Origin of the sequence: Streptococcus australis ATCC 700641, from assembly GCF_000186465.1 — a bacterium.
Classification (GTDB): Bacteria; Bacillota; Bacilli; order Lactobacillales; family Streptococcaceae; genus Streptococcus; species Streptococcus australis.
The window spans coordinates 159,887-217,557 of record NZ_GL636091.1 but is presented as its reverse complement, the minus strand read 5'-3'; the positions used below and the strand labels follow the sequence as shown (position 1 = coordinate 217,557).

Below are 57,671 nucleotides of genomic sequence, written 5' to 3'. Positions count from 1 at the left end.
ACGTCGGATCGATAAGAATGCAGCACTCTTCTAGAAAGGAGGATACCATGGCAAAATCAAAAATTAAAAAGAAAAAGTTGATAATGTTGGGATCCACTCCTTCAGTAAGAAAGCAGACCTCTTCTTTAGTAGCATCGTCGGCTTGGTTGCTCTATCCTGTATCTTGCCCTTCATCTTCGTTGTCATGATTTCCTTGACAGATGAACAAAGTTTGGCGATTCACGGCTTCCAATTTTGGCCTGCTAAATTCGGTGCAGATGGCTATCTTTTCCTTGTTCAATTTAAGGATAAGATTCTTCAAGCCCTCTTTATTACCTTGTTTGTGACGATTGTAGGGACAGCATGTAATGTCTTCATTACAACGACCTACGCCTACGCAATCTCTCGTAGAACCTTTAAGTACAGAAACTTCTTTACTGTCTTTGCCCTCTTGAGCATGCTCTTTAGTGCAGGGATGGTACCAGGTTACATCGTTACCACTCAGTTGCTTCATTTAGGAGATACGGTTGGAGCCCTCATCATTCCGATGTTATTGAGTCCTTTCAATATTATCTTGATGCGGACCTTCTTCAAACGGACGATCCCAGAAGCTATTCTTGAGTCTGCTCGGATAGATGGAGCCAGTGAAACACGGATCTTCTTCCAGATCTGTTTGCCACTTTCTCTCCCAGGGATTGCGACCATCAGTCTCTTTACAGCCCTCGGCTTCTGGAATGACTGGTTCAACGCCCTCCTCTATATCAAGAGCGAAAATCTCTATCCCCTTCAATACTTGCTGATGCAAATCCAAAATAATATGGATTACATTTCTAAATCAGTCGGTGCATCTAGCCAAATCGCTGGTGCGGTCCAATCCCTTCCTAAGGAAACTGGACGGATGGCCATGGTGGTGGTGGCAACAGTTCCAATCGCTATCCTCTATCCATTCTTCCAACGTTACTTTGTAAAAGGATTGACCATCGGTGGTGTGAAAGAGTAAGCAAACCTTTCTCACCCACCCTTCATAATGTTAATAAAGAAAAATAAAAAAGGAGTTTTTCTCATGAAAAATTGGAAAAAATATGCTTTAGCTTCTGCTAGCGTCCTCGCACTTGGAGCAACTCTTGCTGCTTGTGGAAACTTGACAGGTGATAACCAAAAATCATCTAAGAGTGAAGATGGCAAAACAGTTATCAAAATGTACCAAATCGGTGACAAACCGGACAACTTGGATACCTTGTTAGAAAATGCTAACAAGATCATCGAAGAAAAAGCTGGTGTTAAATTAGATATCCAATACCTTGGTTGGGGTGACTACGACAAGAAGATGAACGTTATCATTTCATCTGGTGAAAGCTACGATATTGCTTTCGCAAACAACTATGTCATCAACGCTCAAAAAGGTGCTTATGCTGACTTGACAGACTTGTACAAGAAAGAAGGGAAAGAGCTTTATGAAGCACTTGACCCAGCATACATCAAAGGGAATACTGTAAACGGCAAGATCTACTCAGTTCCAGTTGCAGCTAACGTGGCATCTTCACAAAACTTTGCCTTCAACGGACCACTTCTTGAAAAATATGGTATCGATATCTCAAACGTAAAAGACTATGCTTCTCTTGAACCAGTCTTGAAAGCGATCAAAGAAAAAGATCCAAACGTTGTTCCATTCGCAATGAACAAGAGCTATGGTGGACCTTCTGATGACTTCGATTACATCGCAGTAGATGGACTTCCATTCGTTGTCGATTTGCAAGGTGACACAACTAAGATCGTTGACCGTTACACAATCCCACGTTATGTTGAAAACTTGAAGACTCTTCATAAATACTATGAAGCAGGATACATTCCAAAAGACGTAGCTACAAGCGACACTGGATATGACCTTTCTCAAGATACTTGGTTGGTACGTGAAGAAACAGTAGGACCTGCTGACTACGGTAACAGCTTGCTTACTCGTGTAGCAAACCGTAAGATCGAGATCAAACCATTCACTCAACTTTACAAGAAGAACAACACTACTCAAGTTGCAAACTTTGTTATCTCAAACAACTCTAAGAACAAAGAAAAAGCAATGGAAGTATTGAACCTCTTGAATACAAACCCAGAACTCTTGAACGGTCTTGTTTACGGACCAGAAGGCAAGAACTGGGAAAAAGTTGAAGGTAAAGAAAACCGTGTGAAAGTCTTGGATGGCTACAACGGAAACACTCACATGTCTGGATGGAACACTGGTAACAACTGGATCCTTTACATCAACGAAAACGTAACGGATGAGCAAATTGCACAATCTAAGAAAGACTTGGAAACTGCAAAAGAATCTCCAGCACTTGGATTCATCTTCAACACTGAAAACGTGAAATCAGAAATCACTGCCCTTACAAACACTTTGAACCAATTCACAAGTGCCATCAATACAGGTACAGTAGATCCTGAAGTTGAAATTCCTAAGATGCTTGAAAAATTGAAATCAGAAGGTGCCTACCAAAAAGTCTTGGATGAAATCCAAAAACAATACGATGAGTACCTTGCTGCTAAGAAATAAGCTAGCATTACTTGCTTAAGTCTATCAAAAGACTTTGAGGTCTTCGCACTTCAAAGTCTTTTCTGTTGATGATTTCGAAATCGAAACCATCAGAGGAAATGTGCTATAATATAGGGTATAATCATCAGTTGTACTAGGGAAACTATACTAACTTGATTGAAGTTCCCCTCTACAGCAAATGAACATGGAGACAAATTATGGGAAGAATGATTGAATTTATTTTTACAAGGGTCTATTTAGCCATGCTGGCAACAGGAATCTTTTGGGCGCTATCTTTTTGTGGAGGCATCCTATTTGGATTTGGGCCTGCTAGTGCAACGATTATGAGTCTATATGCCGAACATGGATCTGATTACAAGCAATATGCTTGGTCTGAAGCTTGGTCGCTCTATAAAGAAAATTTCCGTCGGGCCAACCAGGTTTTCTATACATTTTTTTTGATCGAAGCCATTCTTATTTATGGTATGTATCTGATGGTTCAATTGCCCCACTTGTCCCTATTTCAGATTTTTATCCTATTGGTCAATTTGATTTTCTTATTGGTGGCTCCCCTGACTTTTGCAGTCTATCTCAAGCTTCAGGTCCATTTTGACTTGTCCTACCTTAATAGCTTGAAGTTGAGTTTTATTGGTGCTTTTCTGGATATTCGTGCAGTGACCAAGTTTCTCTTGGGGACCTTTCTTCTAGGAGTTGTTACTCATTTCGTTCCGGCTTTATTTTTCTTTGTTTTACTGGGCTTGTGGCATTTCTTTGTCAATGATATTTTTCAACCCGTCTATGAAACAATTCGCTCTAAAGTGGTTTCTTAATTATGAAAAAAATATGGTTAGCAACACTTTTGAAATTCTATGCCTATATCATGGTGGGGATCATCACGACTTTAGGTGTGACGGTATCTTTGGTCTATTGGCATAATCAGAAAGCAGAGACAGATCGAATCGCTCAGTTGATTTCCTCGCGCTTGACTGCTGAGGTAGAGGATCTTTATAAGAGATCTTCTCAATGGGGGAAGAGTCTGGTAGAGAATCCTGCCAAGCTCGAAGGAGTCTACAAGTATTTTTCAATGACGCCTTCTGAATACGAAAGCTGGCGTTTGGATAATTTTTTCTCCAATTATATTCAAGTTTCGCTGCACCGTAATATTGAAACTCTGTATTTGGAACACGATGTTGTTGATCAAATTGATTTGGTGTTAAATGACTATACGACTGTGTTTGTCTCCAGTAAAAATAAAAAAGGAGGGCAACAAGTTCCTGCGGATCAATACATAGCTAGTTCACAAGCAATCCCAGTCTCCTTGACGGATGCGACGACTGGCGAAGATATTGGACTAGCCTACATTAAAGTCAATCCAGCGCTATTGGATTCTGTCGTCGACAATATTCAAGACACTATTCCAGTTGCTGTCCAAATTTATAATCCCTTGGGCAAGGTTTTTTACCACAGAGGGGATATCAACCCTAAAGATCATAGCCAGTGGATTGTGCGAGATACTGCTTACGGCTATCAAATCTGGGTTGGAATTCCGACTTCTTACACGGTTCGAACGGCCTTATTTAGTTTTACCTGGATGATTTCGGTCGCCTTAATCCTGTTCTTGATCTTGTATCTCTTGCTGCAACGTATTTTCCGCAATTACCAAAAACAAGTGTTGGATTTGGTAGATACCATGGAAGCCATCAGCCAGGGGGATTCTGAGCGACGGATCAATGTGGATACCAAAGAGCAGGAGCTCCTCTTAGTTGCGGAAATGACCAATACCATGTTGGACAATATGGACAAGTCGATCCGGGATATTTATCAGCTACAACTGAGTCAAAAAGATGCCAACATGAAAGCCTTGCAAGCGCAGATTAATCCGCATTTCATGTATAATACCATGGAGTTTATTCGTATGTATGCAGTCATGCAGGATCAAGAAGAATTAGCCGATATTATTTACGAATTTAGTAGTCTCCTTCGAAACAATATTTCAGAGGAGAAAGAAACGACCATAGAAAATGAGTTGGAATTTTGTAGAAAATACAGCTATCTCTGTATGGTGCGTTATCCAAAATCGATTGCTTATGGCTTTAAAATTGAACCCAGTCTAGAAGAGACGATTATTCCGAAGTTTACTCTTCAGCCACTAGTGGAAAATTACTTTGTTCATGGAGTTGATCACAAGCGCAAGGACAATGTCATTAGTATCAAAGTCCGTCGTGTTGGAGAAGCGGTGGAAATTCGAGTCCAGGACAATGGGAGAGGAATGGAACCGAGCCAGTTGCAACGGATCCAACAAATATTGAGTCATAGGGATCCACGAGAAGAAGTAGAAGAGAGGAAGGGGCGACAATCGATTGGGATTGTCAATGTCCACGAGCGTTTCCTTCTCTACTTTGGGGATCGTTACCACATTCAAATTACATCAGAAAAAGGAAAAGGTGTTCTCTATACGATTACCATCGAGGACACTTAAGAGGAAAGAATCGTGTATAAAGTCTTATTGGTTGACGATGAATATATGATTACTGAGGGGTTGAAAAAACTGATTCCCTTTGAAAAATGGGACATGGAGGTTGTTTACACAGCAGAGGATGCAGATCAAGCCTTGGCCTATGTTGCGGATTATCCAGTGGATATCGTGATTACAGATGTCAATATGCCAGGAAAAACTGGTCTAGAAATGATTGATCAAATGCAGTCCATGCTTCCCCATGCAGCTTATATCATTATGTCAGGTTACCAAGATTTTGCTTATGTAAAAAAAGCCTTAAACCTCCGGGTAGCAGACTATCTGTTAAAGCCTGTCAATAAGGTGGAGCTGGGGAATATCCTAGAAAAATTATCCCAAACTCTGAAAAACCCAGATCAAGCGACGGCCAATCGGCTCCTTCATGAAGATTGGTCAGAAGAAGAGTTCGAACAAGCCATCCGAGGAAGAAAACAACTCTGGATTGGAGTGGATAAGGAAAGGAAGGGCTTTGCCAGTTCATCTTATCAGGTCTTAGGAAAAAATCTTCAACTCTATCTTTCCGATGAGGATGAAGGGGCTTTCCTACAGCGCCGTTTCCAAGCACCTTACAAAGAACATTTTCAACAATTTAAAGAGCTTGTTGAACGAAGTCTGTTTTATGGGGATCTCCCATTGGAGGAAGAAGATGGTGTCTTTAATTACTATGAACCCATCTACCGTGTCATCATTCAGGGGAATATCCAGCAAATTTTGGAGGAGTTAAACTGGTTAGAAGAAACCGTGAAAAGCCATACTCCAAAAGTGGCGATAGCCAAGCAACTCTTTATTCAGTTCATTATGGATGTCTTTCATTTATTTGAACACCTGCACGGTGATGACCTGACAGAAATTGTGAAAGCCGTTCATGAGACAACGACTTTCGAGGATCTTGTTACCTGCGTTCGGAACCAATTGGAGAGTTTCTTCTCTCAATATCGGATGAACAATAATGTGGCAACCGTCCTAGAAGTAATTGGACGCGACTATCGGAAGGAACTGTCGCTCAAGGATATCAGCAAAGATCTCTATATCAATCCCGTTTATTTAGGGCAATTGATTAAACGGGAGACCAATTCTACCTTTGCAGAACTCTTGAATAAACAACGGATCAAAGCTGCCCAACAGTTGCTTTTATCCACAACGGAAAGTATTGAAGATATTTGTTATGAGGTCGGATACAGCAATGTCGGTTACTTTTACAAGGTATTCCGCAAGTTGTGTGGCAAGTCTCCTAAAGCCTACCGTCAACAAATCGGCGTAGAGGAAAGTGATTAATCTGTAAACATGGAAAATGAGAGTGGGACAGAAATCGGTAATTCGTTAGACTTCGATTTCGTCGTCCCACCTCCGCACAGTTGAGTAGGGCTGTAAAAGCTAATGAAATCAGCGTAGTAGAGCCCACTCAACCACTGCGTCTTGCTCGACAATCCAAAAACAATTAAGAGGCTAGGACTTTTGTCCCAGCCTCGTTTTTAGTTGCTTCTTCCGATCAAAATCGTGGCAGAAATCGTGACTTGAGTCAGATCGGTCCAGTCAATTTGAGCTGGATCGACATGAAAGAGGAGAGGCGTCATGCTCAGAAGAGCCTCCCGCAATGCTGGAGTCAGTTCGAAGGTTTCCTGGCAATGGAGGCTTTGTTCGACCGTAAAATGATCAGAGAAATGTTGAATAATCTGCTCATTGGAATAATCTACCTGGTCTAGGTGGTCCTTAACTTTCTGACGAATCTCTTGCAGATGGGCGGCAGTTGGGATGACCTTGATGAGGCGACCGTCTGGGGCCAGGACCCGTTTAAATTCCTGATAATTTGCTGGCGAAAAGATGTCTAGGAGGAGGTCCATGCTCTGGTCTAAAAGAGGGAGATGAGCCAGGTCTCCGACAAACCACTTGACCTTCCATTCCTGGTCGCTTTTGGCAGCCAGTTGGATCGATTCCTTCGACAAATCAAAGGCGTAAAAGGAATGGTCTGGATGCCGCTCTTGTAAGATGCGCGAATAGTAGCCTTCCCCGCAACCAATATCTAAAATGTTGACTGGATGGGCCAGTGGAGACAAGCATTCTGACAGGGCATTAAGGATATGGTCGTAGAAACCATTCTCTAGAACGAGTTGCCGGTTTTGGAAATTTTCTTTGTCATAGTCCTTGGAGGCCTTCACTTGTGGCGCCAAGTTCACATAGCCAAACTTAGCAAGGTCAAAGGAGTGGCGGTTGCTACATTTGAGACTGCTCTCTACCAGAGTCAGGTTTTCTTGACAGATAGGACAGGCAAAGGCAGTCGCAGAAGCAAAACGCTGAAGTTTGGGTTTGAGGTTTGTATTCATAGTTTAAGTGTATCAAAAGAGTCAAATGAAAGCAACTTTAGGAATAAGTAGATGGGAGATTCAGTAGAAATGAAACTAATTCTCCAATTTATAGAATGAAATTGCTTTAATATCTAAATTGCTATATAATAATGATAAGGAGGAAATAAGTATGTTAAAAGAAGTATTAAGCGTCGCAAAAGTTGCGAAAAAATCATCACTCTTTTTGGGTGGTGTCGCATTTGGTACCCTTGGTTTGAAAATCTTGGCAAGTAAGGAAGCTAAAAAAGGTTATTCTAAAGCTTTGGCTAAGGCTTATAAGTTAAAAGACGGGCTAGATGCATCTGTTTCTGTTGTGAAGCAACATGGAGATGATGTCTTGCAAGATGCCAAATATTTGTACGAGCAAGAGAAAAAAGAAGAGCAATTAGATAGCCTTATAGGAGAATAATATGTCTTTTAAAGTGCTATATAGAGGATACCAACATATCCGACTATCGTCTTCTTTTTCACTCACCTTGGATATTCAAGACTATCTTCGTTCCTTGGCGAGAGATGAAAAGGGGATTGAGTCTATCCAGTTTTACATGGATCAACAGCACTTTACTCTACGTATAAAAGAAGGCTTTTCTGTATTAGATAATGCAGAAGCCTTTTTAAAAAGAATTGATAAAGGGAAAGTTTCTGAGTTGATGACTCTTCCCATTCGTAGAGAAGAGAGTGCTTATTCTATTGTTTCAGGTGCAGCGATTAAGCGTATACTTTTTCGTAGTTTTGTGCCGTATCCTATTCGCTATATATGGACTTGTTATCAGGCTTTGGGTTATATTAGAGAAGCCTATCAAACACTAGCGCGTAAGGAACTAACGATGGAGGTCTTGGACTGTTCGGCGATTTTATTGTCCTTGTTTATGAACCAATCCAAGACAGCTAGCAATATCATGTTTATGCTTGATTTGGGAAATCATTTAGATCAGTGGTCCTTGAAAAAAACTGCAACAGATTTAGAACAAAGCCTTCTTGCAAAAGAGAGCGATGTATTCCTAGTACAGGGCGATACGGTTGTTAGTATCAAGAGTTCCGATGTTCAAATAGGAGATGTCTTGGTCCTATTTCAAGGAAATGAAATTCTGTTTGATGGACAAGTAGTTTCAGGTTTAGGTATGGTCAACGAAAGTTCCTTGACGGGAGAGAGTTTTCCAGTTGAAAAAAGAGAGTCTGATTTGGTTTGTGCAAATACAGTATTAGAAACTGGAGAGTTGCGCATTCGTGTAACCGATAATCAGATGAACAGCCGTATTTTACAGCTGATTGAGTTGATGAAGAAATCTGAAGAAAATAAGAAAACGAAACAACGCTATTTCATCAAAATGGCGGATAAGGTCGTCAAATATAATTTCTTGGGTGCTGGTCTGACTTACCTATTGACAGGTTCTTTTTCTAAGGCTATTTCTTTCCTATTGGTCGATTTCTCCTGCGCTTTGAAAATTTCTACTCCTGTAGCTTATTTGACAGCTATCAAGGAGGGGTTGAATCGTGAAATGGTGATTAAGGATGGGGATGTTCTGGAGAAATATCTGGAAGTTGATACTTTCTTGTTTGATAAGACGGGAACAATCACAACTAGTTATCCTATAGTTGAAAAGGTGTTACCTTTTGGGGACTATAGTGAGGAAGATATTCTCAGAATCAGTGCCTGTCTTGAGGAACACATTTATCATCCTATTGCTAATGCCATCGTCAAGCAAGCCGAGATAGAGGGAGTTGAACATGAGGAAATGCATGGGAAACTCCAATATATCGCAAGCAAGGGGATCAAATCTCATATAGATGGCCAACCAGTTCTTATTGGGAATTATGTCTTGATGCAGGATGAGCAGATTCATATCAGTTCAGAACAAAATGCTTTAATTGAAGAGTACATGAGTCACTACAATCTCTTATTCTTGGCTTATCAGAATGAATTGATTGGAATGTTCTGCATTCATACTCCTTTGAGAAAAGAAGCAAAAGCAGCCTTGGAGAAACTTAAGGCACAAGGGAAAAAATTGATTCTGGCAACAGGGGACACCTTGGTTAGGACAGAGGAGTTAGTCAAAGATTTGCCCTTTGATCAGGTCTATACAGACTTGAAACCTGATGGAAAATTTGAGTTAGTAGAGGAACTACAGAAAGCAGGTCACACTATTTTGATGGTTGGGGATGGGTTGAATGACTCAGCTGCTCTAACCCTATCAGATATCGGTGTAGTGATGAATGAGAGTGCAGATATTTCTAAGCAGATGAGTGATATCTTATTGTTAGATAATCGCTTGGATTTCTTCCGAGAGTTGGATTGGCTATCATCATCTTTACAAACACTCATCAAGAAGAATATTCAAGATACCGTTGTCGTAAATAGTAGTTTGATTGGCTTTGGCTTGTTTAATTGGCTCAGTCCTTCAAATCTCTCTATCTTACATAATCTAACAACCTTACGCATAGTCCTGCGTAGCCTGTCTATTAAGGCTAGATAGATGTGGTTATCAACAACAAAAAGGAGTTACCTTTCTCGAGGTTAACTCCTTTTTTTATAGGTAAATGTTGAACAGTTTAGTAAGTCAATACAAAATATTTTTTCTTTCCACGACGGATAACGGTCAATTCGTTTTCCAATTTATCGCTATCGCTCAAGACATAGTCAAGGTCTTGGATGCGGTCGCCATTGATGTAGATGGCACCATTTTGGACATCTTCACGAGCTTGACGTTTGGAATTGACCACGCCAGAAGTTACAAGCAATTCTACGATGTTGAGGTTCTCGTCTGCTTGGACCTGGTAGTTTGGTACACCACGAAGTCCTTGTTTGAGTTCTTTGACAGAAAGGTTTTTGATATTTCCTGCAAAGAGTTGCTCCGTAATGTTAAGGGCTTCTTTGTAAGCTTCTTCTCCGTGAACCAGAGTGACGACTTCACGAGCGAGAATTTTTTGAGCCAAGCGTTCGTGTGGAGCAGCCTCAAACTGTTTACGAATCTCCTCAATCTCATCTAGTGACAGGAAGGTGAAAATTTTCAAGAAGCGAACAGCGTCAGCGTCCATGACGTTCATCCAGAACTGGTACATTTCATATGGAGAAGTTTTGGATGCATTGAGCCAGACCGCATTTCCTTCTGATTTACCAAATTTCTTACCGGTTGCGTCTGTGATGAGGGGGACAGTGATCACGTGACCAGTTTTGTCTGCCTTACGGCGCATCAACTCTGTACCAGCTGTCATATTTCCCCACTGGTCAGAACCACCGATTTGCAGAGTGACATTGTGCTCTTGGTTAAGGACAAAGAAGTCGTAGCCTTGCATGATTTGGTAGGCAAATTCAGTGTAAGAAATCCCTGTTTCAATCCGTTTCTTCACAGATTCCTTGCTCATCATGTAGTTGACAGTAAAGTATTTTCCGATGTCGCGAAGGAAGTCAATGAAGCTGATGCTGCCAAACCAGTCGTAGTTATTGACCATGACAGCCTTATTTTCCCCGTTTTCAAAATCTAAGAAACGAGACAATTGCCCTTGGATAGAAGCGACCCAACCGTCTACAGTCTCCTTAGTTTGTAAACTGCGCTCGGCATCTTTGAAAGAAGGGTCTCCAATGAGTCCGGTCGCACCACCGACAAGCGCATAAGGTTTGTGGCCTGCCAATTGTAAGCGGCGACTAGTCAAGATTGCAACAAGGTGCCCAAGGTGCAAACTATCAGCAGTTGGATCGTAGCCAGTATAATACGATACTTGTCCTTCTTCTAGGGCTTTACGCAAAGCATCTTCGTCAGTCGTTTGGAAAATCAAACCACGTTCTTTTAGCTCATCAAAAATGTGCATCGTTCTCTCCTTTTCTAAGCTACTGGCCGGATCGATGAAAACAGTCCAGTATCTGTATGGTTTCTCTCTATTTTACCATAATGACTTGAAATAGCAATGAATGGACGAAAAAAATCCTACTGGAAACAGTGTTCTCAACTTTAGGAATTGAAAAGAAAGTGGTCCATTTGGTATAATAGGAAGGACAAGGAGAAATAGAGTGAGTCAAATAAGAGAATTTTTTACAAAGTGCGGGAAGAAAATAAAAGGCTTCTTTACCAAGATGACTGTTAAAGTCAATGAGAAAGAAGACAAGGAGGGCTGGTCACTAGGAGATTTCGTAGCGACAGTTCTCCGAACCATGAAGCTCCTTTGGGATGTGTTATTGGTGTTTGCTTTAGGTGGCCTCTTGTTTGGAGCAGGGATTGCGATTGGGTATGCGGCCAGTCTATTTAATGCGACAGAAACACCGGATCCAACCCGATTGGTTCAACAAGTACAAAATATTTCGAGCGTTTCAAAGATTTCCTACTCAGATGGGAGCATTATTTCTGATATTGACAGTGACTTGATTCGGATCCCTGTTCAAAAGGATGCAATTTCGGACAATGTCAAAAAGGCTGTTATTGCCACAGAGGATGAAAATTTCAATAGCCACAATGGGGTTGTTCCGAAAGCCGTAATCCGGGCCACCTTGGGTTCAGTTGCTGGAGTCGGTTCCTCTAGTGGGGGTTCGACTTTGACCCAACAGTTGATTAAACAACAAGTTGTGGGAGATGCACCGACTTTCTCACGGAAGGCTGCTGAGATTATCGATGCCCTTGCTCTTGAGCGGGTAATGGATAAGGACGAAATTTTAACGACCTACCTCAATGTGTCTCCATTTGGACGAAACAACCGTGGACAAAATATTGCTGGAGTGGAAGCGGCAGCTCAAGGGATTTTTGGAGTTTCTGCCAAAGACTTGACCATTCCACAGGCGGCCTTTATTGCTGGTCTGCCACAGAGCCCAATTGTCTACTCGCCTTATGCCTCTGATGGAAGTCTCAAAACTCCAGAAAATCAAGCTTTAGGCTTGGATCGCGCCAAGGATGTCTTGTACAACATGTATCGAACAGGGGCTATCACTAAGGAAGAGTACGACCAATATAGTCAATATGATTTAAGTAAGGATTTCCTTCCGTCAAATGGCATCGAGAAGACGCCACACGACTACTTGTATTTCCAAGCCGTAAGTGAAGCGGAAGAGGCCATGTATGACTATTTAATCAAGAGGGACAATGTTTCGAGTCATGACCTAAAAAACAATTCGACCGTTAAATCTTATCAAGAGTTAGCGAAGAAAGAATTGAGAGAGGGCGGCTATACGGTCCAAACCACTATCAACAAAGCTATCTACAATGCCATGCAAGAAGCAGTTGCCAATTATGGAGGCATCTTGGACGATGGAACGGGTACGGTAGAAGTCGGAAATGTCCTCATGGACAACCGAACAGGAGCGATTCTCGGCTTTGTTGGGGGACGGAATTTTGACGGGAATCAGAATAACCACGCTTTTGACACGGAACGCTCTCCAGGTTCTACTATTAAACCTTTGCTAGCTTATGGAATCGCCATTGACCAAGGCTTGATGGGAAGCAATAGCATCGTCTCTAATTACCCAACTAACTTCTCTAGTGGAGAGCCAATTATGCACGTGGATAACCGGGGGACTGGGATGATGGACCTCCGAGAGGCCCTCAATACCTCATGGAATATCCCAGCTTATTGGACTTATCGTACTCTCCGTGAAAAGGGTGTCGATGTCCCAGGCTATATGGAAAAAATGGGCTACGATATCGCTGAGTACGGCATTGAAAGTCTGCCAATGGGAGGCGGGATCGAAGTAAGCGTCGCCCAACATACAAACGGTTATCAAACCATTGCAAATAATGGAAATTACCAAAAACGCTACATGATTGAAAAAATCATGGATCGCAATGGGGAAGTGGTCTACCAACATGAGAGCAAACCAACCCGCGTCTACTCAGCAGCAACTGCGACTATCATGCAGGACCTGTTAAGAGGTGTCATCAGCTCTGGTGCGACAACGACCTTTAAGAGCCGAATCAGTCAGGTCAATCCAACTCTTGCAACTGCTGATTGGATTGGGAAAACCGGAACCACCAATGAGAATGGAGATATGTGGCTCATGCTGTCTACTCCAAATCTTACCTTAGGTGGCTGGATTGGACATGACAACAATGCTTCCATGGCTCCGTTGACAGGCTACAATAATAACGCAAGTTACATGGCCTATTTAGCCAATGCCATCTACCAGGCGGATCCAGCTGCTTGGGGCGTGCAAGATCGCTTTACCTTAGATAGCAGTGTTATTTCATCGACTGTTCTGAAATCTACAGGACAACGACCTGGTCGTGTCAATGTCAATGGTCGTGATATCGATGTGTCGGGTGCGACGGTTACCAGCTATTGGGCTAAAAATGGCGCTCCACAAACGACCTACCGCTTCGCAATTGGTGGATCGGATAGTGATTATGCTAGTGCCTGGGCTGGAATTCTAGGCGGTTCAGCTAATACTTCCAATGGAAATCGAAATACCAACCGGACAAGCAATTCGAACACGACAACTAGTTCGAACACGACAACTAGTTCGAACACGACAACTAGTTCGAACACGACAGCTAGTTCATCATCTAGTGGACAAAACAGATAAAAATAATGAGGTGCAATACCATAAAATCGTTTTCATGTCTAGAGAAAACCTTGTGTTTTTTGTGAAAGTACGATATAATAAGAATAAGTAATTTGTCGTGTGCTTTATTTGAAATATTGTCCAAATAGAAGCTTACAGCAGTTAAATCAAACTTTATAAAAGTCGATTTAGCTGCTCTTTTTGTGCCTATTTTTAGAAACAAACAGATTTGTCACACAAACTTAATCTTTCTAAAAATTCCAAAAAGGATGAATGATACGGAGGAGATTTCTTCTCACGTGATGTAGATCACACCCCTTCATAGCATCGTTTCGACTGGATGAGAACTATTCTGATGTAGTCAGAAGCGATCTAGAAACCGGATCTTCAGAGAGGGGTTTCCCCTAGCTGGTATCCTAGTATAGAAAAGGAGTTAAAACTTTGGCAGGACATGACGTTCAATACGGGAAACATCGGACCCGTCGTAGTTTTTCAAGAATCAAAGAAGTTCTTGATTTACCAAATTTGATTGAAATCCAAACGGATTCATTTAAAGATTTTCTGGATCATGGTTTGAAAGAAGTTTTCGAAGATGTATTGCCAATTTCGAACTTCACAGACACAATGGAGTTGGAATTCGTTGGCTATGAAATCAGAGAACCAAAGTATACTTTGGAAGAAGCACGTATCCATGATGCGAGCTATTCTGCCCCAATCTTTGTAACCTTCCGTTTGGTCAACAAGGAAACTGGCGAAATCAAAACACAAGAAGTCTTCTTTGGTGATTTCCCAATCATGACCGAAATGGGAACCTTTATCATCAACGGTGGAGAGCGGATCATCGTATCTCAGCTCGTCCGTTCACCAGGTGTCTATTTCAATGATAAGGTGGACAAGAACGGTAAGGTTGGCTATGGATCAACGGTTATTCCAAACCGTGGAGCTTGGCTAGAACTTGAAACAGACTCAAAAGATATTGCTTATACTCGTATCGACCGTACGCGTAAGATTCCATTTACGACCTTGGTTCGTGCCCTTGGTTTCTCTGGTGACGACGAGATTTTTGATATCTTTGGGGATAGCGAATTGGTTCGCAACACTGTTGAAAAAGATATCCACAAAAACCCAATGGATTCTCGTACAGATGAAGCCCTCAAAGAAATTTATGAGCGTCTTCGTCCAGGTGAGCCAAAAACAGCGGAAAGCTCACGTAGCTTGTTGGTAGCCCGTTTCTTTGACCCACGTCGTTATGACTTGGCTCCTGTTGGTCGATACAAGATCAATAAGAAGCTCAATATCAAGACCCGTTTGTTGAACCAAACGATCGCAGAACCATTGGTAGATGCCGAAACAGGAGAAATCCTTGTAGAAGCTGGTACCGTGATGACGCGCGATGTCATCGACAGCATCTCAGAACACTTGGATGGCGATTTGAACAAGATTGTCTACACTCCAAATGATTCAGCAGTATTGACAGAACCAGTCGTTCTTCAAAAATTCAAGGTTGTTGCACCAACTGATCCAGACCGTGTTGTCACCATCATCGGTAATGCAAATCCAGATGATAAAGTTCGTATTGTAACACCTGCAGATATCTTGGCTGAGATGAGTTACTTCCTCAACTTAGCAGAAGGTCTTGGTCGTGTGGACGATATTGACCACCTCGGAAATCGTCGTATCCGTGCCGTTGGTGAATTGCTTGCCAACCAAGTTCGTCTTGGACTTTCACGGATGGAACGTAACGTTCGTGAACGCATGTCTGTTCAAGATAATGAAGTATTAACACCTCAACAAATCATTAACATTCGTCCAGTAACTGCAGCGATCAAAGAATTCTTTGGTTCTTCACAATTGTCTCAGTTCATGGACCAACACAACCCACTTTCTGAGTTGTCCCACAAACGTCGTTTGTCTGCCTTAGGGCCTGGTGGTTTGACACGTGACCGTGCTGGATATGAAGTTCGTGACGTGCACTACACTCACTATGGTCGGATGTGTCCAATTGAAACACCTGAAGGACCAAACATCGGTTTGATTAACAACTTGTCATCTTATGGGCACTTGAACAAATATGGTTTCATCCAAACACCATACCGTAAAGTAGACCGTGAAAAAGGTGTGGTGACCAACGAAATCGTTTGGTTGACAGCTGATGAAGAAGATGAGTACATTGTGGCTCAGGCCAACTCTAAGTTGAACGAAGCGGGTGGCTTTGCTGAGCCAATCGTTATGGGACGTCACCGTGGTAACAACCAAGAGTTCCCATCTGATCAGGTCGACTACATGGACGTTTCTCCTAAGCAGGTAGTTGCCGTTGCGACAGCATGTATTCCGTTCTTGGAAAACGATGACTCCAACCGTGCCCTTATGGGAGCCAACATGCAACGTCAGGCTGTACCATTGATTGATCCCAAAGCACCTTACGTGGGTACTGGTATGGAATACCAAGCAGCCCATGATTCAGGAGCTGCAGTTATTGCACAACATGGTGGTAAGGTTACCTATGCAGATGCTGACAAGGTAGAAGTTCGTCGTGAAGATGGCTCATTGGATGTTTACCACATTCAAAAATTCCGTCGTTCAAACTCAGGTACGGCTTACAACCAACGTACCCTTGTTAAAGTTGGCGATGTTGTTGAAAAAGGCGACTTTATCGCAGACGGTCCATCTATGGAAAAAGGGGAGATGGCCCTTGGTCAAAACCCAATCGTTGCCTACATGACATGGGAAGGTTACAACTTCGAGGATGCCGTTATCATGAGCGAACGCTTGGTGAAAGAGGATGTCTATACATCTGTTCACTTGGAAGAATTCGAATCAGAAACGCGCGACACTAAGTTAGGCCCTGAAGAAATCACTCGTGAAATTCCAAACGTTGGGGAAGATGCACTCAGAAACCTTGACGAAATGGGTATTATCCGTATTGGTGCGGAAGTAAAAGAAGGCGATATCCTTGTCGGTAAGGTAACACCGAAGGGTGAGAAAGACCTTTCTGCTGAAGAACGTCTCCTCCATGCCATCTTTGGCGATAAATCTCGTGAAGTGCGGGATACTTCTCTTCGTGTACCTCACGGTGGAGATGGAGTCGTTCGCGATGTCAAGATCTTTACGCGTGCAAACGGAGATGAATTGCAATCGGGTGTCAACATGTTGGTTCGTGTGTACATCGCACAAAAACGCAAGATCCGCGTCGGAGATAAAATGGCCGGTCGTCACGGAAACAAAGGGGTTGTATCCCGTATTGTTCCTGTAGAAGACATGCCTTACCTTCCAGATGGTACACCGGTTGATATCATGTTGAACCCACTTGGGGTGCCATCACGTATGAATATCGGTCAGGTTATGGAACTTCACCTTGGTATGGCGGCTCGTAACTTAGGTATCCATATCGCAACACCAGTCTTTGACGGAGCAAGCTCAGAAGACCTCTGGGATACTGTCCGTGAAGCGGGTATGGATAGCGATGCCAAGACCATTCTTTACGATGGACGGACTGGTGAGCCATTTGACAACCGTGTTTCTGTCGGTGTCATGTACATGATTAAGCTTCACCACATGGTTGATGATAAACTCCATGCTCGTTCTGTCGGACCATACTCAATGGTTACCCAACAACCACTCGGAGGGAAAGCTCAGTTTGGTGGACAACGTTTCGGGGAAATGGAAGTTTGGGCCCTTGAGGCTTATGGTGCGTCTAATGTCCTTCAAGAAATCTTGACCTACAAGTCAGATGATGTCAATGGACGTTTGAAAGCTTATGAAGCGATTACCAAAGGAAAACCAATTCCAAAACCAGGTGTGCCAGAGTCCTTCCGCGTTCTTGTCAAAGAATTGCAATCACTTGGATTGGATATGCGTGTCCTAGATGAAGATGACAAAGAAGTCGAACTTCGCGATCTTGACGAAGGGGAAGACGATGATGTCATCCACGTAGATGATCTAGAAAAAGCACGTGAAAAAGCAGCTAAGGAAGCTCGCGCAGCTTTCGAAGCTGAAGGGAAAGAAGATTAATAAAATATGTAGTTCAAGAGGGAAGAAGACCTGAGAAGGTTCTCTATCCCCAAGCTTTAGGGTTGAAGGTGTGAAGGAAGTTCCTTCTCTCCTTCACAAAAAAGCAGAAGAACATACAATTGAGAATGAACATAAAGAAAGGTAAGAAATAGTGGTTGATGTAAATCGTTTTAAAAGTATGCAAATCACCCTAGCTTCTCCAAGCAAGGTCCGTTCATGGTCTTATGGAGAGGTCAAGAAACCTGAAACAATCAACTACCGTACATTGAAACCAGAACGTGAAGGTCTCTTTGATGAAGTCATCTTTGGACCTACAAAAGACTGGGAATGTGCGTGTGGAAAATACAAACGGATTCGTTACAAAGGAATCGTTTGTGACCGCTGTGGTGTGGAAGTGACACGTGCCAAGGTTCGTCGTGAACGCATGGGGCACATCGAGTTGAAAGCACCTGTATCACATATCTGGTATTTCAAAGGTATCCCTTCTCGTATGGGATTGACCTTGGATATGAGCCCTCGTGCCCTTGAGGAAGTCATCTACTTCGCAGCTTATGTGGTTATCGATCCAAAAGATACACCGCTTGAGCACAAGTCTATCATGACCGAACGTGAATACCGTGAACGCTTGCGTGAATACGGACCAGGTTCCTTTGTTGCCAAGATGGGGGCAGAAGCGATCCAAGACCTCTTGAAACAAGTGGATTTGGAAGCTGAAATTGCTGTCTTGAAAGAAGAATTGAAGACTGCAACTGGTCAAAAACGTGTGAAGGCTGTTCGCCGTTTGGATGTCTTAGATGCCTTCTACAAATCTGGGAACAAACCAGAATGGATGGTCCTCAATATCCTCCCTGTTATTCCACCAGATCTTCGTCCGATGGTCCAATTGGATGGTGGGCGTTTTGCTGCCTCTGACTTGAACGACCTTTACCGTCGTGTGATCAACCGGAACAACCGTTTGGCTCGTTTGCTTGAGTTGAATGCTCCTGGGATCATCGTGCAAAACGAAAAACGGATGCTCCAAGAAGCTGTCGATGCTTTGATCGACAACGGTCGTCGTGGTCGTCCGATCACAGGACCAGGTAGCCGTCCACTGAAATCATTGAGCCACATGCTTAAAGGGAAACAAGGACGCTTCCGTCAAAACTTGCTCGGTAAACGGGTAGACTTCTCAGGGCGTTCCGTTATTGCCGTTGGACCAACTCTTAAGATGTATCAATGTGGTGTGCCACGTGAAATGGCCATCGAGCTCTTTAAACCATTCGTGATGCGCGAAATCGTTGCGCGTGACATCGTTCAAAACGTGAAAGCAGCGAAGCGCTTGGTCGAACGTGGAGATGAGCGTATCTGGGATATCCTGGAAGAAGTGATCAAAGAACACCCAGTTCTCTTGAACCGCGCACCGACCCTTCACCGTTTGGGGATCCAAGCCTTTGAACCTGTCTTGATTGACGGGAAAGCTCTTCGCTTGCACCCACTTGTCTGTGAAGCCTACAATGCCGACTTTGACGGGGACCAAATGGCCATCCACGTACCGCTTTCAGAAGAAGCCCAAGCAGAAGCTCGTATCTTGATGCTGGCTGCTGAGCACATCTTGAATCCGAAAGACGGGAAGCCAGTCGTTACCCCATCTCAGGATATGGTATTGGGGAACTACTACCTCACTATGGAAGAAGCTGGTCGTGAAGGCGAAGGCATGGTCTTCAAAGACCGTGATGAAGCGGTCATGGCTCTTCGCAATGGTTATGTTCACTTGCATACTCGTGTCGGAATTGCAACGGATAGCTTGAACAAGCCATGGACAGAAGCGCAACAGCACAAGATTCTCTTGACAACTGTTGGTAAGATTCTCTTTAACGATATCATGCCTGCAGAACTTCCATATCTTCAAGAGCCAAATAATGCTAACTTGACAGAAGGCGTTCCAGCTAAGTACTTCTTGGAGCCTGGTCAAGATGTCAAAGCGACGATTGAGAAATTGGAATTAAATGTTCCATTCAAGAAGAAAAACCTTGGAAATATTATCGCGGAAATCTTCAAACGCTTCCGTACAACAGAAACATCTGCTTTCTTGGACCGCTTGAAAGACTTAGGTTACCACCACTCAACCCTTGCTGGTTTGACAGTGGGGATTGCCGATATTCCAGTTGTTGAAGACAAGGCTGAAATCATTGAAGAATCTCACAAACGTGTAGAACAAATCACCAAACAGTTCCGTAAAGGGATGATTACAGATGATGAGCGCTACAATGCGGTTACAGCTGAATGGCGTGCGGCCCGTGAGAAATTGGAAAAACGTCTGATTGATAACCAAGATCCGAAGAACCCAATCGTTATGATGATGGATTCTGGAGCCCGTGGTAACATCTCAAACTTCTCACAGCTTGCCGGTATGCGTGGTTTGATGGCCGCTCCAAACGGACGGATCATGGAATTGCCGATCCTTTCAAACTTCCGCGAAGGTTTGTCAGTACTCGAAATGTTCTTCTCTACTCACGGTGCTCGTAAAGGGATGACCGATACGGCCCTTAAGACAGCCGACTCAGGTTACTTGACTCGTCGTTTGGTTGACGTTGCCCAAGACGTGATCATTCGTGAAGATGACTGTGGAACTGACCGTGGACTTCTGATTACCTCTATTACAGATGGTAAAGAAATGATTGAACCATTGGAAGAACGTTTGACAGGTCGTTATACCAAGAAAACTGTTAAACACCCTGAAACAGGAGAAGTTATCGTTGGTCCAGATACCTTGATTACAGAAGATATCGCTCGCGACATCGTCAATGCTGGTGTTGAAGCAGTGACCATCCGCTCTGTCTTTACATGTAACACTCGTCATGGTGTCTGCCGTCATTGTTACGGTATCAACTTGGCGACTGGTGATGCGGTTGAGGTTGGTGAAGCAGTCGGAACCATCGCTGCCCAATCTATCGGGGAACCTGGTACACAGTTGACTATGCGTACCTTCCACACGGGTGGGGTTGCCTCAAATACTGATATCACGCAAGGTCTTCCTCGTGTCCAAGAAATCTTTGAAGCCCGCAATCCGAAAGGGGAAGCGGTCATCACTGAGGTCAAAGGGGAAGTCACAGCCATTGAAGAAGATGCTTCTACACGGACCAAGAAAGTCTTTGTACGTGGTGCGACTGGAGAGGGAGAATACGTTGTCCCTTACACAGCCCGCATGAAAGTCGAAGTGGGAGATCAAGTCTCTCGTGGTGCGGCTCTTACAGAAGGGTCTATCCAACCAAAACGTCTCCTTGCCGTTCGTGATGTCTTGTCAGTTGAAACTTACCTCCTTGCGGAAGTACAAAAAGTATACCGTAGCCAAGGGGTAGAAATCGGCGACAAACACATCGAGGTAATGGTGCGTCAAATGATCCGTAAGGTTCGTGTCATGGATCCAGGAGATACAGACCTTCTCATGGGTACTCTCATGGATATCACAGACTTTACAGATGCCAACCGTGATGTGGTTATTTCTGGTGGGGTTCCTGCGACGGCTCGTCCTGTCCTTATGGGAATCACCAAAGCCTCTCTTGAAACCAATAGTTTCTTGTCAGCGGCTTCCTTCCAGGAAACAACTCGTGTCCTCACTGACGCAGCGATTCGTGGTAAGAAAGACCATCTCCTTGGACTTAAGGAAAATGTTATCATTGGTAAGATTATTCCTGCTGGTACAGGTATGGCTCGTTACCGTAACTTGGAACCACAAGCAATCAATGAAGTTGAAATTATCGAAGAAATTCCTGTTACAGAAGAAGCAACTGAAATGGTTGAAGCAACTGTAGTGGAAGAAAATTAATCCTAAAAGAAGCTTTACTGATCTTCAGTAAGGCTTCTTTTTTATGCCTAAAAATGAATAGAAAGGCACTGATAATACCAGGTTAAAAATATGTACAAAGATGAATATATATTTGATAGAATGCATATTCAATGACTTTAAAATAAGCTTTTGAAAGATTTGAATATTAAAATAAATATGGCATAAAATCCAGCTATCTCAAGGTTTTTACGGGTTTTAAACTAATTAATATTACACATAAATTACAGATTATTAAAATTCGATTAAATGTATTACGAAAGCATTGAGATAGTTTGACTTATGAAGCAATTGAAGGTAGAATGGATGGTAAATATGTTGTTGATTTTGTTAATAAAATCACAAGGTAAAAAAGGTGAGATGATGAAAAAGATTAAAGTGATGGTTGTTTTTGGAACGCGCCCAGAAGCTATTAAAATGGCTCCCCTGGTTCTAGAGCTCCAAAAGCAAAGTGAGACCATTGAAACGATTACAGTGGTGACTGCTCAGCATCGTCAAATGCTGGATCAAGTGCTAGAGACCTTCCGCATTCAACCGGATTACGATCTAGATATTATGGGGAAAAACCAATCACTTCTAGATATCACGGCTAGAATCCTTGAAAAATTTGACCCAGTCGTGAAAGAAGTGCAACCAGATATGATTTTGGTCCATGGGGACACAACGACGACTTTTGCGGCTAGTCTGGTTGCCTTCTATAACCAAGTCCGTATCGGTCACGTAGAGGCGGGTCTCAGAACCTTCGATAAGTATTCGCCTTTCCCTGAGGAAATGAACCGTCAAATGACGGATAACTTGGCAGATCTCTATTTTGCCCCAACCAGTGAAAGCAAGGCCAATCTTCTCATGGAACATCATCCAGAGTCGTCCATTTTCATTACAGGGAATACGGCGATTGATGCCCTGCGATTAACGGTACAAGAGGATTATCACCATCAGGTCCTTGATCAGTTAGATCCGCAGAAGAAGCTGGTCTTAGTGACCATGCACCGTCGGGAAAATCAAGGCCAGCCGATGCGGGCTGTGTTTGGTGCCTTGAGAGAAATGGTGGATGCCCATCCGGAATTGGAAGTCGTTTATCCAGTCCATCTCAGTCCTGCTGTTCAAGAGGCGGCTAAGGACATCTTAGGAGAACACGACCGCATTCATTTGATTGCGCCTTTGGACGTCTTTGACTTTCATAACCTCGCTTCGAGAAGTTACTTTATTATGTCTGATTCGGGAGGAGTTCAGGAGGAGGCTCCTTCTTTAGGCAAGCCTGTCTTAGTCCTTCGGGATACGACCGAACGTCCAGAAGGTGTCAAAGCTGGAACCTTAAAATTGGTCGGAACCGATCCTGAACGCGTCAAGGAAGAAATGACGGCTCTGTTGACGGACCCAGATCTGTATCAAAAAATGGCTTCAGCTCGAAATCCATATGGAGATGGGAAGGCATCTGAGCGGATTGTTCAAGCTATTCAGCACTATTATGGCCTCGTTGACTCGGTATCTGAATTTATGGAGGGAGAGATTTAGGAATGAAAAAAAGGAATCATTTAGGAGACTGGATGCTTATTTTAGTCGGCTTTGTATTGGCCGTCCTGATATACTGTCTATTCTTTGCACGGGAAATTATTATTGAGGAAGCTCTCTTTCTTGTGTTAGCCTTGTTTGCCTCTCTTGTCTTATCCAATTTGCTGCTGACCTGGACGATTTTAATTTCAGTCGGTTTAGGAATTGTCTTTCTGGTAGCAGGAGTCGTGTATATCCCTGCAAACCAGGCACTGTTATTGCTTTTCTCTTTCCCTATTCTGATTGGAATACTATCAAAAATTCGCTACTATTTATTTAAAGAAGTTGCAAAGGTTCAAAACCAAGAAGAAGACGCTGAAGTTGCCTACCGTGGCTTGCTGGAACACATGGGTGTTCAACAGGAACAGAAATTACAAGCCCTCTTGATCCATTGGTCTCATGAGGAACTCTTCTATCAAATTCATCCTCGTGAATACAATCGGACGCTGAACCAAATTCATTATCTGATTGGCCACCATCTGATACAGGATGAGAGACTTTATTATGTTTCAGACGGCAATTTCCTAGTACTTACGAATAGTCAGCAACGAAATTTGCAAGAATATTATCAGCTGTATTTAAAAAATCAATTAGAATCTCTGGTCTTTAAGGGAGAAGATGGCAATCAAGCTATTCAATTCCAAAAAGGATACCTGGTGGTGGATTCGACCAATCGGACGAAATTTCATAGCTACCAGGAAGCCATTAGTAACTTGAAACGTCAACTTGAAACGGATATTATTGTGGAATATTAGGAGGGACCGATGACTCTTACAAATCTATTTTTTGGGCTGGCCCTAGGGATTAGTCTATTCTTTGCTGTATGCTTTTGTGCATTATTTATTGCCTATTTGGTCATCTACCATCGGGTAAACAAAAACTTTAAGGCGGTGGACCATGATTAGTCAAATTTTAATGATTTTCACCTTGATTTCTATCTGGTTATCTCTAGCCTAGGGCTTGGTGATCCTGATTTCAGCGGTTCAATTCTGGTTGAAACACAGTGATTTCCGTGTGGATACGAGCCCGCTTCTCTATTATCCGAAAGTAACCATCGTGGTACCTGCTCATAACGAAGATGTTGTGATTGCACAAACTGCTAAGGCCATTTTGGATATGAATTACCCTCATGATCGTGTGGAATTACTTCTCTTTGCTGATAACTGCTCAGATCGTACCTATGAGGAGTGTCTGGCTGTCAAAGCCCTTCCTGAATACGCTGGACGGGATGTGACCATTATTGACCGTACTGGTACAGGTGGGAAAGCTGGGGTCTTGAATGATGCCTTGAAGATGGCGACAGGAGATTATATCTGTGTCTATGATGCGGATGCAATGCCTGAGAAAAATGCTCTTTATTTCTTGGTCAAGGAAGTTCTTAAAGATCCAGAACGCCATGTGGCTTCATTTGGACGCAACAAGACAAGAAATGCCAACCAGAATTTCTTGACGCGTTGTATCAACCAAGAAATCGTCGTGACCCAACGGGTTCACCACGTCGGGATGTGGAATCTCTTCAAAATCGGACGGATTCCAGGGACCAACTTTATTATCCAAACAGAATTTGTCAAAAGTATCGGTGGTTGGAAGAATGGTGCCTTGACGGAAGATACGGATATTTCCTTCAAGATTATGCAAAGCGGAAAACTGATCGCCTTGGCTTACAACTCGGAAGCCTTCCAACAAGAGCCAGAGACCCTAAAAACCTACTACATGCAACGGAAACGTTGGGCAAAAGGGAACTACGAGGTTGTACTTTCCAACTTTAAACACTTATTCGGAAAAGGGAACTGGCGGGTAAAACTAGAGGTCTTCAACTATTCATGTATTTTCTTCTGGTTTAATGCAGCGATTGTCTTGTCAGACTTGATTTTCTTTGCCAATGTCCTTGCCATGTTTATCCATCTCTTTGCTCCGGGTGTACAGATTCCTTTTGCTTTTGACTCCGAAAATATCTACATTGCCCAATTGATGCTCTTTAACTGGGTGCTAATGATTGGTTTGTATTTGTTGCAAATCAACATTGCCATGGCTTCTCAGTTTGGTCAGGCGACGGTGAAACAGATTTGGTTGGCCCTAGCAGCCTACTTTAGCTATTCCCAACTCTTTATCATTGTTTCGATTGATTCGATTTCATCCATCATCATGGATAAATTGCTTCACCGTGAAGGAACCAAGTGGGTGAAAACGAAACGGTTTGCTGGTTAGGAGGACTTATGAGAACAAAAAAAATGAAATATTTATGGTTTGTGGTCATCCTGGCAGTCTTTTGTTTGACTCTCTTCTTGGCTCGGACAAGAAGCAAGGTGGAGATGCGGAACCGCCTCTATCGTCAATGGACGGAACACTACCTCGTGACGGATGGAAAACAGTCCTATGTTCGTACGACTAACAGTGACCAAGAAACGGTTGTCTTATCAGAAGCGCAAGGTTATGGCATGCTAATCACAGTAGAGGCTGCCAAGAAAGACCTAGCCAATCAAGAGGATTTTGACCGTCTGTATCGGTATTATCAAAACAATCGCTTAGACGATACCCAATTAATGGCTTGGAAACAAATCATCAAAAAAGGGGAGCTTTCATCTGAGCATCAAAATGCGACGGATGGTGATCTATATATAGCCTATGCCTTGATGGAGGCAGCAAAACAGTGGCCTGAAAAAGGTAAAGGCTATCAACAGCAAGCCAAGGCTATCTTGGACGATATTCTCAAGTACAACTACAATGAGACAACGGGTGTCTTGACCGTTGGGAATTGGGCCAATCAAGATTCCGAATTCTATCACTTGATGAGAACCTCTGATACCCTTCCATCCTTTTTCCAATCCTTCTATGAGTTGACTGGAAATGAACAATGGTTAAGTATTAAAGAGAAGATGTTGGCCCAGCTTGACGCTATCAGTTCACAAACTAAAACAGGCCTTCTGCCAGACTTTATGTGGGTAGATGAACAAGGAGCGCGTGTAGCGGATCCAGATACCATCGAATCCAAGTACGATGGTGCTTATTCTTACAATGCTTGTCGTCTGCCATACAACTTGGCTCAAAGCCAGGACAAGACCAGTCAAAAATTGGGCAAGAAGATGCTGGATTTCTTCATGAAGCAACGGAATATCTATGCAGGCTATGATCTGAAAGGCAATGCCCTTCATCAGTACCAAGCAGCTAGCTTCATTGCTCCGGTATCTTATGCGGCTGAAAATGGAGATGGCTATCTCAAATTGGTGCAGCAGAACAAGTTTATCTTTATGCAAGATCTATCAACAGAAAATTATTACGATGCAACCATGACAACCATGATTGCCCTTCAATTGTTCTAATGGATCATCATTTGAAAAACTGAGAACTTTAGGTTCTCAGTTTTTTCTTGTCAAAAAATAGCCTTTCTCTCCTCCATAAGGGGAGATTTTGAAAGAAAAGCATGAAAATGTTCGGAAAATTTACTTTATCTTTCTTTCATAAGCAGAATTCTTTTGTTATCAAAGGATTTTATATATAATATTGGATACAAAGGACGGAGAGAAATATGTATCAAGTAATTGAAATGTATGGGGATTATGAACCCTGGTGGTTTTTAGAAGATTGGGAGAAGGACATTGTCACTAGTCAGAGTTTTGATGACTATTATGAAGCCCTCAAATACTACAAACGCCAATGGTTACTTTTAAGAGAGCAATCTCCATTATTTAAAAGTAGAAGTGATTTAATGACGATTTTTTGGGATCCTGAGGATCAGCGCTGGTGTGAAGAGTGTGCGGAATACGTGCAACAATATCATTCAGTCGCCTTGTTAGAAAACGATCAGAAGATACCGAGAAGCAAGCGCCGTCCAGGCTACGAAAAAGAGAATGCCCACACGGCTCATCGCTCTTGTAAGCTAGACTACGAGAGCAATAATCTATAGGAAGAGAAATTCAATATGCAGTTGAGTTTCTTTTTTTTGCTCTTTTTTCTAAATCCAGCGCTAGTTGGCCAATTAATTGCGAATTATATAGTGAAAGGAGGAAATATGGTTCAAGAAATTGCACAATCCATAATTCGAATGGCATCGAATGCCGAAGCTCAGGATATTTATTTTGTTCCTCGAGCATCAGACTATCAGCTCTTTCTAAGGGTTGGGGATGAGCGACGCTTTGTCGAGACCTATTCGCAAGAACAAATGGTAGCGGTCATCAGTCATTTTAAGTTTATGGCAGGGATGAATGTGGGGGAAAGGCGCCGGAGTCAATTGGGCTCCTGTGACTATTCTCTAGGGGATAAGGTCTTGTCCTTACGCTTGTCTACTGTGGGAGACTATAGGGGATACGAGAGTTTAGTTATTCGCCTGCTCCACAATGAGGACCGGGAGCTCCGTTTCTGGTTCGACCAACTTCAAGAGCTAGAAGAGAAGGTGAGTAAGCGGGGGCTCTACTTATTTGCGGGTCCAGTCGGATCGGGGAAGACAACACTGATGCATGCCCTGGCCAAGAAAAAATTTTCGGGGCAACAAGTCATGTCGATTGAAGATCCCGTAGAAATTAAGCAAGAAGAGATGCTGCAACTGCAGCTCAATGAAGCGATTGGCATGACTTATGATAGCTTGATTAAACTGTCTCTGCGTCATCGCCCGGATCTCCTCCTCATCGGAGAAATTCGTGACACGGAGACAGCTCGTGCAGTTATTCGGGCTAGTCTGACAGGTGTGACGGTCTTTTCTACCATCCATGCCAAGAGCATTCCTGGGGTTTATGAACGCCTACTGGAGTTGGGGGTGAGTGAGGAGGAGTTACGGATTGTCCTTCAAGGGATCTGTTACCAGCGTTTGATAAAGGGAGGAGGTGTCACTGACTTTGCCATCCAAGATTACCAAAACCACTCCAGTCAACAGTGGAACCAGCAAATGGATGCGCTTTATGAAGCGGGACATATTGAGCTGGATCAGGCGCAAGCCGAAAAAATTATCGATTGCTAAGCAAGAACATGTCATTGAACTCTTTCACAATCTCTACAGCAGTGGCTTTCATCTATCAGAGGTCATCGACTTTCTTCGGCGCAGTCAATTGGTAGAGGCAGATTTTGTCGAGAGGATGCAGGTCGGACTTGCCAACGGGAAGCCCCTGTCAGCCATTCTCTCTGATCTAGGTTTCTCCGATCAGGTAACGACTCAATTGGCACTGGCGGAGCAGCATGGAAATGTTACCTTAAGTTTAGAAAAGATCCGTAGCTACTTGGAAAATCTGACCCAGGTTCGAAAGAAACTAGTTGAGGTGGCGACCTATCCCGTGCTCTTGTTGGGATTTTTGATCTTGATTATGCTGGGGCTGAAAAATTATCTCTTGCCCCAGTTGGAGAATCAAAATGGGGCGACACGACTGATTAGTATCTTTCCCCAGTATGTTTTGTTAGGGAGTGTGTTGCTGACGATTGGAGTTTTGATGCTCCTTTTCCTAGGCCGTCGTGCCAAACGGCTGGCCCTGGTTTCATGTTTGGCTAGATTTCCTTTTCTTCGCCCCTTCTTACAGGATTATCTGACCGCTTTTTATGCTCGAGAATGGGGAAGTATGATTGCCCAAGGGTTGGAGCTGAATCAAATTTTTCCTGTGATGCAGGGGCAACGTTCCCGTCTCTTTCGAGAGATTGGACAGGATTTAGAAGTAGCCTTGGCTAGGGGGATTTCTTTTTCTGACCATATTCAGACTTATCCTTTCTTTAAACGAGAGCTGGCCCTCATGATTGAATATGGGGAAGCCAAATCCAAACTCGGTAGTGAGTTGGAGATCTATGCAGACAAGACTTGGGCAGGCTTTTTCCATCGTTTGAACAAGGCCATGAATGTCGTCCAACCGCTGGTCTTTATCTTTGTCGCTCTCATGATTGTTTTACTCTATGCAGCCATGTTGCTGCCGATTTATGAAAATTTGGAGGTTCCTTTATGAAATCATTGCATACACTCAAAGTAAAAGCTTTTACACTGATTGAAATGTTAGTTGTTTTGCTCATTATCAGCGTTCTTCTCTTGCTCTTTGTTCCGAACTTGACCAAGCAGAAAGATTCGGTAACAGATACAGGAAATCGAGCAGTCGTCAAAGTCGTGGAGAGCCAGGCTGAGCTCTATGAACTCAATCATCAGAATGAAAAAGCTAGTCTTTCTAAGCTAGTCGCAGAAGGACAAATCACTCAAAAACAAGCAGAAGCCTACCGTGCTCACTATGTGAAGAATGCAGGTGATCACCGTGCGGTTGGAGATTAAGGCTTTTACCCTTCTAGAGAGCTTACTAACTCTAGGTATCGTCAGTCTTCTATGTTGGCTGCTAGCTGGGTCAGTCCATCAAGCCTTTGGGCAGGTGGAAGAAACATTGTTTTTCTCGGAATTTGAACGGGTCTATCAGGAGACACAAAAGATGAGTATTGCAAAAGAGGAGAGAGCTCTTCTTTCCATCGACCACGGTGGGGTTCATAGTCCCTATCAAGAATTACCGCTTCCAAAAGGGGTGGAAGTGGTCAGAGAGAAGCAACTGACCTTTGATCCAGCAGGAGGCAATTCAAGCCTGACCAAGATTCAATTTCAGACAGAGAAAGAGGTGGTGACTTATCAGTTGGCAATTGGGAATGGAAAAATTAAAAAATCGACGGCTCCCCGCTAGTCTCTTGTTAGAAGGACTGATTGCCTTAGCGATGTTTGGTGTCCTCACGACCCTTGTGCTGGGAGAGCTAGGGGACTCGCGACAGCAGCGCTTAGAAGAGTTGAGACAAGGAGAAGTCTTGCGAGTCGCAAAAATGGCGATCCAGACCAGGCAGGATCAATTGAGCATCAATCAGGTCAGTGTCCAGGTGGAGAGGTCTGCCAAGTCCTTAAAGGTCTATCATGAAGGAAAGGTTGTGATTGCTGTTGAAAAGAACTAAACTGCCAGCCTTTACTTTACTGGAGGCCTTGGTTGCCCTGCTCGTCATCAGCGGTGGTTTATTGGTGTTTCAAGGATTGACAAGCCTTTTGCGTCAAGAACTCCAGTACCAAAGTCACATCAAGCAAGAGGAATGGTTGCTCTTTCAGGACCAGCTGGACATTGAATTGTCTCGTAGCCAATTTGAAGAGGTCAGAGATAACAAATTCTATCTTGTTCAGGATCAAAAACCCATAGCCATTGGACTGGCTAAGGGGGGAGATATCCGAAAGACAGATGCGACTGGCCGTGGCTATCAACCGATGATAGATGGAGTTGAATCCGCCAGGATTGAAAAAAGAGGAGATCTGGTGTCTATTCAACTGCGCTTTGAAGAAGGGTTAGAAAGGGAGGTGGTCTACCGTGTGGTGGAAAAGGATAAAAAAGAAGCAGATTGAGGCCGGGATCCTTCTTTATGCCCTTTTTATGTCGGCGGTTTTTAGTCTCTTGCTTCAGTTTTACCTGAACAGACAAGTGGCAGAGAGACGGATCCTCCTTGCTAGTCAGCACCGGATCCAGGCTTATGCGCAAGCTCAATTGGCGATTGATACTTGGGATCGGGAAGAAAAAACCATAACCTTCTCAACTGGTCGAGTCGATTTGGAAGAAAAATCGGGCTTTGCCAACGTAACGAGTCACTTACAAGATGGGGGAAGCTATCATTTCACCTTTGCTCTACCTCCTCGTGAAAAGAAAAAAACCGACAAGAAGGAAAAGGAGAAGCAGGCTCCAGATTCGGCCACAGACCACCCGACCACGACTGAGGAAGAGAAGCCTCAGGCCTTCGAAAAGCATAGCGAAAACTCTTAAAATTTGATATGATTAAGAGATGGAGGAAAGCATGAATTTCGAAAAAATTGAGAAAGCCTACGGCTACCTATTAGAGAATACCCAAACTATCCAAAATGATTTGCAGACCAACTTTTATGATGCTCTAGTTGAGCAGAATGCCATCTATCTGGATGGGCAAACAGAGTTGACTCTAGTGAAGGAAAACAACCAGCGCCTGAAGGACTTGAACTTAAACAAGGAAGAGTGGCGTCGTTCCTTCCAGTATCTTTTGATGAAGGCTGCCCAAACAGAGCCCCTACAGGCCAATCACCAATTTACGCCAGATGGGATTGGATTTCTTCTGGTCTTCCTAGTGGATCAGTTGGCGAGTTCCGATCAAGTAGATGTGCTAGAAATGGGGAGTGGAACAGGGAACTTGGCCCAAACCTTGATGAACAACTGTCAGCGTTCCTTAGATTATTTGGGCTTGGAAATTGATGATCTCTTGATTGACCTTGCGGCTAGTATGGCAGAAGTGATGAAGGCGGATGTGAATTTTGCCCAAGGTGATGCCATTCGTCCACAAGTTTTGAAAGAGAGCGATGTGATTATCAGCGATTTACCTGTCGGTTATTATCCAGATGATGCCATTGCGAGTCGTTACCAGGTCGCTTCCCCTCAGGGCCACACCTATGCCCATCATTTATTGATTGAACAATCGCTAAAATACTTAAAGCCGGGTGGTATCGCTATTTTTCTAGCTCCGAATGATCTTTTGACGAGCGAGCAGAGCCCTCTCCTGAAAAAATGGATGCAGGATCATGCTCAGGTCTTGGCCATGGTTACCTTGCCAGAGAACCTCTTTCGATCAGCCAATCTAGCAAAAACCATCTTTGTTTTGCGCAAGCAAGAAGAAGCGGAGGTCCAACCATTTGTCTATCCCTTAACCGATTTGCAAGATCAGGAAGACGTCATGAAATTCCGTGAAAGTTTTCAAAACTGGAATAAAGAAAGTGAAATTTAAACAAAATTTTGCTATAATAGGAGTGAAAACGCTTAAAGAGGTAAAAAAATGACGAAAACAATTGCAATTAATGCAGGTAGTTCAAGTTTGAAATGGCAATTATACCAAATGCCAGAAGAAACAGTTTTGGCAAAAGGGCTCATCGAGAGAATTGGACTCAAAGATTCCATTTCCACAGTAAAATTTGATGGTCGAGCAGAAAAACAAGTTTTAGACATTGAGAACCACACACAAGCGGTTAAAATCCTTCTAGATGATTTGATTCGTTTTAATATTATTGCTTCCTATGATGAAATCACTGGAGTAGGACACCGCGTCGTTGCAGGTGGTGAGTACTTCAAAGAGTCTGCTCTTGTAGATGAAGAAGTGCTTCAAAAGGTAGAAGAACTTTCTTTATTAGCGCCTTTGCATAACCCTGCAAACGCTGCTGGAATTCGCGCCTTTAAAGAGTTGTTGCCAGACATCACTAGCGTGGTGGTATTTGACACTTCTTTCCATACAACAATGCCTGAAAAAGCTTATCGTTATCCTCTTCCGACAAAATATTACACTGAAAACAAGGTTCGTAAATATGGAGCTCACGGGACTAGCCATGAGTATGTAGCCCATGAAGCGGCTAAACTTCTTGGGAAACCAATCGAAGAGTTGAAATTGATCACTTGTCACATTGGGAATGGAGCTTCTATTACAGCAGTAGATAAAGGGATCTCCGTGGATACTTCTATGGGATTCACTCCACTTGGTGGTGTGATGATGGGAACTCGCTCAGGTGATATCGATCCAGCAATCATCGCATATTTAATGGAACATACAGATGACTTCAAGACTCCGGAGGACATTAGTCGTATCTTGAACAGAGAATCAGGACTTCTTGGAGTATCTGAATTTTCAAGTGATATGCGTGATATTCACGAAGCCATGCGCAATGGGAATGATAAGGCACTTTTAGCAAACGATATTTTTGTTGATCGTATTAAGAAATACATCGGGCAATACTTTGCTGTCTTGAATGGAGCAGACGCCATCATCTTTACAGCTGGTATCGGAGAAAACTCTAAAACAATCCGTGGACAAGTCATTAACGGGATGACTTGGTTCGGCTGTGATGTGGATCCAGAAAAGAATGTCTTTGGTGCAGAAGGGGATATTTCAACACCAGATGCCAAAGTGAGAGTCTTGGTAATCCCAACAGATGAAGAGTTAGTCATTGCCCGTGATGTAGAACGGTTGAAAAATAAGCAATAAAATGAATGAAACATGCAGAAAGAGGTGGCTTTTCTAGCCCCTCTTTTTCATCTGCTAACCATTTAGATGAGCTCTATAGACAACAGGCTTGCCGAGCTTACATATCTATGGTATACTAGAAAAATAGTTTGAACATAGAGGTAAAATGATGGAAAATTGGATGGAGAAAAAATGGGTTTCAAATGGTCTGTGGTTACTAATTGGAATACCGTTATTGTTAGCAACCCAACTACCCATGGTCGCTTTGATCTTGGGGATTGAAAATGCTTGGTCAAATTGGACGATCAATAGTCTGATCCTTGGGGTTACCATGCTCCTCGTCTATTTGCTTTGGTGGTTTATGAAATGGAGTCCACTTGATCCACTAGATTTTTCACGGATTACAGGCAGAGATATTGGGCGAAATTTCCTTTATTTTTTGCTTCTACTTGCAAATAATATTGTGGGGGCTACAGTGCTTCGGAATATAGGAGAGACCACTACAGCCAATCAGGAAACAATTCAGGGGCTTTCTTCCTTGGCCCCTCAGCTGGCAATGGGTTTGCTCATTGTTGTAGTGGCACCTTTAGGAGAAGAAATTATCTGTCGTGCTGTGATTCCCCGCTTGATCTTTAAGGGGCACGAAAAAATTGGTTATTTGGTTGGGGCTCTTGTTTTTGCCTATTTACATACACCAAGTAATCTTGGTTCCTGGATTATCTATGGGGGCATGTCCCTCATCTTGACTTGGGTTGCCTACCGCTACAAACGAGTAGAATATTCGATTTTATTGCACTTTACCATGAATGCTTTTGCCTTTCTGATAACTATTCTGGTTTCTTTTCTTCCCGCTTAAAATATGGTAGAATGATAGGACCAATGGGTTTTATTCAGAAGCTTTGGTAAGCTACCAAAGAAGCATCTAGGCGCAGATAGAGACAAACTCGGAGGTTGGAAAGATTCTAACCTCTTTTCTATGCTTGGTTGGCATTTCTGTAGAAAGATGAAGGAAGATATGTCAAAGAGTGAATGGAGACAACTAGGCAAGGATAGGACACTTCTATGTGGCATCCTCAATGTCACCCCCGACTCCTTTTCAGATGGGGGGCGTTACCAAACGGTAGATAGAGCTCTCGAGCAAGCTCGAAAGTTAATAGCAGAAGGGGCAAGCATACTGGATATTGGTGGGGAGTCCACACGTCCAGGGAGTCATTTTGTGGAAATTCAGGAAGAAATCCAGCGAGTCGTGCCCGTCATTGAAGCGATTCGAGCAGAGAGTGATATCTTGATTTCGGTTGATACTTGGAAGTCAGAGGTCGCTCGTGCAGCCCTAGCAGCTGGCGCAGACTTGGTCAATGATATCACAGGCCTGCTAGGAGATCCGCAAATGGCTGGGGTGATTGCAGAAGCTCAGGCTGGAGCCATTCTTATGTTTAATCCAGTCATGGCTCGTCCTCATCATCCAAGTTCCGTCATTTTTCCGACCTTTGGTTTTGAGCCGGCCTTTTCATCAGAGGAGTTGGCGCAGTTTGAAGGTCTCTCTATCCAAGACTGCATGTGGACCTTCTTTGCTAAGAGCCTTGAGCTAGCAGAGGAGGCGGGATTGAGTCCGGATCAACTCTTCTTAGATCCTGGGATTGGTTTTGGCTTGACCAAGCGGGAAAACCTCCAACTTTTGCAGGACTTAAAAACCATTCATGCTAAGGGGTATCCAATCTTTTTAGGAGTCTCTCGGAAGCGCTTTGTGGTTAATATTCTGGAAGAAGAGGGATTTGAGACTGACCCTGAAACGAAAGAAGGATTCTACAATCGGGATTTGGCATCCAGTCATTTGACGAGTGTGGCTGCCAGCCAAGGGGTAGAAATTGTGCGTGTGCATGATATCCCCCTCCATAAGATGGCGGTAGCTATCGGTAGTGCGATCTACCAAGCCGATCAAGCGCAGGACCTTCATTTGAAACAATATCGCTAAAGAAAAGAGAAGAGATATGACAGTAGATCTCAGTTGGTTAGCTACTTATCGTTCTTCCGAGCCCCATTTTGGCTTGGAGCGAATGGAAGCCCTGCTGGCCTTGAGGGGAAACCCACACTTAGCCTGTCCTGTAATCCATCTAGCTGGGACCAATGGAAAAGGATCGACCCTAGCCCATTTACGGTCTTTACTAGAGGCGAAAGGGTTGCGGGTTGGTGTTTTCTCCTCCCCCTATCTAGTTTCCTTTCATGAGCAAATCAGTATTAATGGGCTTCCCATCTCAGATCAGGATTTAGAAACTTATCTGTCCCTCTATCAGGACTTACTTGCAAAAAACAGTTCTGATCAGACCTTGCTGGGCTTGACCGAGTTCGAGTTGCTGACCGTCCTGGCTTTTGATTATTTTGCAGCAGAAAAGCCGGATGTGGTCATTTTGGAAGTGGGCATGGGTGGTCGTCTCGATAGTACCAATGTTTGTCAGCCTATTTTGACAGCCATCACGACGATTGGCTTGGACCATGTGGCTCTCTTAGGGCCGGATTTGGCCTCCATTGCTCAAGAGAAGGCGGGAATCATCAAGGAAAAGATTCCGGTCTTGCTAGGCCGGATGGAACTGGAAGCCCAAGAAGTCATTGTGCAGCGGGCGAACTGCTTATCGGCACCAGTAGAGCTGTTAGGTCAGGACTTTTTAGTTAGCTACCAAGAGTCACTGGCAGACGGGGAAGTTTTTGGCTATCAGAGCCAGTATCGGGAAGAAATGCAACTAAAGACAGGGCTCTTGGGACTTCATCAAGTCGACAATGCTGGACTGGCTCTGGCTCTCTGCGATACCTTCTGTCAAGAAAAGGGGCTCTCTTTCTTAAGCCGAGAAGAAATCCTCCAAGCTTGGGAAGGGGTCCAGTGGCCGGGACGCCTAGAGGTTATTTCGACCCAGCCCCTCATCATTCTAGATGGCGCCCATAATCCGCATGCAGTAGCCCCTCTTGTAGCCACCATAAAAGAACGGTATGGACAGTTGGACAAACAAGTCTTGTTTACCTGTATCCAGACTAAGGCGATTGAGGAGATGCTAGAACTATGGAGCGGATTGGAAAAGAGTCAATTAACCTTGACGACCTTTGAGGATTCACGCGCCTATTCCGTGAGAGACATGCAGGAAATAGCCCATCAAAAAGGCCTGCCTTATCAAGAATGGAAGGTGTTTTTAACCCAATATCTAGAAAGAAAATTGCAACAATCTGATCTCCTCTTAGTGACGGGATCCTTGTACTTTTTGGCTCAGGTGAGAGCCTTTCTAATCGAAGAAATCAGTAGGAGATAACATGGATACAAAGAAAATTCAAGAAGCCGTGAAGATGATTATCGACGCAGTCGGTGAAGACGGAAGCCGTGAGGGCTTGCAAGAAACACCAGAACGCATTGCCAAGATGTACCAAGAGATTTTTGCAGGTCTCAACCAAACTGCGGAAGTCCACCTATCAAAATCTTTTGAGATTGTGGACAACAATATGGTGGTAGAAAAGGATATCTTCTTCCACTCGATGTGTGAACACCATTTCTTGCCCTTCTATGGCAAGGTCCACATTGCCTATATCCCAAATGGGCGCGTAGCGGGCCTCTCTAAGCTAGCTCGGACAGTGGAAGTGTACGCCAAAAAGCCTCAAATCCAGGAGCGCTTGACAGTGGAAATCGCGGATGCCTTGATGGAGTATCTGGGAGCGCAGGGAGCCCTTGTCTGGGTGGAAGCAGAGCACATGTGCATGAACATGCGTGGGGTACGCAAACCAGGGACAGCTACTGTAACGACAGCAGCGCGTGGCTTGTTAGAGACAGATAAAGACCTGAAAAACGAAGCCTATAAACTAATGGGACACTAATCCCTAGATAAACTGAGGTGACGATGGTGGATCAATTACGGATCAAAGATTTGGAAATTTATGCTTATCATGGTGTGTTTTCCGCTGAAAAGGAATTGGGGCAACGCTTTGTCCTGGATGTCTGTGTCGATTATGAGATGACAAAGTCTGCTCGGACGGGCGATTTGACGGCTTCAATCCATTATGGAATCTTAGCAGAGCAACTGACAAATTGGGTTCAAGCTGAGAAAATTGATTTGATTGAGACAGTAGCTTTTCAGCTTGTGGAGAAGATTTTTGCAACCTATGACTTTGTCAAAAAGGCTCGACTGGAGCTGAAAAAACCTTGGGCGCCAGTTCCTCTACCTTTGGATACTTGTTCGGTCACGATTGAACGAGAAAAAAGACGAGCCTTTATTGGTCTGGGAACCAATATGGGCGATAAGGGACAACAGTTGGAGACGGCTGTATCTAGACTAGAAGAAAAGGGGCTTACGATTCTCCAAACCTCTTCTCAGATTGAGACAGCACCTTGGGGAGGGGTCGAGCAGGATAGCTTCCTCAACCAAGTCGTAGAGGTCGAAACTTGGTTTACGCCCCAAGACTTGATTGAGACCTTGCTAGGAATCGAACTAGAAATGGGCCGGATTCGTGAGATCAAATGGGGACCACGGGTCATCGATTTGGATCTCCTTTATATGGAGGATTTGATCCTCTATAGTCCAGATTTGATTCTCCCTCATCCGTATGTGGCAGAACGGGCATTTGTCCTAGAATCCTTGAATGAAATTGCTCCTTACTTTGTGGATCCTGTCCAAAGAAAACAGATCCGACAACTGTGGGAGGCTGTGAAAGAAACATAAGGTAGTTGACCCTTAGGTCAACTACCTTTTTTACCTTGACAGGTTGACTGAGCAGGAGTATACTATGCATAAATAGATTAGGGGTAGGTGGGCGTCATGAAATCTTATCTTGTAAAATGGTTGATCGCGATTGTCTTGGCTGTTTTTTTCCTTTGGTTGAGTTTGGAAACGGACTTACTGCCAAAAGAAGCGTATCCCCTTCTCCTTGTCCCGATACTGATTGTGGGCCTCTATCTTTTTAAGGAGAGGTAACTCTCCATCCAATTAAACTATGAAAAATCCCCTGGGTGCCAACTGGTTCAGGCACTCAGGGGATTTTTTGTATATGGAGCTAGGACCAACGGTCTAGCCTTGCCTTTCTTTATTTGCGGTACAAGCGATCGTATTGGTAAACTGGATCCATGGTCACATGAATGCCCAGTTTGCGAAGAACGTTCTTATCTTCGTCTGTCAACATGACTGTTGAATGGGCTTCGCTCCCTTTCAATCGACCCAATTCTTGCATGGCAAGATTTGCCTCTGGATGGTTCATGGCGGTAATGGCGAGGGCGATGAGGATTTCATTTGAGTGGAGGCGAGGGTTGCGACTGCCCAAGTGGTTGATCTTCAAGCCTTGGATTGGTTTCACATATTCTGGCTCAATCAACTTGGTTTCTTTATCAATATGGGCCAATTTCTTGATGGCGTTGATGAGAACAGCTGCCGTTGGACCAAATAAGTCAGAAGTCTTACCTGTCACGGTTTCTCCGTTCGGCAATTCCAGTGCCAAGGCAGGTTCACCGGTTTCTTCCTCTTTTTGACGGGCAAGGACGGTGACTTGGCGGTCTTTTGGTGAAATGCCTAAGTCATTCATCAAGAGTTCAATTTTCTTAATAGCTCCGTTTCCGACACGCTCTGCCTTCACATCTAGAATGGTTTGGTAGTAACGGCGGATAATTTCTTGCTTAGAGGCTTCAATCGCTGCGTCATTGTCCACGATGGCAAAGCCGACCATGTTCACACCCATATCTGTTGGGGAAGCGTAAGGAGATTCTCCAAGGATGCGTTCCAACATCCGCTTCAAGACAGGGAAGATTTCGATATCCCGGTTGTAGTTGACCGTTGTTTCGCCATAGGTTTGGAGGTGGAATGGGTCAATCATATTGACATCGTCAAGGTCTGCAGTAGCAGCTTCATAGGCCAAATTCACTGGGTGATGCAAAGGCAGGTTCCAAACTGGGAAGGTTTCAAATTTAGCATAACCAGATTTGATGCCATTTAATTGGTCATGGTACATGTTGGACATACAAGTCGCCAATTTACCAGAACCAGGACCAGGAGCTGTCACGACAACGAGATTACGGCTAGTTTGAATGTAGTCGTTTTTCCCCATTCCCTCAGGAGAAATGATGTGGTCCATATCCGTTGGGTAGCCCTTGATTGGGTAGTGGAGGTAAGAGGCGATACCGTTCTTTTCCAACTGTTTGCGGAAAAGGTCTGCAGCTGGTTGACCAGCATATTGAGTGATGACGACAGAGCCGACATAGATGCCCAATTCATTGAATTTATCAATCAAGCGGAAGACCTCTTGGTCATAAGAGATTCCTAGGTCACCACGCGCTTTTGAATGCTCAATGTTATTGGCATTAATAGCAATCACAATCTCCACTTGGTCACGAAGTTCTTGGAGAAGCTTAATTTTGTTATCTGGTTCATAACCAGGAAGGACACGAGCTGCATGGAAATCTTCCAACATTTTTCCTCCAAACTCTAGGTAGAGCTTGCCATCAAATTGGTTGATGCGCTCGAGGATGTGATCGCGTTGCAAATTCAAATACTTTTCGGAACTAAAAGCTTGTTTCTTCATTTAAACCTCCAATAAAGAAGCGAGGGTGATCTTTAGCGGTGCTCCGCCTTTCACATAGGGAAAGGGGAGTGCAAAAGAACACCCGTTGCAATATTCATTCAGTATTATATCAAAAAAACCCCAAAATGGGGGTTTAAAAGAATTATTTTGGAAAAATATTAATAATTCTTAATTAAATCAACGGTTGAACGATCCAATTTTTTGACCAAGGCTTGAAGGAAGGCTTGGGCTTGAAGGAAGTCATCCATAGCGTAAAGGGTCTGGTGGGAGTGGATGTAGCGTGCGCAGACTCCGATGGTAGTAGATGGCACTCCACCGCTTCGTAAGTGGGCTACTCCAGCATCCGTTCCGCCTTTTCCACAGTAGTATTGGTACTTGATGCCGGCTTCTTCAGCGGTGGTGAGGAGGAAGTCCTTCATATTTGGCAACATGAGGTGACCTGGGTCAAAGATGCGAAGGAGGGTTCCCTCGCCGATGGCTCCTTGGCCTCCGTAGACATCTGCAGCGGGAGAACAGTCAACAGCTAGGAAGATTTCCGGATCAAACTTGGTCACAGAAGTCCCTGCACCGCGCAGTCCGACTTCTTCTTGGACAGTTGCTCCGACATAGAGCTCGTTTGCTAGGGCTTGTCCAGAGAGGGCTTGTGCCAATTCGCTGACCATCAAGACCCCATAACGGTTGTCCCAAGCTTTGGAGATGATGTTTTTCTGATTGGCTGTTAAGATTGCAGTGCTTTCAGGGACCAAGGTGTCACCTGGACGGATCCCAAAGCTCTCAGCTTCTTCTTTGTTGGCAAAGCCACCATCAAAGACAATATCTCCGATTGCGGGAAGGGCAGGACCGTTTGCGCCCCGTGTCAAATGCGGAGGAACAGATCCAGAAATGACAGGGTAGGAATGGCCATCGCGGGTCAAAAGGGTGAAACGTTGGCTGCTGACCACCATAGGGTTCCAACCACCGATTTCCACCACGCGGAAGGTGCCGTCTGCCTTGATCTCACTGACCATAAAGCCAACTTCATCCATATGGCCTGCGACCATGATGCGAGGAGCATCAGCCACTTCTGAGTGGCATACCCCAAAAATACTTCCCAAGCCGTCTGTGACCACTTCATCCACATGTGGAGTGATCTGTTTGCGTAGATAATCGCGAACAGGCGCTTCGTGGCCAGAGATGGCAGGAAGTTCTGTTACTTCTTTGATTTTAGAAAATAAATCAGTCATAAGTTACCTTCTTTCTGATTGTTATTTTATCACTTTTTTAGTTGAGATGGTAGTGGCAGTTGACGGGAATGAAAGCAGATCGTCATGATGGGGAGAACTATTCTCCTTCGTTGTCCCAGCTTGTATTTTGTGTTACAATATGAGGTATGAAAGCTAAAAAAATCATTTTATCCAGCCTTGCAGCAGCTAGTGCAAGTGCTCTTGCCCTTGGGGCCTATAAAATTGCCAAAGATCAAAAACGTCTACGGACGCAAGAAGAGTTAGTCGCAGAAGTCCGTGAGCAAATGGAGAATATGGGGAAGATTGCGACCCTTTATGTGGAACTCTATGAATCAAGCGAAGAGCGTTTGGTAGGAGGGATCGTATTTGAGGATGAGCGCCACTATCGCTTTGTCTATGAAGAGGGTCTCCTTCAGTATGAAGAGGAAAAACTATGATCATTCCACAGTCCTTAGAGGAATTAGCCCGCTACGTCGAGCAAGAAGGAAAGAAGGTTTTCTTCTTTTCAGCGGATTGGTGTGGCGATTGCCGGTATATCCAGCCCTTTTTGCCAGAGATTGAAGCAGAAAACCCTGAATTTACCTTCATTTTGGTTGACCGAGACCAGTATCTAGACCTGGCTAAGCTTTGGGATATCTATGGCATTCCGAGTTTAGTGGTCCTAGACAAGGATCGGGAACTGGGGCGTTTCGTCAATCGTGATCGCAAAACCAAGGCTCAGATTTCAGAATTTTTAGCAGGATTGAAGTAGGAGAAAGAGAAAGAATGATTGTAACCTATAATAAAGAACAAGTCGGTGATGTCTTAATGCTCACCTTGAAAAATAGTGGGGATGCCAAGTTAGCAGTCGAGCGCAAAGGCAAAGTAGCCCGTGTCTACCGTGAAGACAAGCAAGAAACAGTGGCCTGGAATATTTTTGAGGCTTCGACTTTCTTTGCCCTTGACGGCAAGGGGCAACTTTTCTTGAGTGATGAGCAAGTTGCACGCCTCAATCAAGAATTACAAGCTGAAGGATTTGCAGAGGTCTTGGTTAATGACAAGGAGCCTAAGTTTGTCGTGGGGCAAATCGTTGAAATGGTTGCTCATCCAGATAGTGACCACCTCAACATCTGCCAAGTGGCTGTTGGACTAGACAAGACGGTTCAGATCGTAGCAGGTGCACCAAATGCGCGTGAAGGCCTCAAGACAATCGTGGCTCTACCAGGTGCGATGATGCCAGATGGCAGCTTGATTTTCCCAGGAGCCCTTCGTGGAGAAAAGAGCTTTGGCATGATGTGTAGCCCACGCGAATTGCACTTGCCAAATGCACCACAAAAACGTGGTATTATTGAATTGCAGGATACAGAAGAGGTGGGAACTCCATTTGACCCCGCTCGTCACTGGCAAGGATAAGAGAGTGGGACAGAAATCCGGCCCCTCAATTGTCTTTGGATTGTCGAGCAAGACGCAGTGGTTGAGTGGGCTCTACTACGCTGATTTCATCAGTTTTTACAGCCCTACTCAACTGTGCGGAGGTGGGACGACGAAATCGAATTCTAACGAATTACCGATTTCTGTCCCACTCTCTTTTTTTTATTTTTTCCTCAAATAGCTAGAAAACTACGAATTATATAAGTAGGAGGAAGAAATATGTACAATAAAGTAATTTTAATCGGGCGCCTTGTGGCTGACCCGGAGCTTCATAAGACCAGTACGGATAAGTCCGTTGCGCGTGCGACCCTGGCTGTCAATCGGCGTTACAAGGATCAAAATGGCGAGCGTGAGGCGGACTTTATCACCCTAGTGGTCTGGGGGAAATTAGCAGAGACCCTTGTATCCTATGCCAACAAGGGGAGCTTGCTCTCAGTAGATGGCGAGCTTCGAACCAGACGTTATGAGAAGAATGGGACGACCCAATATGTGACAGAAGTGCTCTGTCAAGGATTCCAGCTCTTAGAAAGTCGCGCTCAACGAGCGATGCGGGCTAATGGAGCAGGAGGAGATTTAGCGGATCTGATCCTCGAAGAGGAAGAGCTTCCATTTTAACAGAAGAAAACGGTGCAGCTGGTCAGCTGTGTCGTTTTTTCTTTTTCGAAACTTCTTACTGAAGTTGTAGGGAGAAGTTATTATCTAGATAGAGACGTAAAACGCATTCATTTCCGAGAGACCTTCAAGCTCTTGGTAAAAAATGCTATAATAAAAGGTATTAAATGCGAACGAAAATGTTTGATGTAGCAAAATAATCCGTTTTTAAGAGGAGAAGAGATGGAATTAGAAGAGGAAATCGTTCAAAAGAAACGGAATCGAGCGATGATTTATGCGATATTTTGGAGCCTGATTTTTGTGGTAGTGGTCATCTACTTGAATGCTAGTCAACTAAAGCCTGTTCCTGGTCAAATGCGGATTGGCGTGACTTACATGACCATGAACAATGAATTCTATCAAACGCTTAATGCAGAGATTGAACGAGTGGCTGACGAAAAAGGGGACTTGCTTCTAGTTCGTAATCCAGAGTTAGACGAAGAAAAACAAAGTCAACAGATTGATTATTTTCGTAAACAAAAGGTCAATGTGATTGTGATTAATCCTGTAAAAGGAGATAGTCCTAAAATCATTGCTTCCCTGAAGAGAGCCCAACAAGCAGGGATTAAAATCATTGCAGTGGATAGTCAGCTCAGCCATTTCACGGTGGATGCCAGTGTGGTGTCGGATAATTACCAGGCAGGGGTCTTGGTCGCCCAGCGCCTGATGAAGCAGAAAAATGGGGCGAAAATCCTACTCTTAGAGCATAAGGGGACAGTGTCGGCTGAGCAACGTATTCAAGGGTTCTTAGATACGATTCAGTCGGAGCCTGCCTATCAGGTTGTTGGGAGAGAAGAGACTCGTGGTCAAACAGAATTGGCCTTGCCAGCTGTTTCCCAGGTCATTCAGGATGGTCTGGTATTTGATACCGTCGTAGCCTTAAATGATCGAGCGGCCATCGGAGCCCTTGCGGCAATCAAGGAAAACCAACTAGCCATGCCGATTTCTATCTATGGAATCGATGGCTCTCCAGATATGAAGGTATTGCTCTCAACGACGGATGATATCGAAGGGACGGTTGCCCAATCTCCTCTTAAAATGGGGAGACAGGTGATGCAAGTGATTGAGTGCATGAGGACAGGTAAATCCTACAAGGAGCAATATAAGATTCCAGTTGAGATGATTGATAAGGATAATGTTGACCGATACGATGTCAACGGGTGGCAGTAATGACCAAGCTTCGTGGCATTCGTTATAGTTTGATTTTATTGAAAATTATTAATTTCATCGCCATTTTATTTAGTAGTTCGCTCTACTTACATGCGACCAATTACATCATCGCCAAGGGGCAAGGCTATCAATTGTTGGAGCAATTGAGAGAAATACCGAGTTCCCCAGCTCAGAATTTTTGGATCTCCATCCTTCTCTTTGGAGGGATTCTTCTCATTACCTTTTATCGGATGCGCCCAGGGACACAGGAGTGGTCGGTTTTTGACAAGTGGAATATCCTAGAAATATTGCTGATGTTAGGTGTCATGATGTCCCTCAGCTTCTCCTACAATGGGATCATCCTCTTGGTATTTGCTGATATCTTTTATGGTTCTAAAGAGTTTAGTAGTTCCAAGGACAGGCGCTACTGGTTTGCCTTTATCCTTCTGAGTTTCATAGTCCTCCTTGTGACCAATTATGACATTCTCTCTCTCGTTGTACAGTTGCCTTCGCTGGATACCTATATCGCCTTTTATCCTTCATCGATTCGGATGCTTATTCTATTTGCTAAAAATGCGCTAGCTTCCTTAAATATGGTTGTCTTTATTATTTCTCTTCTCTTTTACATTTTATCGGTAGTAGCAGAGCACCATCGAATCGAAAAAGAGTTAGAAATGGTATCGCAAGTTAATACGGAATTAAATAGCTACATGGCCCTTTCGGAAAAGATTGCGGAGGACCGGGAGCGCAAGCGGATAGCACGGGAAATTCATGATACTCTAGGCCATGCCTTGACAGGCATTTCTGCTGGGATTGATGCAGTTGGGGTTCTGATTGATATTGACCCTGGTCGTGCCAAGACCCAGCTGCAATCGGTCTCTACGGTGGTACGGGATGGAATCAAGGACGTCCGGGGCTCTTTGAACAAGCTTCGGCCAGGTGCCCTAGAGGATCATACCTTGAGGGATGCGGTTTTGAAATTGGTTCACGAATACCAAGTCATCTCCCACCTGCAAGTCGATCTCACCTATGACTGGGATGAGGTTGATCTGGATGTCATGGTGGAGGATACCGTCTTTCGCGTGATTCAGGAATCCATGACCAATTCTGTCCGCCACGGTCATGCTAGCCATATGCAGATTTCCTTTTTGGTGGAAGATGCCTATATCATGATTCTCCAAGATAATGGGGTTGGTTTTGACCACCTGCAGGTTGGCTATGGTTTGAAACAAATGCGAGAGCGGGTTTCTATCTTGGGAGGAAGGATCGAATTTGCCAATCGAAATGGATTTTATACACGAATTGAATTGCCCAAAGAAAAAGGAGGAAATCTTTTATGATCAAAGTAATGATTGCGGATGATCAAGCGCTGATTCGCGAATCGCTCCAAATTATTTTGTCTGCTCATCAAGATATTCAGGTGACTTCTGCAGTGGCAGATGGTCATGAGGTGCTAGAGCGAATCCCCCAAGATCGACCAGATGTTGTATTGATGGATATTCGTATGCCTAAGATGGATGGTGTGATGGCGACAAAAGAAGTCAAGGAACGCTTCCCTGAGGTAAAAATCATCATTCTAACCACCTTCGACGATGATGATTTCATCTTTCGGGCTCTGAAATATGGAGCTTCAGGGTATTTGCTCAAAGGGGCTTCCACAGAGGAACTCTACCAAGCCATTCAAATTGTCTATCATGGGGGAGCCATGATTAACCCCAATATTGCCAGTAAGGTTTTTCAGATTTTTTCTCAGATGGCTCAGAGCAATTATACAATCTCCGTTTCTGAAGAATATGTGAGCGACTTATCCCTGACCGAATGGCGGATCATCCAGCAGGTTGGTTTTGGGGAGTCTAATAAGGAAATCGCAGCCAAATTGTTCCTATCTGAGGGAACGATTCGGAATTACCTATCAACCATTTTGTCTAAGTTGAACTTGCGGGATCGGACCCAGTTGGCTATTTGGTCTGTTCAAAAAGGTGTGACCACTAAGGACTTTGGAACAGAAAGTGATAGCCGATGAAGAAAAAACGTAAGATTCGAGGCTCCAGATTGTTTCTAGGCTTGCTTTTGCTTTTTCTACTTGCTGGAGGGATTTGGTGGCAGCGTCAGCCTAAGCTTGTCCGCTTGGGGGTCTACGCTGGATCTAGCTGGGATGTGCCCACCCAAACGGAAGAAAAAGTCTTGGACCAAGCGATTGCTCGTTTCGAAAAAACGCATCCAGGGGTAAAGATTGTCTACGAAAGCGGGATTCCGAAGAATCAGTATGCGAGCTGGTTAGCCAATCAGATCCTCCATGGACAGGAGCCAGATCTATATATGGTATCCAGTACTGAGCTCCCGGTGTTAGCTGCGCGTGGGGCGGTAGAAGATTTGACCCCCTTGATGGACAAACAGGTCGATCCTTCTCATTTTTATCCAGTTGCCCTAGAAGCAGGTAAATACAAGAACCGTCAGTATGCCCTCCCATTTGAGAGCAATCCTGTTTTGATGTGTGTCAATAAAGATTTATTGGAAAAGGAAGGGATTGCTATTCCGAAAGAGGGGTGGACTTTGGAGGAATTTTATACGATTTGTCAAAAAGTGACGCGGGATACAGATGGAGATGGTGAGCTAGATCAGTTTGGAAGTACAGATTATACCTGGAGGGAGGCCTTGGCAGCTCATGGTGGCCAGCTTTTCCGTCAGGATAACATTAATCTGACGAGTAAAGAAATGAAGCGCTCGCTCTATTTTGTCGAAAAACTCGAAGCCCTTCATGGGAATTTCAATGTTACTTCTAAGGATTTTGATGAAGGCAAGGTCGCTTTTTATCCGATGACCTTGGCCCAGTACCGAACTTATAAACCTTATCCCTATCATGTTGCCAAATATTCAAATTTCACTTGGACCTGTATCCCTATGCCCGGGGCTTCTGGATCAACTCCGTCAACCTTAGTGGATACGTCCTTGTTTGCTCTGTCTTCTCGGGCCAGTGCTAGCAAGGAGGCCAAGGAATTCATGGAATTTTTGACCCAGGACCAGCAGGTCCAGCAGGACCTCTTCCGGCAGTCGCAGGGGACCTCTGTCCTCCCTTCGGTGGTCAATAGTTCGGAAAGTCGGGACCTTCTTAAAGCGGATGATTTCGGGGTTGATTCCTTGACGAATCGGACCCTGGACCAGATTATGAAAAAGGCTGTCCTAAGTACTCCTGGCAACCTACCCGATGATATCTGGGATCGATTGGATTATTTGATTTATAATGCTCTAAAAGCAAAGGATATTGATAATCAATTGCCTCAAATTCAAAAGATTATTGAGGAAATGCTTCGGGAGAAGTTTCGTTAAGAGCAACTAGGCATCTGTCAAGTGACAGATGTCATTTTTTTATTGACAGATGTCAACTTTTCTTTGTGACAAATGACAATAGTAAAACGCTTTCAAAAACAATACAATAAGGTCATCATAAAGGAGGAGAAAGGATGAAGTATCTGGTATTGGTCAGTCATGGTGGACTGGCAGAAGGTCTGAAAAGTTCGCTGGCAATGTTTGCTGGGGATAAGATAGATCAGGTGATTGCGGTCGGACTGAAAGAAGGCAAATCGGTAGATGATTTTGCTCATGATTTTCGTCAGGCGATTTCCCATTTAACAGATGAGGACTCTGTCTTAGTTCTAGCAGACATTGTAGGTGGCAGTCCTTTGACAACGGCAGCGACAGTGCTAGAGGAGCAAGGAAAGCTGAGTACAGCCTTGATCTTAGGTGGAATGAACTTGACCATGGCGTTGACAGCAGTTGTGATGAAGGACATGATGGAGGGGGCTGATTTAGCCCAGGTGATTTTATCCGAAGCTTCCACTGCCTTGCAAGAATTTGCCCTTGCCCCGGTAGAGGGTGACGATGAAGAAGATGATGATATTTAACTAAGGGAGGTTAGAAAATGGTAGTATCATTTGTACGGATTGACGACCGTATGATCCACGGTCAAACAGTAACTCGATGGGCTAAAGAAAAGCCTTGTGATGGCTTGATCGCCGTCAACGACGCAGCAGCTTCCAACAAGGTCTTGATTCAAGCCTATAAAGGGGCTTCAGATAAGAAAACCTTTGTTTGGACCAAGGAAGCTTTCAAAGAAAAATCTGCCAAAGTAACGGAATCAGAAACTCGCTATTTCTTGATTACCAAGAACCCCATCGATATGAAAGAAATTTTGGTCGACCAAGGGTTTGTCCCAGGGGATGTTAAAGAAATCATTGTTGGTCCTGCAAATGACCGTCCAGGTGCTGTGAAATTGGGGAACAACCAATCCATCACCCAGGAAGAAGCAGAAGCCATTGAAGCTATTCAGGCTGCCGGCTACAAGGTGAAATTCCAGTTGTTGCCAGATGTTTCCATCGGTTATTGGGATGATTTTAAATCAAAATTCGGATTCTAGGGGGGAGAGCATCCTAGCTCTTCGTCACTAAACTATACTTACAAACAAAAGGAGCATTTGTTATGACAGTTTCATGGATTCAAGCAATCTTGCTTGGTATTTTCGCCAGTTTGTCTTCAATGCCTGGTATGGGTGGTACCAGTATCGGGAACTATACTCTTGGACGTCCTCTAGTCGGAGGGTTGATTTCAGGGTTGATCCTTGGAGATGTGACAACCGGTATCATGGTCGGGGTTGCCCTTCAAGTCGTTTATATCGCCTTGGTAACACCTGGTGGTACCGTATCTGCCGATGTGCGGGCTATCTCTTATATCGGAATTCCTCTTTCTATCTTATTTGTTCATGCCAACAATATCACGGGTGAGGCAGCAATTGCAGCGGCAGCGGCCCCAATCGGTGCAGCCGTTGGGACCATCGGTACCGTTCTTTTCTACGGTACTGCAACCATGAACTTGCTTTGGCAACACATCGGTTGGAAAGCCGTTGAAGAAGGAAACTTCAAAAAACTCTACGCAGTTGACTGGGTTTACCCATGGATTTCTCACTTCCTCTTCTCCTTCCTTCCAACGATGATTATCACCAAATACGGTGAAAACATGGTGGATTTGATGAAACAATACCTTCCAATGGATGGTTACTGGATGAAAGCCCTCTTTACAGTCGGCGCCCTTCTCCCATGTGTCGGTATTGCCATCCTCTTGAAGCAAATCGTTACAGAAGTGAGAGACTTCATTCCATTCTTTGTTGGATTCACCTTGGCAAAATCTCTTGGCTTGAACTTGGTAGCGAGTGCGGTGGTTTCATTGATCTTTGCGGTAATCTACTATGAACTTGAAGTGATTAAAACAATGAAAGTCGTCCCTGCTGGAGCAAATGACTTTGACGATGATGAGGAGGATATCTAAGATGGCTGATAAAAAGAAAATTTCAAAGAAAACGCTAACCAAAGCATTCCATCATTGGTATTATGGTCACTTGACCTGTTTCTCTCAAGAACACATGCAAACCTTTGGGTATTTGACTTCTATGCTTCCAATCGTAGAAGAAATGTATGATTCCAAAGAAGAACAAAAAGAAGCTATGCAAACCTATACTGCCTTCTTTAATACCGAACCACAACTGGGATCACTGGTTGTAGGGATTACAGCTGGTTTGGAAGAAGCGCGTGCCAATGGAGATGCAGTAGATGGCGAAACCATCAACGGGATGCGTGCTGGTCTGATGGGACCAATCGCCGGGATTGGTGACTCCTTGGTTGTTGGGACCTTAATCCCTGTACTTCTCGGGATAGCCCTTGGTCTTTCTAAAGACGGAAACATTACAGGAGCTCTCTTCTACATCGTCGTTTGGAACCTCTTGGTATACTTGGGAATGCGTTTCGCCTTCTTCAAAGGTTATCACTTAGGGGACAAGGCTGTAGAATTCCTTGTAGGACCAAAAGGACAAGCCCTTCGCAAAGCGATTAGTGTAGTCGGTGGTATGGTCATCGGTGCTGTAGCAGCGACTTGGGTCTCTGTTACAACAGCCCTCGAATTCAAAAATGCTGACGGAGAAGCCTTCCTTAAAATCCAAGAAAAGATTGATGGTGTTTATCCAGGTCTCTTAACTGCTGCCTTTATCACTCTTTGCTGGTGGTTAATGGCGAAGAAGAAAGTTTCACCAAACAAGGTCATGCTTCTTTTGGTCATCATCGCCTTGGCTGGGGTAGCTCTTGGAATCTTTGATCCAGGTCTCAAATACTAAGAGAAAACTAGAAACAGTTTATTGCAACCGGAGCATTGAGAATGAAGTACGTGACCTCCTTTACGAATACTTCATTCTCAATTTTTATTGAAGGAGGCATTTATGCACACCAGACAAGAATTAATAAAGGGGTATGAGACGGAAATTCGCTACCAACGCCATATGTTGGAAAACTTGGGTCGCTGGTTTAGTGTGCTCTTTCTCATGGCCAGTATTGGTGGACTGCTGATTTATTTCTTTCACAAAACTTCTCTACTATTTTTGATCTTAGGTAGCTTGATAGCCCTATTTGGGCTAGTAGGGATGTTGCTAGTGGGCTATGGGATGTATCGTGGTCGAGCCAACTTGCAAAAAGTCATCCAAGCTTACCAACAAAAGTTGAATTTGGTTGGCTAAAAATCGAAAGCACTTCGAAGAGATTGAGGTGTTTTTTTCTTGACTATTTTTGACCAAGTGATACAATAGAAACATGAGTTAGCACTCGATATAAAAGAGTGCTAAAATACAGGAATGGAGGAACGATATGTTAAAACCATTAGGAGACCGCGTGGTCTTGAAAGTAGAAGAAAAAGAACAAACAGTCGGTGGCTTTGTCATCGCAAAAGCAAGTCAAGCTGAAACAAAAACTGCAGAAGTCATCGCTGTAGGTGAGGGAGTTCGGACCCTCAGTGGTGAGTTGGTAGCACCAAGCGTCAAAGTCGGTGATACTGTCTTGGTGGAAAATCATGCAGGCGTTGAAGTGAAAGACGGCGATGAGAAGTACACGATTGTTGGGACTGCGAGTATTCTCGCCATTGTTGAAGCCTAAAGAATCAGAAAGGAGAAAGATCTATGTCAAAAGAAATTAAATTTTCATCAGATGCTCGTGCAGCCATGGTCCGTGGGGTTGATATCCTAGCAGATACCGTTAAGGTGACCTTGGGACCAAAAGGCCGCAATGTGGTTCTTGAAAAATCATTTGGGTCACCATTGATCACCAATGATGGGGTGACCATCGCAAAAGAAATCGAATTGGAAGACCATTTCGAAAATATGGGTGCCAAATTGGTATCAGAAGTGGCGTCTAAAACTAATGATATCGCTGGTGATGGGACAACGACTGCGACTGTCTTGACCCAAGCTATCGTCCGTGAGGGGATCAAGAACGTTACAGCAGGAGCGAATCCAATCGGTATCCGTCGTGGGATTGAAGCAGCGGTTGCGACTGCTGTTGAAGCCTTGAAAAATAACGCCATTCCAGTTGCCAATAAAGAAGCCATCGCCCAGGTTGCGGCTGTTTCTTCTCGCTCTGAAAAAGTCGGTGAGTACATCTCAGAAGCCATGGAAAAAGTGGGCAATGACGGGGTGATCACGATTGAAGAGTCTCGTGGAATGGAAACAGAGTTGGAAGTCGTGGAAGGAATGCAGTTTGACCGTGGTTACCTCTCTCAATACATGGTCACTGATAATGAAAAAATGGTGGCAGACCTTGAAAATCCTTATATCTTGATCACCGATAAGAAGGTGTCAAATATCCAGGAAATCCTTCCATTGCTTGAAAATATCCTGCAAAGCAATCGTCCGCTCTTGATTATTGCGGATGATGTGGATGGAGAAGCCCTCCCAACTCTTGTCTTGAACAAGATTCGTGGAACTTTCAATGTCGTAGCTGTTAAGGCTCCAGGATTTGGGGATCGCCGTAAAGCCATGTTAGAAGACATCGCGATCTTGACAGGCGGTACTGTTATCACAGAAGATCTCGGTCTTGAGTTGAAAGATGCGACCATTGAGGCGCTCGGTCAAGCAAGTAAAGTGACAGTGGACAAAGATAGCACAGTCATCGTAGAAGGTGCTGGAAACCCTGAAATTATTGCCAATCGTGTAGCCGTGATTAAATCACAAATTGAAACCACAACTTCAGAATTTGACCGTGAAAAATTGCAAGAACGTTTGGCCAAATTGTCTGGTGGTGTTGCAGTCATCAAGGTCGGAGCGGCAACTGAAACGGAATTGAAAGAAATGAAACTCCGTATCGAAGACGCCCTCAATGCAACACGCGCAGCGGTTGAAGAAGGAATTGTTGCAGGTGGTGGTACGGCCCTTGCTAACGTTATTTCTGCAGTTGCAACCCTTGAATTGGAAGGGGATGAAGCAACAGGACGCAATATCGTGCTTCGTGCCTTGGAAGAACCTGTACGCCAAATCGCCCACAATGCAGGATATGAAGGGTCAATTGTTATCGATCGCTTGAAACATGCAGAAGTCGGAACAGGCTTCAATGCTGCAACAGGTGAATGGGTCAACATGATTGAAGCAGGAATTATCGACCCAGTGAAGGTGAGCCGTTCAGCCCTTCAAAATGCGGCTTCTGTAGCGAGTCTGATCTTGACGACCGAAGCAGTGGTAGCCAACAAACCAGAACCAGCTCCAGCAGCGCCAGCTATGGATCCAAGCATGATGGGTGGGATGATGTAACACGTTACAAATGATTGAAGCTATGCTTCTAATCATTTGACGCCAACCGCTATCAGGCGGTTTGGCTAAACGTCTTACTAGCTCAAAGGGAGGAAAGTATCGTTCCTCCCTTTTCACGTCGTAACCCCGTGTCAATGTATTAGGTGGATTTGTAGTTTATGGCAAGCACTATGGTGCCTTGCCGAAGTGTCATACTAAGAAAACAAAGAAGGCATTATCGGCCTTCTTTATTTTCTGTCGTAATCTGTGTGCTTGATTGAGGCTTCGCCTCTAATCATTTGACGCCAACCGCTATGTTGCGGCCTACCTAATCATCTTACTAGCTCAAAGGGGTTAGTAGAATCTTTTCAATTTTCGACTAATCATAGGACAAACGGGTTGCTTTAATCTCTTCTTTATGAAGAGAGGATGCATATTTATATATATTGCAACAGTTTGTGAAATAAATTTAGCTGGAATCTGTTTTTTCTACAGATCGGTTTCCTTTCTTGACGAAACTAGGATTAATCCGAGAAGGATCAGAGCAGTCATTTGAGGTGCGGGTTTTTGTTTACATATAGTGAAATCACGGGGATGATACCCTTTGAAGCAGGTAGATAGATAGTAGATATTTTGAAGTAACCTGCCTGTTCGATATTTGGAATGAAATTGCAATACAAAATCCTTTATTTTGTAACAAAGATGCGTTAAACTATAGGAAGTAGATAATTGTTCTACAATAGAGCAAGGGGGGAATACTTCCCACATACATGTCTAAAGACAAAAACTTGATCGAACAAATTAAAACTTTTTGATTCTTAATTTTTATCGACCTTTTTCATATTAAACTTTTTCATCCACCCCTTGCTAAGGCTCTTCCAGATTTTTCTGGGAGAGTTTTTTTCTATTTCATAAACATTTCACATTTCTCCTCTATAATGAAAGCAACAAATGATGAAAGCGAGCCCAGTTGCTATCAATAAACTGGGGAGTCTTTCTTTTAGATGGAGGTAGGAGATGTTTCTCTTGCAACAGGCAATCGCCTATATTTCTCGAAAAAGAACGAGGAATCTGGTCCTCTTTCTGATTCTCCTCTTGATCCTCTCTTGCTTGTATTTCTGTTTTTCACTGATGCAAGTGGGAGGAAGGCTGGAGGATCATATCAAGCAGTCGGCTGGGACCAGTTTTGCCCTGACCAGTAAACAAGGGGATACTCCCTTTGCTCTGAAGGAGGCTAAAAAAGTGCAGCAATTAGCTGGGGTAGGATCCATGGTCCCACAATATGAAAGCCCCGTTCGTATTCTTGATAAAGAAGCGGTGACTGGACAGCAGTCGGTAGAGCGGGAGGATCTGGGTCAGGAAGCCAAGCAAGCGCTAGGCGCTGTCTTTACCCAGAAAACAGATCAACACCTGGATTTTCGAAGTGGCAGTTTCCAACTGGTGCAAGGCAAGCACTTATCCGACAAGGCTCGCGGGCAGATCTTGATCCACCAAGAGTTGGCTAAGAAGAACAAGCTAAAGGTCGGAGATTCTTTGACCTTATCCAGCTTTCAGATGGGAGAGACTCCTGCCAAAGAGCAAACCTTTGAAATCGTTGGGATCTTTTCAGGTAAGAAACAGGAAAAATTTACAGGAATGACCTCTGATCTGAGTGAGAATCAAGTCTACCTCCCTTATGAGGATGCGACCAAGCTCTTAGGTCTCAGTCAGCAAGAAGTGACCCAGGTCACCTTTGGAGTCAAAGATCCTGAGAAAATCGATGCCCTCTTGAAGCAAGTTAAAAGCTTGGATCTGGATTGGCAATCTCTGCGCGTGGTCGAAGATCGCAAGGCCTTTGACCAGATGAAGGAATCCTCTCAGACACTAGAAGGGCTAGTAAGAATCATGATGATCGTCCTCCTAGTGACTGGAGCCGGTGCCCTATCGCTCTTACTCAGTCTCTGGACACGGGAGCGGATCCATGAAATCGGGGTGCTCTTATCCATTGGGAAGAGCAAGGGCCGGATCTTTAGACAGTTCCTCTTGGAGGTGGTGCTGGTATCCTTACTAGCGGTGATCCCAGCCTTTCTCATCGGGCGGATGGTCAGCCATCGTTTCTTAGAGCAGTTTGTCGGACAGACCGGTCAACAGCAGACCCTAGACTTGCTCAACCAAATCCCTCAAGGCCTTTCCTTAGGAATCGCCTATGCTAGCCTCTTGTGCTTGATCCTTCTGTCGCTCGGTGTAACTACCGGCATGATCTGGCGCAAGACCCCAAAAGAAATATTAACAAAAATGAGTTAAGGAGAAATGACACATATGTTAGAACTCAAGAATGTAGCCTATAGTTACCAAAGCTATAGTGAAGATATCCTCTCAAATGTGAACTATCAGTTCGAAAATGGGACATTTTACAGTATTATTGGCCAGTCGGGAACTGGGAAATCAACCCTCCTCTCCCTCTTGGCTGGTTTGGATAATCCCAAAAAGGGACAGGTTCTCTTTGATGGGGAGGACATCCAGACCAAAGGGTCTAGCTACCACCGCAAGCACCATGTCTCCCTAGTCTTTCAGAATTACAATTTGATTGATTATTTGACGCCACTTGAAAATGTCCGTCTGGTCAACAAACAAGCTGGGAAAGAGATTCTCTTGGAATTGGGATTGGACGAAACGCAAATCAAACGCAATGTCCTTCAATTGTCTGGAGGGCAACAGCAACGGGTGGCCATTGCGCGTGCGCTCGTTTCAGAAGCACCTGTCATCTTGGCTGATGAGCCGACGGGAAACCTAGACGAACAGACAGCAGGTGATATCATTGCCATTTTGAAGAAATTGGCCAAGGAACGCCAAAAATGTGTTATCGTCGTCACCCACAGTAAGGAAGTGGCAGAGGCCTCCGATGTGGTCTTGGAATTGAGTCGTCGTAGCCTCATTGAGAAGAGCAAATAAGGAGGGAATGCTATGTCGCGAAATGCTTTTGCTTATATCACACGTAAATGGCCCAAGTCTCTCTTGCTCTTTGCCATTATTCTCCTCATGGGGACTTTGAGCTTGATCGGACTCTCCATGAAGGGTGCAACCCAAAAAGCTTCATCGGAAAGTCTGGGATCCATCACCAATAGCTTCTCGATGCAGATCAATCGCCGGACCAATCCGGGAACCCCTCGGGGAGCTGGGAATCTCAGAGGAGAAGATATCGAGAAAATCAGCCAGGTAGAGGGGATCACCTCCTCCATCAAGCGGATCAATGCCATCGCCGATATCCTAGACCACGAGATCATTGAGACCGAAGAAACCCTGCAAAATCAATCTCCAGAGCGGGCTAAGCACTTCAAAAATACCTTGATGGTGACAGGGGTCAATGATTCTTCAAAAGAAGATAAATTTGTCTCAGGAGCCTACAAGCTGGTCCAAGGAGAGCATCTGACCGATAAGGACAAAAACCAAATCCTCATGCACGAAGATTTGGCGAAAAAGAATGGTCTCAAGGTGGGCGATAAGGTACGTCTCAAGTCTAACCTCTACGATGCTGACAATGAAAAAGGGGCTAATGAAACCGTCGAAGTGACCATTAAAGGCTTGTTCTCAGGGAAGAACCAAGCTCCTCTAACTTACGCCCAAGAGTTGTATGAAGATACCCTCATTTCTGACCTGGATACAGCTGCCAAACTCTATGGCAATACCGTTCAAACAGCTACCTATGAGGATGCGACCTTCTTTGCAAAAGGGGATCAGGACCTGGATAAATTGATCGAAAAAATCAAAGCCTTGGATATCCCATGGAATTACTATGATTTGGTTAAGAGCTCTTCGAACTACCCAGCCTTGCAAAAATCGATCAGCAGTATGTTCCAAGTGGCGAACTACTTATTTATCGGCAGCCTCATCTTTGCTAGCTTGCTTCTCACCCTTCTCCTTGTCTTGTGGCTCAATGCCCGTCGCAGAGAAGTTGGTATCTTGTTGGCTCTAGGACTTTCTAAGGTACAGATTGCGGGACAATTTGTGGCAGAATTGGTCATGATTTCCATCCCCGCCTTCCTCCTCTCCTATGGAGTCGCAGGGCTTCTTGCCAAAGCAGTGGGAGATACGGTGCTCAAAAACGTCACCAGTGGCATTGCCAAACAAATGGCTCAAGAATCCTCTGCAGCCAACCTTGGTGGAGGAGCTGAGGCGGAAAGCTTCAGTAAGACCCTGACAGATATCCATATGGATATCCAACCGAGCCAATTGCTCGTGATTGTGTTGGTCGGTGGGCTTCTCTTGATTCTCGTATCCATCCTTTCTTCACAATGGCTCTTGCATAAGAAACCGAAGGAACTCTTGGTGGATGTCGAATAAGAGATTGTTTCCTAAAATAGAAATAGGGTATAATAGGAGGTAGAAGTTTCTTAGATAAAAAGGAAAGTGTATGAAGATACTAATCGTAGAAGATGAAGTCCTGATTCGAGAAGGGATGAGCGACTATCTCATGGAATGTGGCAATGAGGTCTTTGAAGCAGGCGATGGGCAGGAGGCCCTGGACCTCTTTCACAGAGAAGCGCCGGATCTAGTCTTGCTGGACATCCAGCTTCCTATCCTTAATGGCTTGGAAGTCCTCAAGACCATCCGGAAGACCAGCTCAGTCCCTGTCCTGATGCTAACGGCCTTCCATGACGAGGACTATAAGTTGACAGCCTTTGGAGAGTTGGCAGATGGCTACCTGGAAAAACCCTTCTCCTTGTCCCTCTTAAAGGTCCGTATCGAAGCTATTTTTAAAAAGCTTCAACCTTCACGGGTCTTCACCTATGGAGAGGCACGGGTGGATTTTGAGAGCTACACAGCCAGCCTAGCAGGCCAAGCCATTTCCATGAATGCCAAGGAGTTGGAAATCTTGGAATACTTGCTCCAGCATGAGGGCAAGGCCCGGACCCGCTCTCAGATTCTCGATGCCGTCTGGAAGGAGACGGAGGAGATTCCTTTTGACC

The 57,671-nt window shown here is 44.2% G+C and carries 54 protein-coding genes (2 of these 54 running past the window's edge); 50 read left to right on the top strand and 4 right to left on the bottom strand.

The features are described from left to right. The 6 genes from HMPREF9421_RS01040 to HMPREF9421_RS01015 all read left to right on the top strand — a co-directional run. On the top strand, positions 1 to 34 hold the final stretch of the coding sequence (locus HMPREF9421_RS01040; protein WP_006595158.1) for an ABC transporter permease. It extends 896 nt beyond the left edge of the window; 34 of the gene's 930 nt are visible here — the last part of the coding sequence; its start codon lies off the left edge, out of view; the stop codon is at positions 32 to 34. Between the two features lie 57 nt (positions 35 to 91). Continuing rightward, positions 92 to 979 carry a carbohydrate ABC transporter permease gene (locus HMPREF9421_RS01035; protein ID WP_050786732.1) on the top strand — a complete coding sequence of 296 codons (888 nt, stop codon included), beginning with the start codon at positions 92 to 94 and terminating at the stop codon, positions 977 to 979. A 63-nt stretch (positions 980 to 1,042) separates the two neighbouring features. Then, entirely contained in the window at positions 1,043 to 2,524 is a 1,482-nt protein-coding gene (locus HMPREF9421_RS01030) for an ABC transporter substrate-binding protein (protein ID WP_006597195.1), read from the top strand. 197 nt (positions 2,525 to 2,721) lie between these two features. Next, entirely contained in the window at positions 2,722 to 3,333 is a 612-nt protein-coding gene (locus tag HMPREF9421_RS01025) for a YesL family protein (protein ID WP_006595155.1), read from the top strand. A gap of 2 nt (positions 3,334 to 3,335) precedes the next feature. Next, entirely contained in the window at positions 3,336 to 4,982 is a 1,647-nt protein-coding gene (locus HMPREF9421_RS01020) for a sensor histidine kinase (RefSeq protein ID WP_006595154.1), read from the top strand. A 12-nt stretch (positions 4,983 to 4,994) separates the two neighbouring features. Next, entirely contained in the window at positions 4,995 to 6,293 is a 1,299-nt protein-coding gene (locus tag HMPREF9421_RS01015; protein ID WP_006595153.1) for a response regulator transcription factor, read from the top strand. 197 nt (positions 6,294 to 6,490) lie between these two features. Here HMPREF9421_RS01015 and HMPREF9421_RS01010 read toward each other — a convergent pair whose 3' ends face one another. Then, positions 6,491 to 7,339, bottom strand: coding sequence for a methyltransferase domain-containing protein (locus tag HMPREF9421_RS01010; protein WP_006595152.1), 849 nt, complete (start codon positions 7,337 to 7,339; stop codon positions 6,491 to 6,493). Positions 7,340 to 7,490: 151 nt separating this feature from the next. Between HMPREF9421_RS01010 and HMPREF9421_RS01005 the strand changes: the two genes are divergently transcribed. Continuing rightward, on the top strand, positions 7,491 to 7,769 hold the full coding sequence (locus tag HMPREF9421_RS01005; protein ID WP_000910904.1) for a DUF6110 family protein: 279 nt from the start codon (positions 7,491 to 7,493) through the stop codon (positions 7,767 to 7,769). Position 7,770: 1 nt separating this feature from the next. Continuing rightward, a complete protein-coding gene (locus HMPREF9421_RS01000) occupies positions 7,771 to 9,834 on the top strand; it encodes a heavy metal translocating P-type ATPase (protein ID WP_006595150.1) in 2,064 nt (687 codons plus the stop codon). Between the two features lie 76 nt (positions 9,835 to 9,910). Here HMPREF9421_RS01000 and tyrS read toward each other — a convergent pair whose 3' ends face one another. After that, positions 9,911 to 11,167, bottom strand: a complete 1,257-nt coding sequence (gene tyrS, locus HMPREF9421_RS00995) for a tyrosine--tRNA ligase (RefSeq protein ID WP_006595149.1) — start codon at positions 11,165 to 11,167, stop codon at positions 9,911 to 9,913. A gap of 241 nt (positions 11,168 to 11,408) precedes the next feature. Here tyrS and pbp1b point away from each other — a divergent pair, with 241 nt between their 5' ends. The 23 genes from pbp1b (at position 11,409) to folK (ending at position 37,856) form a co-directional block, all read left to right on the top strand. Beyond that, on the top strand, positions 11,409 to 13,862 hold the full coding sequence (gene pbp1b / locus HMPREF9421_RS00990; protein ID WP_408022505.1) for a penicillin-binding protein PBP1B: 2,454 nt from the start codon (positions 11,409 to 11,411) through the stop codon (positions 13,860 to 13,862). 420 nt (positions 13,863 to 14,282) lie between these two features. Continuing rightward, positions 14,283 to 17,852, top strand: a complete 3,570-nt coding sequence (gene rpoB, locus HMPREF9421_RS00985; protein WP_006595147.1) for a DNA-directed RNA polymerase subunit beta — start codon at positions 14,283 to 14,285, stop codon at positions 17,850 to 17,852. A 151-nt stretch (positions 17,853 to 18,003) separates the two neighbouring features. Further along, positions 18,004 to 21,657 carry a DNA-directed RNA polymerase subunit beta' gene (rpoC, locus tag HMPREF9421_RS00980; RefSeq protein WP_040802798.1) on the top strand — a complete coding sequence of 1,218 codons (3,654 nt, stop codon included), beginning with the start codon at positions 18,004 to 18,006 and terminating at the stop codon, positions 21,655 to 21,657. 381 nt (positions 21,658 to 22,038) lie between these two features. Next, positions 22,039 to 23,190: a non-hydrolyzing UDP-N-acetylglucosamine 2-epimerase gene (gene wecB, locus HMPREF9421_RS00975; RefSeq protein WP_048717463.1), complete on the top strand. Its 1,152-nt coding sequence runs from the start codon at positions 22,039 to 22,041 to the stop codon at positions 23,188 to 23,190. 2 nt (positions 23,191 to 23,192) lie between these two features. Continuing rightward, a complete protein-coding gene (locus HMPREF9421_RS00970; RefSeq protein WP_006595143.1) occupies positions 23,193 to 23,981 on the top strand; it encodes a hypothetical protein in 789 nt (262 codons plus the stop codon). Between the two features lie 9 nt (positions 23,982 to 23,990). Continuing rightward, complete coding sequence (locus HMPREF9421_RS10530) at positions 23,991 to 24,131, top strand: hypothetical protein (protein WP_006595142.1); 141 nt, start codon at positions 23,991 to 23,993, stop codon at positions 24,129 to 24,131. Between the two features lie 55 nt (positions 24,132 to 24,186). Further along, on the top strand, positions 24,187 to 25,434 hold the full coding sequence (locus tag HMPREF9421_RS00965) for a glycosyltransferase family 2 protein (protein ID WP_006597122.1): 1,248 nt from the start codon (positions 24,187 to 24,189) through the stop codon (positions 25,432 to 25,434). A gap of 8 nt (positions 25,435 to 25,442) precedes the next feature. Continuing rightward, on the top strand, positions 25,443 to 26,546 hold the full coding sequence (locus HMPREF9421_RS00960; protein ID WP_006595140.1) for a family 8 glycosyl hydrolase: 1,104 nt from the start codon (positions 25,443 to 25,445) through the stop codon (positions 26,544 to 26,546). Between the two features lie 206 nt (positions 26,547 to 26,752). Then, complete coding sequence (locus HMPREF9421_RS00955) at positions 26,753 to 27,130, top strand: DUF1033 family protein (protein WP_006595139.1); 378 nt, start codon at positions 26,753 to 26,755, stop codon at positions 27,128 to 27,130. 105 nt (positions 27,131 to 27,235) lie between these two features. After that, positions 27,236 to 28,177, top strand: coding sequence for a competence type IV pilus ATPase ComGA (gene comGA / locus HMPREF9421_RS00950; protein ID WP_006597118.1), 942 nt, complete (start codon positions 27,236 to 27,238; stop codon positions 28,175 to 28,177). Continuing rightward, a complete protein-coding gene (gene comGB, locus HMPREF9421_RS00945) occupies positions 28,110 to 29,141 on the top strand; it encodes a competence type IV pilus assembly protein ComGB (protein ID WP_408022506.1) in 1,032 nt (343 codons plus the stop codon). Before comGA ends, comGB begins: the two co-directional genes overlap by 68 nt. Then, a complete protein-coding gene (comGC, locus tag HMPREF9421_RS00940; protein WP_006595136.1) occupies positions 29,138 to 29,455 on the top strand; it encodes a competence type IV pilus major pilin ComGC in 318 nt (105 codons plus the stop codon). Before comGB ends, comGC begins: the two co-directional genes overlap by 4 nt. Continuing rightward, positions 29,424 to 29,849: a competence type IV pilus minor pilin ComGD gene (gene comGD / locus HMPREF9421_RS00935; RefSeq protein WP_040802795.1), complete on the top strand. Its 426-nt coding sequence runs from the start codon at positions 29,424 to 29,426 to the stop codon at positions 29,847 to 29,849. Before comGC ends, comGD begins: the two co-directional genes overlap by 32 nt. Next, positions 29,815 to 30,108 (top strand): competence type IV pilus minor pilin ComGE, encoded by a 294-nt coding sequence (gene comGE, locus HMPREF9421_RS00930; protein WP_006595134.1) that lies wholly within the window; start codon positions 29,815 to 29,817, stop codon positions 30,106 to 30,108. The genes comGD and comGE overlap by 35 nt, the downstream gene beginning before the upstream one ends. Continuing rightward, a complete protein-coding gene (comGF, locus tag HMPREF9421_RS00925) occupies positions 30,092 to 30,544 on the top strand; it encodes a competence type IV pilus minor pilin ComGF (RefSeq protein ID WP_040803180.1) in 453 nt (150 codons plus the stop codon). The genes comGE and comGF overlap by 17 nt, the downstream gene beginning before the upstream one ends. After that, a complete protein-coding gene (comGG, locus tag HMPREF9421_RS00920) occupies positions 30,510 to 30,956 on the top strand; it encodes a competence type IV pilus minor pilin ComGG (protein WP_006595132.1) in 447 nt (148 codons plus the stop codon). The genes comGF and comGG overlap by 35 nt, the downstream gene beginning before the upstream one ends. 31 nt (positions 30,957 to 30,987) lie before the next feature. Further along, entirely contained in the window at positions 30,988 to 31,941 is a 954-nt protein-coding gene (locus HMPREF9421_RS00915; protein ID WP_006597125.1) for a class I SAM-dependent methyltransferase, read from the top strand. 48 nt (positions 31,942 to 31,989) lie between these two features. Next, on the top strand, positions 31,990 to 33,186 hold the full coding sequence (locus tag HMPREF9421_RS00910) for an acetate kinase (RefSeq protein ID WP_006595130.1): 1,197 nt from the start codon (positions 31,990 to 31,992) through the stop codon (positions 33,184 to 33,186). 145 nt (positions 33,187 to 33,331) lie between these two features. After that, positions 33,332 to 34,021 (top strand): CPBP family intramembrane glutamic endopeptidase, encoded by a 690-nt coding sequence (locus HMPREF9421_RS00905; protein ID WP_006595129.1) that lies wholly within the window; start codon positions 33,332 to 33,334, stop codon positions 34,019 to 34,021. Between the two features lie 159 nt (positions 34,022 to 34,180). Further along, positions 34,181 to 35,137 carry a dihydropteroate synthase gene (gene folP, locus HMPREF9421_RS00900; RefSeq protein ID WP_023022082.1) on the top strand — a complete coding sequence of 319 codons (957 nt, stop codon included), beginning with the start codon at positions 34,181 to 34,183 and terminating at the stop codon, positions 35,135 to 35,137. A gap of 16 nt (positions 35,138 to 35,153) precedes the next feature. Further along, the gene (locus HMPREF9421_RS00895; RefSeq protein WP_006595127.1) at positions 35,154 to 36,458 is read left to right on the top strand and encodes a bifunctional folylpolyglutamate synthase/dihydrofolate synthase; all 1,305 of its coding nucleotides are present in this window, start codon (positions 35,154 to 35,156) and stop codon (positions 36,456 to 36,458) included. A gap of 1 nt (position 36,459) precedes the next feature. Then, a complete protein-coding gene (gene folE / locus HMPREF9421_RS00890) occupies positions 36,460 to 37,014 on the top strand; it encodes a GTP cyclohydrolase I FolE (protein ID WP_006595126.1) in 555 nt (184 codons plus the stop codon). 26 nt (positions 37,015 to 37,040) lie between these two features. After that, positions 37,041 to 37,856, top strand: coding sequence for a 2-amino-4-hydroxy-6-hydroxymethyldihydropteridine diphosphokinase (gene folK, locus HMPREF9421_RS00885; RefSeq protein ID WP_040803178.1), 816 nt, complete (start codon positions 37,041 to 37,043; stop codon positions 37,854 to 37,856). A 361-nt stretch (positions 37,857 to 38,217) separates the two neighbouring features. On the opposite strand, the gene HMPREF9421_RS00880 is transcribed toward folK, so the two are convergent. Further along, positions 38,218 to 39,702, bottom strand: a complete 1,485-nt coding sequence (locus HMPREF9421_RS00880; RefSeq protein WP_006595123.1) for a DUF1846 domain-containing protein — start codon at positions 39,700 to 39,702, stop codon at positions 38,218 to 38,220. 158 nt (positions 39,703 to 39,860) lie between these two features. Further along, positions 39,861 to 40,925 (bottom strand): glutamyl aminopeptidase, encoded by a 1,065-nt coding sequence (gene pepA / locus HMPREF9421_RS00875; protein WP_006595122.1) that lies wholly within the window; start codon positions 40,923 to 40,925, stop codon positions 39,861 to 39,863. Positions 40,926 to 41,071: 146 nt separating this feature from the next. Between pepA and HMPREF9421_RS00870 the strand changes: the two genes are divergently transcribed. The 19 genes from HMPREF9421_RS00870 to HMPREF9421_RS00780 form a co-directional block, all read left to right on the top strand. Next, the gene (locus tag HMPREF9421_RS00870; protein WP_006595121.1) at positions 41,072 to 41,362 is read left to right on the top strand and encodes a DUF4651 domain-containing protein; all 291 of its coding nucleotides are present in this window, start codon (positions 41,072 to 41,074) and stop codon (positions 41,360 to 41,362) included. After that, on the top strand, positions 41,359 to 41,676 hold the full coding sequence (locus HMPREF9421_RS00865) for a thioredoxin family protein (protein WP_006595120.1): 318 nt from the start codon (positions 41,359 to 41,361) through the stop codon (positions 41,674 to 41,676). Before HMPREF9421_RS00870 ends, HMPREF9421_RS00865 begins: the two co-directional genes overlap by 4 nt. A 14-nt stretch (positions 41,677 to 41,690) precedes the next feature. After that, a complete protein-coding gene (gene ytpR, locus HMPREF9421_RS00860) occupies positions 41,691 to 42,317 on the top strand; it encodes a YtpR family tRNA-binding protein (RefSeq protein ID WP_006595119.1) in 627 nt (208 codons plus the stop codon). A 237-nt stretch (positions 42,318 to 42,554) separates the two neighbouring features. Further along, positions 42,555 to 42,950: a single-stranded DNA-binding protein gene (locus tag HMPREF9421_RS00855; RefSeq protein WP_006595118.1), complete on the top strand. Its 396-nt coding sequence runs from the start codon at positions 42,555 to 42,557 to the stop codon at positions 42,948 to 42,950. 219 nt (positions 42,951 to 43,169) lie between these two features. After that, positions 43,170 to 44,156, top strand: a complete 987-nt coding sequence (locus HMPREF9421_RS00850) for a substrate-binding domain-containing protein (RefSeq protein WP_006595117.1) — start codon at positions 43,170 to 43,172, stop codon at positions 44,154 to 44,156. After that, on the top strand, positions 44,156 to 45,475 hold the full coding sequence (locus HMPREF9421_RS11175; protein ID WP_006595116.1) for a sensor histidine kinase: 1,320 nt from the start codon (positions 44,156 to 44,158) through the stop codon (positions 45,473 to 45,475). The genes HMPREF9421_RS00850 and HMPREF9421_RS11175 overlap by 1 nt, the downstream gene beginning before the upstream one ends. Beyond that, positions 45,472 to 46,158, top strand: coding sequence for a response regulator transcription factor (locus HMPREF9421_RS00840; RefSeq protein WP_006595115.1), 687 nt, complete (start codon positions 45,472 to 45,474; stop codon positions 46,156 to 46,158). Before HMPREF9421_RS11175 ends, HMPREF9421_RS00840 begins: the two co-directional genes overlap by 4 nt. Beyond that, positions 46,155 to 47,462, top strand: a complete 1,308-nt coding sequence (locus tag HMPREF9421_RS00835) for an ABC transporter substrate-binding protein (protein WP_006595114.1) — start codon at positions 46,155 to 46,157, stop codon at positions 47,460 to 47,462. Before HMPREF9421_RS00840 ends, HMPREF9421_RS00835 begins: the two co-directional genes overlap by 4 nt. 134 nt (positions 47,463 to 47,596) lie before the next feature. Then, positions 47,597 to 48,037 carry a PTS sugar transporter subunit IIA gene (locus HMPREF9421_RS00830; protein WP_006595113.1) on the top strand — a complete coding sequence of 147 codons (441 nt, stop codon included), beginning with the start codon at positions 47,597 to 47,599 and terminating at the stop codon, positions 48,035 to 48,037. Positions 48,038 to 48,054: 17 nt separating this feature from the next. Continuing rightward, positions 48,055 to 48,549, top strand: a complete 495-nt coding sequence (locus HMPREF9421_RS00825) for a PTS sugar transporter subunit IIB (RefSeq protein ID WP_006595112.1) — start codon at positions 48,055 to 48,057, stop codon at positions 48,547 to 48,549. Between the two features lie 62 nt (positions 48,550 to 48,611). Further along, positions 48,612 to 49,454 carry a PTS mannose/fructose/sorbose/N-acetylgalactosamine transporter subunit IIC gene (locus HMPREF9421_RS00820; protein WP_006595111.1) on the top strand — a complete coding sequence of 281 codons (843 nt, stop codon included), beginning with the start codon at positions 48,612 to 48,614 and terminating at the stop codon, positions 49,452 to 49,454. Then, the gene (locus HMPREF9421_RS00815; protein ID WP_040803176.1) at positions 49,438 to 50,292 is read left to right on the top strand and encodes a PTS system mannose/fructose/sorbose family transporter subunit IID; all 855 of its coding nucleotides are present in this window, start codon (positions 49,438 to 49,440) and stop codon (positions 50,290 to 50,292) included. The genes HMPREF9421_RS00820 and HMPREF9421_RS00815 overlap by 17 nt, the downstream gene beginning before the upstream one ends. A gap of 102 nt (positions 50,293 to 50,394) precedes the next feature. Beyond that, positions 50,395 to 50,688 (top strand): hypothetical protein, encoded by a 294-nt coding sequence (locus HMPREF9421_RS00810; protein WP_006595109.1) that lies wholly within the window; start codon positions 50,395 to 50,397, stop codon positions 50,686 to 50,688. Positions 50,689 to 50,815: 127 nt separating this feature from the next. Continuing rightward, positions 50,816 to 51,100, top strand: coding sequence for a co-chaperone GroES (groES, locus tag HMPREF9421_RS00805; RefSeq protein ID WP_006595108.1), 285 nt, complete (start codon positions 50,816 to 50,818; stop codon positions 51,098 to 51,100). Between the two features lie 23 nt (positions 51,101 to 51,123). Continuing rightward, positions 51,124 to 52,746 (top strand): chaperonin GroEL, encoded by a 1,623-nt coding sequence (gene groL, locus HMPREF9421_RS00800; RefSeq protein WP_006595107.1) that lies wholly within the window; start codon positions 51,124 to 51,126, stop codon positions 52,744 to 52,746. Between the two features lie 996 nt (positions 52,747 to 53,742). Continuing rightward, complete coding sequence (locus HMPREF9421_RS00795; protein ID WP_006595106.1) at positions 53,743 to 55,008, top strand: ABC transporter permease; 1,266 nt, start codon at positions 53,743 to 53,745, stop codon at positions 55,006 to 55,008. Positions 55,009 to 55,023: 15 nt separating this feature from the next. Then, positions 55,024 to 55,656, top strand: a complete 633-nt coding sequence (locus tag HMPREF9421_RS00790; RefSeq protein WP_399553597.1) for an ABC transporter ATP-binding protein — start codon at positions 55,024 to 55,026, stop codon at positions 55,654 to 55,656. 12 nt (positions 55,657 to 55,668) lie between these two features. Then, entirely contained in the window at positions 55,669 to 57,045 is a 1,377-nt protein-coding gene (locus tag HMPREF9421_RS00785; RefSeq protein ID WP_006595104.1) for an ABC transporter permease, read from the top strand. 70 nt (positions 57,046 to 57,115) lie between these two features. Then, on the top strand, positions 57,116 to 57,671 hold the 5' portion of the coding sequence (locus tag HMPREF9421_RS00780; RefSeq protein WP_006595103.1) for a response regulator transcription factor. It continues 98 nt past the right edge of the window; 556 of the gene's 654 nt are visible here — the first part of the coding sequence; it begins with the start codon at positions 57,116 to 57,118; the stop codon falls past the right edge of the window.

What these genes read in the sequence shown, in the direction of transcription:
- HMPREF9421_RS01030 (WP_006597195.1), top strand. Translation starts at nt 1,043, where the DNA reads ATGAAAAATTGGAAAAAATATGCTTTAGCTTCTGCTAGCGTCCTCGCA.
- HMPREF9421_RS01025 (WP_006595155.1), top strand. Translation starts at nt 2,722, where the DNA reads ATGGGAAGAATGATTGAATTTATTTTTACAAGGGTCTATTTAGCCATG.
- HMPREF9421_RS01020 (WP_006595154.1), top strand. Translation starts at nt 3,336, where the DNA reads ATGAAAAAAATATGGTTAGCAACACTTTTGAAATTCTATGCCTATATC.
- HMPREF9421_RS01010 (WP_006595152.1), bottom strand. Translation starts at nt 7,339, where the DNA reads ATGAATACAAACCTCAAACCCAAACTTCAGCGTTTTGCTTCTGCGACT.
- HMPREF9421_RS01005 (WP_000910904.1), top strand. Translation starts at nt 7,491, where the DNA reads ATGTTAAAAGAAGTATTAAGCGTCGCAAAAGTTGCGAAAAAATCATCA.
- HMPREF9421_RS01000 (WP_006595150.1), top strand. Translation starts at nt 7,771, where the DNA reads ATGTCTTTTAAAGTGCTATATAGAGGATACCAACATATCCGACTATCG.
- tyrS (WP_006595149.1), bottom strand. Translation starts at nt 11,167, where the DNA reads ATGCACATTTTTGATGAGCTAAAAGAACGTGGTTTGATTTTCCAAACG.
- wecB (WP_048717463.1), top strand. Translation starts at nt 22,039, where the DNA reads ATGAAAAAGATTAAAGTGATGGTTGTTTTTGGAACGCGCCCAGAAGCT.
- HMPREF9421_RS00970 (WP_006595143.1), top strand. Translation starts at nt 23,193, where the DNA reads ATGAAAAAAAGGAATCATTTAGGAGACTGGATGCTTATTTTAGTCGGC.
- HMPREF9421_RS10530 (WP_006595142.1), top strand. Translation starts at nt 23,991, where the DNA reads ATGACTCTTACAAATCTATTTTTTGGGCTGGCCCTAGGGATTAGTCTA.
- HMPREF9421_RS00960 (WP_006595140.1), top strand. Translation starts at nt 25,443, where the DNA reads ATGAGAACAAAAAAAATGAAATATTTATGGTTTGTGGTCATCCTGGCA.
- HMPREF9421_RS00955 (WP_006595139.1), top strand. Translation starts at nt 26,753, where the DNA reads ATGTATCAAGTAATTGAAATGTATGGGGATTATGAACCCTGGTGGTTT.
- comGA (WP_006597118.1), top strand. Translation starts at nt 27,236, where the DNA reads ATGGTTCAAGAAATTGCACAATCCATAATTCGAATGGCATCGAATGCC.
- comGB (WP_408022506.1), top strand. Translation starts at nt 28,110, where the DNA reads ATGCGCTTTATGAAGCGGGACATATTGAGCTGGATCAGGCGCAAGCCG.
- comGC (WP_006595136.1), top strand. Translation starts at nt 29,138, where the DNA reads ATGAAATCATTGCATACACTCAAAGTAAAAGCTTTTACACTGATTGAA.
- comGD (WP_040802795.1), top strand. Translation starts at nt 29,424, where the DNA reads ATGCAGGTGATCACCGTGCGGTTGGAGATTAAGGCTTTTACCCTTCTA.
- comGE (WP_006595134.1), top strand. Translation starts at nt 29,815, where the DNA reads ATGGAAAAATTAAAAAATCGACGGCTCCCCGCTAGTCTCTTGTTAGAA.
- HMPREF9421_RS00915 (WP_006597125.1), top strand. Translation starts at nt 30,988, where the DNA reads ATGAATTTCGAAAAAATTGAGAAAGCCTACGGCTACCTATTAGAGAAT.
- HMPREF9421_RS00910 (WP_006595130.1), top strand. Translation starts at nt 31,990, where the DNA reads ATGACGAAAACAATTGCAATTAATGCAGGTAGTTCAAGTTTGAAATGG.
- HMPREF9421_RS00905 (WP_006595129.1), top strand. Translation starts at nt 33,332, where the DNA reads ATGATGGAAAATTGGATGGAGAAAAAATGGGTTTCAAATGGTCTGTGG.
- folP (WP_023022082.1), top strand. Translation starts at nt 34,181, where the DNA reads ATGTCAAAGAGTGAATGGAGACAACTAGGCAAGGATAGGACACTTCTA.
- HMPREF9421_RS00895 (WP_006595127.1), top strand. Translation starts at nt 35,154, where the DNA reads ATGACAGTAGATCTCAGTTGGTTAGCTACTTATCGTTCTTCCGAGCCC.
- folE (WP_006595126.1), top strand. Translation starts at nt 36,460, where the DNA reads ATGGATACAAAGAAAATTCAAGAAGCCGTGAAGATGATTATCGACGCA.
- HMPREF9421_RS00880 (WP_006595123.1), bottom strand. Translation starts at nt 39,702, where the DNA reads ATGAAGAAACAAGCTTTTAGTTCCGAAAAGTATTTGAATTTGCAACGC.
- pepA (WP_006595122.1), bottom strand. Translation starts at nt 40,925, where the DNA reads ATGACTGATTTATTTTCTAAAATCAAAGAAGTAACAGAACTTCCTGCC.
- HMPREF9421_RS00870 (WP_006595121.1), top strand. Translation starts at nt 41,072, where the DNA reads ATGAAAGCTAAAAAAATCATTTTATCCAGCCTTGCAGCAGCTAGTGCA.
- HMPREF9421_RS00865 (WP_006595120.1), top strand. Translation starts at nt 41,359, where the DNA reads ATGATCATTCCACAGTCCTTAGAGGAATTAGCCCGCTACGTCGAGCAA.
- ytpR (WP_006595119.1), top strand. Translation starts at nt 41,691, where the DNA reads ATGATTGTAACCTATAATAAAGAACAAGTCGGTGATGTCTTAATGCTC.
- HMPREF9421_RS00855 (WP_006595118.1), top strand. Translation starts at nt 42,555, where the DNA reads ATGTACAATAAAGTAATTTTAATCGGGCGCCTTGTGGCTGACCCGGAG.
- HMPREF9421_RS00850 (WP_006595117.1), top strand. Translation starts at nt 43,170, where the DNA reads ATGGAATTAGAAGAGGAAATCGTTCAAAAGAAACGGAATCGAGCGATG.
- HMPREF9421_RS11175 (WP_006595116.1), top strand. Translation starts at nt 44,156, where the DNA reads ATGACCAAGCTTCGTGGCATTCGTTATAGTTTGATTTTATTGAAAATT.
- HMPREF9421_RS00840 (WP_006595115.1), top strand. Translation starts at nt 45,472, where the DNA reads ATGATCAAAGTAATGATTGCGGATGATCAAGCGCTGATTCGCGAATCG.
- HMPREF9421_RS00835 (WP_006595114.1), top strand. Translation starts at nt 46,155, where the DNA reads ATGAAGAAAAAACGTAAGATTCGAGGCTCCAGATTGTTTCTAGGCTTG.
- HMPREF9421_RS00830 (WP_006595113.1), top strand. Translation starts at nt 47,597, where the DNA reads ATGAAGTATCTGGTATTGGTCAGTCATGGTGGACTGGCAGAAGGTCTG.
- HMPREF9421_RS00825 (WP_006595112.1), top strand. Translation starts at nt 48,055, where the DNA reads ATGGTAGTATCATTTGTACGGATTGACGACCGTATGATCCACGGTCAA.
- HMPREF9421_RS00820 (WP_006595111.1), top strand. Translation starts at nt 48,612, where the DNA reads ATGACAGTTTCATGGATTCAAGCAATCTTGCTTGGTATTTTCGCCAGT.
- HMPREF9421_RS00815 (WP_040803176.1), top strand. Translation starts at nt 49,438, where the DNA reads ATGAGGAGGATATCTAAGATGGCTGATAAAAAGAAAATTTCAAAGAAA.
- HMPREF9421_RS00810 (WP_006595109.1), top strand. Translation starts at nt 50,395, where the DNA reads ATGCACACCAGACAAGAATTAATAAAGGGGTATGAGACGGAAATTCGC.
- groES (WP_006595108.1), top strand. Translation starts at nt 50,816, where the DNA reads ATGTTAAAACCATTAGGAGACCGCGTGGTCTTGAAAGTAGAAGAAAAA.
- groL (WP_006595107.1), top strand. Translation starts at nt 51,124, where the DNA reads ATGTCAAAAGAAATTAAATTTTCATCAGATGCTCGTGCAGCCATGGTC.
- HMPREF9421_RS00795 (WP_006595106.1), top strand. Translation starts at nt 53,743, where the DNA reads ATGTTTCTCTTGCAACAGGCAATCGCCTATATTTCTCGAAAAAGAACG.
- HMPREF9421_RS00790 (WP_399553597.1), top strand. Translation starts at nt 55,024, where the DNA reads ATGTTAGAACTCAAGAATGTAGCCTATAGTTACCAAAGCTATAGTGAA.
- HMPREF9421_RS00785 (WP_006595104.1), top strand. Translation starts at nt 55,669, where the DNA reads ATGTCGCGAAATGCTTTTGCTTATATCACACGTAAATGGCCCAAGTCT.